The following is a 57671-nucleotide window of genomic DNA, read 5'->3' on the forward strand; positions in this document are numbered from 1 at the left end:
CTGCTCCTCCGAGTCGGCCGGGAACGACGCCAGGTCACATGCCGGCACCGCCTGGTCGGCCCGGTTCTCCGGGATCGTGGCGAAGTCGAACGCCGGGAGCAGGTGCAGGTGGGTCACACCCGACCCGGCCAGCGACTTCAGGTGCTTCATCCCGGCCGACTGCGAAGAGGTGAAGGCCGAGAAGGTCCCGCGAGAAGCCGCCGGCACCGAGGTGTCCGCGATCGAGAAGTCCCGGACCGACAGCTCCGAGATCTGGATCTTCGCGGGCGCCGTGGCGGCCGGTTTCCTCAGCTTGTCCCAGCCCGCCGGCTTGCTCGCCGCGTCGTCCAGCGAGACGAACTGACTGCGGGTCGAGTCGGTGGACAGCGCCACCGAGTACGGGTCGGTGACCGACGCCGTCACGATCTGGCGCGTGGCAGGCTGCCACGCGGTCACCCGATATTTGTAGAAATTACCGCTCTTGAGGCCCTTCGACGACCACACACCGGTGCGGTCGTCGCGGGTCATCGGCTTGAGCACAGCGGACGCGGACGTCGCCGTGTCATAGATCTCGAGCTCGACCGAGCTGGCCGTCGGCGCCCAGACCGAGACGCCGGAGCGTGACGGTCCGAGATCCGAATCAACCGCGGCCGCGTAGACGTCGTCCAGCACGCCGGACAACTGCACGCCGGTCGCCGAGAGCAGCTTGCCCTTGGCGTCCCGCTCGGTGACGATCACCTGACCCTTGAGGATCTCGGTGATGTCGGCGGCGGCGGAGAGCTTGAAGGCGCCGTACTGCCAGAGGTGCGGGAACTTCGCCCGCTGCGTCTCGGTCAGGCCGTCCCTGCGGGACGTCAGACGAACACTTTGGTACGCCCCGGTCAGCTCGCCGTTCTCCACACCGATCCCGCCCGACTTCGCGTGGACCAGGTCGTACACCTTGCCGTCGGTGCCCGCGCCGACCGGCTCCAGGGTGTCCCCGGTGCTGGTCTTCCACGCCACCGTGCTCCGGTCGATCCAGACCGCCCGCGACTTCGCGACGTCGATCTCGCCGGCCCCGGCCGTGGTCTTCACCAGCGGCAGCAGACGGGTCTCCTGACCGCCGAGCAGCCAGACCTCGCGCCCGGCCTTGCCGAAGTCGAGCGACTGGTCGGTGGGCAGGTCCTTGGCGTCGCCGTTGTGGATGATGTAGCTCAGCGACGCCGCCCCGGCCGCGAGGGGAACCTCGAAGACCGCGCCGAACGAGTCGATCCGGGTGGGCAGCAGCGGGCTGGCCCAATCGGTCGGGTTGGCCGCGCCCTCCCAGAGGTGCAGGCCCCAGCCGGCGTAGTTCCCGTCGGCCTTACGCCAGTGGATGATCGCCGTGTTCTGGTCCTGCGCCGGATCCGGTTCACCGGTGGCAGCCTGACGCGTCGGGTAGACCGCCGTGTCACCCTGCTTGATCCAGATTTCGGGGTTCTCCCCGACGTTGATCGTCCGATCCGCGTCGGTGTCCTTCACACCGTCGTCGCTGACCACGATGAACCCGACACTCTTGGCGCCCGGCTTCAGCTTCACATAGGCGAAGCGTCCGTACGCGTCCTCGCCGGCGAACGGCTGACCGTCCGGCCAGGTCGTCGACATCGACGGGTCGACGTCGCCCCACACATAGAGGTTCTGGTCGTCGTATCCACCGGCCGGGCGCTGGTAGTGGACGACCGCGTAGCCCGCGGTGGTCGACGTCGCCTCGGGCGTGCCCACCGTGATCCTGCTGGTGGACGACGCGAGACGGCCCTTGCTGTCACGCACCACTGCCTTGTACCGCACTTCGGTGCCACCGGCCAGCCCGGTCAGGTCGTGATACACCCGGTAGGGCGCCTTGTCCGCGGTGCCGACGAGCTTCCACGGGCCGCCCGCGACCTGCGCCGCGAAGGTGACCGTGGCGAGCGGGTCGCCGGTGGTCTCCGCGACGAGCTCGGTCCGGGTCGGGACGCTGTCGCCAGCGGCCGGTTTGGTGATGGTGACCGAGGGGGCCGCCGTCGACTGGCCCAGCGACTTGTCCGCTTTCAGGACCACCGAGGACAACGCCGGAACAGTGACGGTGATCTTTCCATCGGCTCCGGCCTGCGATGCTTCACGCGTACCATAAAGGCCGTTGAATTTGGCATTTGACGTTGAAGTCGGGAATGTCACGGTCTGCGGGGTGGTCGCGTTGTTGACCGCGACCACGTATTCCTGGCGCTTGGCCTTGTCGATCCGGGATGCGGCGAACACACCCTCACCCTCGGCCGCATAGCGCGTGACCTGAACGCCGTCGACCAGCGCCGGGTTGGCCTTGCGCAGCTTCGCGAGGTCGGCGATGGTCCGGTAAAGCGGGTGCTGGGTGTTGTAGTTGTCCACCGCGTGGGTGCGGTCGGTGCCGATCAGGTCGTCGTCCAGGTAATCCGCCGACTTGGTGGCGAACAGATCCTGGCGCGCGTCCTTGTCACCGCCCGGGCCGGTGAAGCCCTGCTCGTCGCCGGAGTACACCACCGGCTGACCACGGGTCAGGAACATCAGCTCGTGAGCGAGCTGGTCGCGCTTGAGCTGGGTGTCGGCGGTCGCGGCCGAGGCGATGAACGAGCCGATGCGGCCCATGTCGTGGTTGCCGAGGAACGTCGGCAGCCGGTCAGCCGAGGTGTCGCGCGCGGTGTAGAGGTCGTCCTTCGCGTACAGATCGGAAAGGGCCGTCGCGGCGCTGCCACCGGTCACGAAGCCCTTCGCGGCCTCCTGGAAGGAGAAGTCGAGGGTGGCCGGCAGGCCGCCCTCGCGCACGTAGGTCGACTGGATCTCCTGGTCGGCGCTGTAGACCTCGCCGAACATGAAGAAGTCGTCGCCGGCCACCTTCTCGATGCCCTGGGCGAACTGCGGCCAGAACTCCAGGTTGGTGTGCTTCACGGTGTCGAGGCGGTACCCGTCGATGCCGGTGTTCTTGACCCAGTCGCCGTAGATCTTGGTCATCCCGCGGACGACTTCGGGGCGCTCGGTCCACAGGTCGTCGAGGCCGTAGAAGTCGCCGTACTCGCTGTTCTCGCCGGCGAAGGTCGAGTTACCGCGGTTGTGGTACACGTTCGGGTCGTTGAGCCAGGACGGGGTCTTGGCTTTTACGTCCGATTTCTCGGGGAAAATCGGCGTGTAAGGGAAGGACGTTTCATCCGTCTTCGGGAAAGAACCACTCGATGCGTAGTTCGCGTCCTCGAACGGCTGACCCTCGGTGTCCGTGTACGGCGACGTCTCCTTGTCGACGTACGTGTACTCGTTCTCCGCGTACTGGATCACGTCCGCCGTGTGGTTGACGATGATGTCCAGGAAGATCTTCATGCCCCGCTGGTGCGCGAGGTTGACCAGCTTCTTCAGGTCGGCGTTCGTACCGAAGTGCGGGTCGACCTGGGTGAAGTCGGTGATCCAGTAACCGTGGTACCCGGCCGAGACGTCCGTGCCGGTGCCCTGAACGGGGTTGTTCTTGAAGACCGGCGCGAGCCAGATGGCGGTGGTACCGAGGCCCTGGATGTAGTCCAGGCGGTCCATCACACCCTTGAGGTCGCCGCCGTGATAGAAGCCCTTGTCCGTCGGGTCGTACCCGGTGGAGAGACGATCGCCGGACAGTTTGCCCTTGTCGTTGGACTTGTCGCCGTTGGCGAACCGGTCCGGCAGGACGAAGTAGTACTGCTCGCTGTCGGCGCGCTGGTCGGAACCCCAGCTGGCGATGACGGCGGCGCTCGGTTCAGCGTTCTTGACGGGCGCGGCGGACGCCGGCACGGCTATGAGTGGGAGCAAAAGGCTGAGCAGAGCGACGCTCAGCCGTCGTTTTCTCGGTGCCACTTAACAACCCTTCGGGTGTTGGCGGACGGACCACACCTGGAAGGTAGGACCATCACCGTCGATTTCGATAGATCCATCGACGCCGGCTTTGATGGGCTCGGCGCCGCCGTACAGGTTGTCGCCCCAGGCGTGCGGGGCGAGGCCGGTCACGCGTACCGGCGGACCCGCGGCCCGGCGGGCCGCGACCAGGACGATGTCGTCGGCGGTCTCCCGGAGGAAGACCAGCAGGTCACCGGCGGCGTGCACCCAGCGCAGGCCGCCGTCGCGCAGCGCCCGCGTGCCGCGCCGCAATCGCGCCAGAGCGCGATAACGAGCCAGGGTGCGCATGTCCCAGCCGTCGGTCTCATTCCAGGGCATCGGGGTACGGGAATGTTCGCCATTGACTCCGGACAATCCCAGTTCGTCACCGGCGAAGATCATCGGGGTGCCGGGAAGGGTGAAGAGCAGCCCCGCCGCGACCTCGTGACGGTCCGCGCCGCCGACCACCGACCGGATCCGCGGGGTGTCATGCGAGCTGAGGATCTGCCACGAGCTGGTGAACGCGCGCCACGACGTCTGTGCGGAGAACGCGGTCATGGTCGAGACCATCTCGCCCGCGTCCCGGAACGGGATCTCGCCCGGCACGCCCAGGAAATCGGGGAACGGCAGCTCGTCGGCGCGCAGCCAGCTCCACACCGGACGGGTGAAGCCGGCGTAGTTCATCGTGCCCTGCCAGCCGTCGGCGTCCAGGTCACGGGTGGCATCGTGGCCGTGTTCGGCGAGCAGCATCGCGTCCGGGCGTACCTGCCGGACGGCGCGGTGCAGCAGGGCGGCCACCTCGTGGGTCAGGTTGTCGGCGCCGCGGCGGCCGGTCATGTTGGCCACGTCGATGCGCCAGCCGTCCAGGCCATAGGGGTACGTCAGCCAGTGCTGAGCCAGCTTCACGAACCGGCGGCGCAGCTCGGGGCTACCCCAGTTCAACTTCGGCAGACTCGGTACGCCGAGCCAGGACTCGTACCCACCGTCGGAGTTGAAGTAGAAGAAGTCCTTCTCCGAGCGGAACCACTCGTGGGCGTCGCCGGTGTGGTTGGTGGTGAGATCGCCGAGCAGCCGCATGCCCCGCGCGTGCACCGCCTCGCTGAGCCGGACCAGGGCCTGGTCGCCGCCGAGCAGCGGGTCGACAGTGCCGAAATCGGAGCCGTCGTACCGGTGGTTCGACTTCGCGGGGAAGAACGGCGTCAGGTACACCGTGTCGGCGCCCAGGTCAGCGACGTGATCGAGGTGTTCGGCGACGCCGTCCAGGTCACCGCCGTACAGCTGGGTGGCGGCCAGGGGGCCGTGCCCTGCGACCGGAGTGCCCCAGTCGCAGCGCACGGCCCAGTCCGGGGTGGCGCGGTCGTCGGCGGCCGCCGAGCGCGCGAACCGGTCCGGGAAGATCTGATAGACGATCGCGTCCCGGGCCCAGTCCGGCCCCGGCGCGTGCGCGACCAGCCGGAAATCCGTCGCGTCCGGCAGATCGTAGGAGGTCAGACCCCATCCGGTGAGCCATCTGACCGCGCCGCTCACGGTCCGGATCAGGAAACGGTACGGAGTGATCGGGTTCCGTACCTCGATCTCGGCACGCCACCATTCGCCGGTCGCGTCCCGCCGGTCGAGCACGGCCTCGCCGAAGACAGGTTCGCCGTCACGCACCGAGCGCAGATGCATCCTTCTGATCAGGTTGCCGTGCGGCACCCGGACGAAGAGGCTGACCGTCTCGCCCAGTGCGGGCGACGGGTTCGAGACGTAAAGGCTGGAACCGTCGTGGTGGGGGGTCATCCCTTCACCGCGCCCGCGCTGAGTCCCTCCACGATGTAGCGCTGGAGGTACATGAAGACACCGACCGTGGGGATCGCGGTCAGCAGGGTGCCGGCGCAGAAGACCCCGAAGTTGGTGTCCCGCTCGCCGGCCACCAGGCCGTAGAGGCCGACGGCCAGGGTCTTCGACTCGCTGTCGGTGAGGAACACGTTGGCGATCAGGAACTCGTTGATCGTCCCGATGAAGGCGAGCAGCCCGGTGACAGCCAGGATCGGCGCGACCAGCGGCAGCAGGATCTTGAAGAAAATCTGCGGGTGCGAGGCCCCGTCGACCACCGCGGACTCGTCGAGCTCCTTCGGGATGGTGTCGTAGAAGCCCTTCATGAGCCAGGTGTTCACGCCGAGCGCGCCACCGAGGTAGAGCAGGATCATGCCCCACCAGGTGTTGAACCCGAACGCGGGCCACAGGTCGGTGATCGTCGAGAACATCAGGAAGATCGCCACGACGGCCAGGAACTGCGGGAACATCTGGATCAGCAGCAGCGACATCAGACCGATCCGCCGGCCCTTGAAACGGCGGCGGCTGAACGCGTACGCCGCCAGCGCGGAGAGGAAGACCGACGCCGCCGCGGCGACCCCGGCGATCATCACCGAGTTGAGGAACCAGTACGCGAAGTTGGTGTCCCGGAAGAGCTTCACGAAGTTCTCCGCCGAGGCGCCGGTCGGGATCAGCGTGCTGGAGGAGAGCGTGCCCTGCGGGTTGATCGCGGCGGAGAAGACGAACAGCAGCGGGCCCAGGGCGAACCCCAGCCCCAGCAGGCCGACCAGGTGCCGCCAGCCGACCTGCTTGATCCAGCGCGTCACGAGTAGACCTCCTCCAACTGCCGGGTCCGGCGGAAGCTGATCGTGGAGACGACCGCGACGATCAGGAAAATGAAGATCGAGATGGCGGCCGCGAATCCGTACTGCGCGCCGGAACCGCCGAAGGCGAGCCGGTACGTGTACGTGATCAGCAGGTCCGTCGCCCCGTTTGTGGTGTTGTCCGCCGGGAACGGAGCGCCCTCGGTGGTCAGCCAGATCGCGTTGAAGTTGTTGAAGTTGAACGCGAACGACGAGATCAACAGCGGCGTCAGCGGGATCATCAGCAGCGGCAGGGTGACGCTCTTGAAGCTCTGCCAGACACCGGCGCCGTCCACCTTCGTGGCGTCCAGCAGCTCACCCGGGATGGCCTGCAGCGCACCCGTGCTGACCAGGAACATGTACGGGTAACCGAGCCAGAGCTGCACCAGGATCACCGCGATCCGGGCCGAGGCGGTGCCGCCGAACCAGTCGACGTCCGTACCGAAGAGGTTGTTGATCAGTCCGAAGTCGGTGTTGAACATGTCCCGCCAGACCAGCAGCATCGCGAACGCCGGCATGGCGTACGGAAGAACCAGCAGGATCCGGTAGAAGTTGCGTCCGCGCACCTTGGCGGAGTGCAGGGCCAGGGCGATGAACAGGCCCAGGATGAACGTGAACCCGGTGGAGCCGATCGCGAACGCGAAGTTCCAGATCAGCGTCTTCAGGAACGGCCCGGAGATGCTGTCGTTGGTCAGCACCCGGGTGAAGTTGTCCAGCCCGACGCCGACCTTCCAGCCCTGGACGAGACGCTCACCGTCGGCCGCCACGAACGAGCCGAGACTCTCGTCGGCCTTCCACGTCTTACCACTCGTGGTGTCGGTGATGCTGTCGGTCGCCGCGTCGTACGCCCGCCCGGCCTTACCTTCGTACGCTCGGGAGAGACCGGCCGAGCGGATCGCGCCGCCCGCGGTCGGCACCGTGAAATCGGTGATCTCCTGGCTGCGGACGCTGGCCTGCCCGGCGTTGAGCACGGTGTAACCCTCGGCCGCGGTCACCTTGCCGCTCGACGTCACGGTGACGGCGCCGGCCGGCGTGAGGCCGCCCGCATCGCCGATCGAGACCGCTTTCGTCGCCGGGTCGGTGATCAGGAAGACGATCGGGCCGGTGGCCGGGTCGCCTTCGGTCGCGATCGAGAGGGCGTACTCGGTCGAGCCCGGGACCCGGGTGACCGACGACGTCTGGATCGCGACGATCGCGTCCTCTTTACTGCCCCGGTGCCCGTCGCCGAAGTTCGTGAACGCCGTGCTCGCGGTGTACAGCACCGGGAACAGCTGGAAGATCACCAGGAACAGGGTTCCGGGGAACAGGTACTTCGCCGGGATGTGCCGCGGAGACAGGTAGATGTAGAGGAGCGCCGCGGTCGCCGCGACCAGGACTGCCAGGCCGATCCAGTGCTCCTCGGCGATCAGCGGGAAGGCCGCCCAGATCGCGATCGCGACGGACAGGCCGAGCAGCAGAACCTTGGCGAACTGCCCTGCTAGTCCGGTGTTCTTTTGCTGAGGGCGCGGCTCGGAGGGCGCCGGTTCAGTGACGGGGAGGGCCCGCCGCGCGGGCCCTCCGAGCTTCGTCGTCATTACTTGATCGAGCCCGAGATCGTCGTGCCGGCGGCGGTGACGGTCTTCTCGGCGTCGGCGCCACCGATGACAGCGGCCTCGGCCTTGCCGAACGGGTCCCAGATGGCGGCCATCTCGGGGATCGCGGGCAGCGGCACGGCGTTCTTACCGGCGTCGACCCACTTCTGCAGATCGGCGTCGGCACCCTTGACCTGGTCCAGGGCGGCGGTCAGCGCCGGCGGCCGGGGCTCGGCGTTGTAGAGCGCGACGGCCAGCTCCGGCGTGGTCACGTAGTTGGTGACGAACTCCTGCGCGAGGGCCTTGTTCTTGCCCTTCGCCGCGACGTAGAAGGTCTGCACACCGAGGAACGGGGTGGCCTCCTTGCCGCCTTCGAAGCCGGGAACCGCGCTGATGTCGTACTTGAGGTTCGCCTTCTTCACATCGGTGACCGCCCACGGCCCGGAGACCAGGTACGCGCACTTCTTGCTGGTGAAGGTGGCGATGGAGTTCTCCGGGGTGATCGAACGCTTGAGCGCGCCGTCGCCCTTCTCGCCGAGAGCGCTGAGCTTCTTGAACGCCTCGACCGACTCCGGCTTGCCGACGCCCAGGTCCTTGGCGTCGTAGTCGCCGGCCGCGTTCGTGCCGAACAGGTAACCGCCGGCTGAGCTGTAGAACGGGTACGCGTGGTACGCGTCGCCGTTCTGTCCGACCTGGAGGCAGAGCAGCTCGGAGACCTTCTTGTCGGCCTTCAGCTTCTTGGCGCTGGCCACCAGGGCCTCCACGGTGGCCGGAGCCTCCGGGGCCAGCTCGGTGTTACGGATCAGGCCGAGGTTCTCGGTCGCGTACGGAACGCCGTAGGTCTGGCCGTTGAACGTGACCGCCTTGATGGCGTTGGCCGCGATGCCGCTCTTCTGCTCGTCGCTGAGCTGCACCGGGTCGATGGCGCCGTTCTGGACCAGGTTGCCGATCCAGTCGTGCGCGCCGACCACGACGTCCGGGCCGCTGCCCTGCTGGGACGCGGTCAGGAAGGTGGTCTGCTGGTCCTTCGAGATGGCCTGGACCTTCACGGTCACGCCGTTCTCGGTGCCGAACTTCTCGGCGAACGGCTTCAGGGCGGCGGAACGCTTGTCGTCCGCCCAGATCACCAGCTCGCCGGTGGCCGCGGCGGCCGAGGGCGCGTCGCTGGTTGTCTCGTCCTTGCTACTGCCACAAGCGGCGGTTCCGACCAGCGCCACGGCGCAAATCGCAATCACACCCGCGGTTCGGATGCGCATCGATGAACTCCTGTCATGAGGGAGGTTTTTTTCGCACGAAAGGGCAGGCACGGCAGACGCCAGAGGCCTTCACCCGGGAAAGATCGATAAGGTGTCGTCCTTGTTGCCGGGACGTTAGCAAGCCCTTGCAGTCAATGGAAGCCCTTGCAGAGCGCTGGCCGGTAACAGGTCGGCACTACAGTGACAACATGCGTGCACGGATGGCGGACATCGCCAGGCAAGCCCAGGTCAGCGAGGCGACGGTTTCGCGCGTCATCAACGACCGACCCGGCGTATCCCCCGAGACCCGGCAAGCGGTGCTCACCGCTCTCGACGTACTCGGTTACGAGCGTCCCGAGCGTCTGCGGAAACGCAGCGCCGGCCTGGTCGGACTGGTCGTGCCCGAGTTGGACAACCCGATCTTCCCGGCGTTTGCCCAGGTCATCGAGTCGACGCTGGCACAGTCCGGCTACACGCCGGTGCTCTGCACCCAGTCACCGGGCGGTGTCACCGAGGACGAATACGTGGAGATGCTGCTGGACCGCCAGGTCAGCGGCATCATCTTCGTCTCCGGCCTGCACGCCGACACCACCAGCGACCACGAGCGGTACCTGCGGCTGATCGCCCGCCCGCTGCCGATCGTGCTGGTCAACGGGCACACCGGCGGCATCGACGCGCCGTTCGTCTCCTGCGACGAGCAGCTCGCCGGCGACCTGGCGGTCAGCCACCTCTTCGCCCTCGGGCACCGCCGGATCGGCATGATCTCCGGCCCGCACCGGTTCACCGCTGTTCAGCGGAAACTCGCCGGTTACCGGACCGCCGTGCAGCGCCTGCTCGCCGTCTCGGGATCCGATGTGGACGACTCGGTCGAGCTGACGTTCTTCGGCGTGGAGGGCGGCGAGGTCGCCGCGGACCGGCTGCTCGCGAAGGGTGTGACCGGCATCGTCTGCGGCTCCGACCTGATGGCGCTCGGCGCGATCCGGGCAGCCCGGCGACGCGGTCTTGACGTGCCCCATGACGTCTCGGTGATCGGTTTTGACGATTCCCCGCTGATGGCTTTCACCGATCCGCCGCTCACCACGCTTCGCCAACCGGTCGCGGCGATGGCCGTGGCGGCCGTACGCTCACTGGTGGACGAAATCAACGGACACGGTTCGCCCAGGTCGGAATACCTTTTCCGGCCGGAGCTGGTGGTTCGCAACTCGGCCGCGGTGGCCCCGGTGCCGCAGAAACTGCCGGCCGAGACCTCCGCAGCCTGACGGTTCTTGCTGCAACTTCTTGCACACTTAAGCGGTTGACCTCGCGCGGGCGCGCAAGAGAGCGTGTTCTCCGCCTCTTCCGCGCTCGTCCGAGTGGGTGATGAGGGCGCTTTCAGCCGTTTGCCGCGCGCTTTCGGTGGCCGGAAGCGCCTTTCACCGGCAGGACCTGGCGCTTCGCCGCAAGAGCGTGCGCAAGAGCAGGTCAGAGCAACACCTCAGCTGGCACAGAATGTGACAGGTTGGTGGCGTTGAGTGCTTTCTGAGGTCAAAGCGGCCACTGAACTGCCAAGTGATACATATCACACTGCTCTCTGTGGTCGGTCCAAAGCCCCGCATTACGGACAGACAACCTTCCTGTTGTCGGCCCGCCAATTTCAGATGCCGCAAAGATCAGAGCACCCCGCCCCACGGGTCAGACCCGACAGCCACCACCGAGTCGAGCGATCGCCAAGCCGCGTCGAATCCGGTCGCGCAACCGGCTCGCGCTCGTGGTCGCGAAACCGCCCCTGCCAACGACCGCAAGCACGAGCCAACCGCAACCAGCTCGCGCTCGTGGTCACGAAACCGCCCGCCGAACGACCATTAGCGCGAGCCGGCCGATATCCGATGCCACTCCGCCGATCGCCCTCGCGTGACCATGAGCGCAAGCCGCCAGCGCCCCGGCCCGGCCGGCCCGGTGATCGGTTACGCCCACCCCACCGTGGCCGGCCAGTATCACTCGCCTCACGCCAACGTCACGGAGAGTGCGAGCCCAGCACGGGAGTACCGCCGCCGCCAGCCGGATCTTGGAGACCCGTGGGCGCTCTGACCCCCGCAGGATTCCACAAAGCCACCGTTCTCCATCATCGCGGTCACAGCGCGTCACCACCGCACTCACCAATCACCCGAAATCGACACGCCACAGCGGCGGCCATCCGAAACTCGTGAGTTTGCGGTCGATCGGACGGCCGAAACGCACAAGATCCGCCGCGGCCCGCGGCCGGCGGGCTGGCTGCCAGCGGCCGGCCAGCCAGCGGGCGGCCAGCCAGCGGGCGGCCAGCCAGCGGGCGGCCAGCCAGCCAGCCAGCCAGCGGCCAGCTGCCAGCCGCCGGGCAGTCGTCGGCGGAAACGAAACGGGAGCGGCCTAAGCCACTCCCGCCCCGAACAATCACCACGAAACCAATCAGCGCGGCACGACCTTCTCCACCGCCCACTGGCGCCAGTTGTCCAGCTTGTGCTCGACCGTCGCCAGCTGCTCGCGCACCGGCCCCGGCCCCGTCGACCCCGGTGTGGTCCGCGCCGCCAGCGCCGACGACACCGACAAGACCGAGCGCACCGACGGATCCAGATGCTCGCTGACCGTCTTCAGGTCGTCGTCGGTCAGATCTTCCAGCTCGCACTCCCGCGCCGAGCACAGCGCCACCAGTTTCCCGGTGACCTCGTGCGCGTCGCGGAACGGCACGCCCTTACGGACAAGCCAGTCAGCCACCTCGGTAGCCAGGGAGAAACCGACCGGTGCGGCGGCGGCCAGGCGGTCAACCCGTACCGTCATGGTGGAGATCATGCCCGCGAGAGCGGGCAGCAGAAGTTCCAGAGTGTCCACCGCGTCGAACGCGGGCTCCTTGTCCTCCTGCATGTCGCGGTCGTAGGTGAGCGGCAGTCCCTTGAGCATGGTGAGCACCGCGACCAGGCCACCGATGAGCCGGCCGCTCTTGCCGCGGGCCAGTTCGGCGATGTCCGCGTTCTTCTTCTGCGGCATGATCGACGAGCCGGTGGCGAAGGCGTCGTCCAGCTCGACCCAGCCGAACTCGGTGGAGGTCCAGAGCACGACCTCCTCGCCGAGGCGGGAGAGGTGCACGCCGAGCAGCGCGGTGATGAAGAGGAACTCGGCGACGAAGTCGCGGTCGGCGACGGCGTCCATCGAGTTCGGCGCGGGGGCGGAGAAGCCGAGCTCGCGGGCGACGGCGGCCGGGTCGAGCGGCAGCGACGAACCGGCGAGGGCACCGCTGCCGAGCGGGCTGATCGCGGTCCGCACGTCCCAGTCGCGCAGGCGCTCCAGGTCACGCAGCAGCGGCTGCACGTGCGCGAGCAGCCAGTGGCCGAAGCTGACCGGCTGCGCGTGCTGCACGTGGGTCATGCCCGGCGCCGCGGTGTCGATGTTGCGGGCGGCCTGCTCGGTGAGCGCGTCGGCCAGCTCGATCACCGCGACGGCCACGCCGCGGGCGTGATCGCGCAGGTAGAGCCGCAGGTCGGTGGCGACCTGGTCGTTACGGGACCGGCCGGCGCGCAGCTTGCCGCCGAGCGCGCCGAGGCGCTCCAGCAGGCCGCGCTCCAGGGCGGTGTGCACGTCCTCGTCCTCGATGGTGGGGCGGAAGTCCCCGGCGGCGCAGGCCGACTCGAGGTCGTCCAGCGCGGCCAGCATCTTGCCGAGCTCTTCGGCGTCGAGCAGTCCCGCGTTCGCCAGGACGCGGGCGTGCGCGCGGGAGGCGAGCAGGTCGTAAGGCGCCAGCCGCCAGTCGAACTGCACGCTGACGCTCAGCCGGGCCAGTGCTTCCGCCGGGCCGCCCGCGAACCGAGCTCCCCACAGCCGCGTCGGCTCCTCAGTTTCCGGCACACCTACTCCTCGATCGTGGAACTGCGCAATTAATTGACCCTATCGCTGCGGCCCGCACCCGAGGCGCCAGGCCGTCATGCATAAAAATACTAGCAGCATGATAATATTGCGACATGGCCAGCCTCGATCTCACCGGCGACATCGTCGATCTCACCCGCACCATCTGCGACATCCCGAGCGTCAGCGGCGACGAGAAAACTCTCGCCGACGCCGTCGAGACGGCACTGAGCGCATACCCGCACCTGGAGGTTCTCCGGGACGCCGACGCCGTGGTGGCCCGCACGAACTTCGGCCGTGACACCCGGGTCGTCCTCGCCGGCCACCTGGACACCGTCCCGATCGCGAACAATCTGCCGACCACCCTCAACGGCGATCTTTTGTACGGCCGCGGCACCACCGACATGAAGGCCGGCGTCGCCGTCTTCCTCCAGCTCGCCGCCCAGCTGACCGAAAACGATTCCCGCTACGACGTCACCTACGTCTTCTACGACCACGAAGAGGTCGCCGCCAAGCTCAACGGCCTCGGCCGCCTCGTGCGCAACCATCCGGAATGGTTGGCAGGCGACTTCGCTGTGCTCGGCGAGCCGTCCGACGGCACTGTCGAGGGCGGTTGCCAGGGCACCATGCGCGTGAAGATCACCGTGCCGGGTGTCGCCGCGCACGCCGCCCGCTCCTGGCGCGGCAGCAACGCGATCCACAGCGCCGGCGCGGTTCTCGACGTGCTGCGCGCCTATGAGCCACGTCGCCCGGTCGTTGACGGCCTTCAATACCGCGAGGGCCTCAACGCCGTGAAGATCGAGGGCGGCATCGCCGGCAATGTGATCCCTGACCTGTGCACTGTCTTCGTCAACTACCGCTTCGCCCCGGACCGCGACACCGACGAGGCCGAGGCCCACCTGCGCGAGGTCTTCACCGGTTTCGAGCTGGAGGTCACCGACCGCGCGCCCGGTGCGCGTCCGGGCCTGGATCAGCCCGCCGCTAAGGAGTTCGTCGAACTGGTCGGCCGCGAGCCCCAGGCCAAACTCGGCTGGACCGACGTCTCGCGCTTCGCAACCCTCGGCATCCCGGCGATCAATTTCGGTCCCGGCGACCCGCTGCTGGCTCACACCGACAACGAGCACGTCCCGGTCGAGGAGATCCGCGCGGCCCTGCGCGTCCTCACCGCCTGGCTGCGCTGAAACCCACGCCGATCGGTCAAGGCCGCGGTCTCCCGCGACCTTGACCGATTTTGTACGCCCTACGCGCCCCGAATCCCGAAGACCGCGGCCGGCCTCCCCCTATGCGTCGGGCAGCGCCGCCGCCCTGGCAATCGCGCCGGGCACGGCATACATGTGCGCGAAAGCACGCGCCTGCTCACCCGTCCACAGCGACGACCCGTGACCGTAGACCACACCCGACCGCGTCGCCGCGTCCAGCAGACTGTGCGGGCTCTTGCTGCCGAGCAGCACGATGTTGCCCTTGTGCAGCAGCACCCGCACCTGGCCGGTGACCCGGGCCTGGCTGGAGTCCAGGAACGCCCGGAAGTCATCCATGATCGGGTCGAAGTAGACGGCCTCGTGCAGCAGGTCGCCGTACGTGTTCCCCAGCGTGGCCTTGGTGGACTGCTGGCGGTTGGAGAGCACCAGCTTCTCCAGCTCGCGGTGCGCCGCGATCAGGATCAGCATGCCGGGCGCCTCGAAACCGACCCGGGCCAGGTTGCCGACCATGGTGGAGCCCATGTGGATGCCCCGGCCGACGCCGTGCTCGCCGCCGAGCACGTTGAGCGCCGAGAGGATCGCGAAGTTGGGGGCGTCCTTGTCGACGAGGGAGTCACCACCGGCGTACGCGGCCGCGACAACCTCGCCCTTCTCGAAGGTGAGCAGCAGCTCGACACCCTCGGCGGGCGCCGCGTCGATCGACTTCGTGTACGTCCAGGCCGACTCCGGCAGGTAGTCCCAGCTGCCGTACGTCTCCTCGCCACCGATCGAGGTGCCGATCAGGCCCTCGTTGATCGAGTACAGCTTGACCTTCTCGCTGACCGCGAAACCGCGGCTGCGCAGGAACTCGGCTTCTTCCTCACGGACCAGCCGCTCGTCGCGTACCGGGGTGACGATCTCCAGGTGCGGAGCCAGGGCCCGGATCACCGCGTCGTAGCGGACGTGGTCGGCGCCGGCGCCGGTCGAGCCGTGCGCCACCGCATCCGCGCCGACCTCCAGCGCGACCTGGACGACCTTCTCCGCCTGGATCAGCCGCTCGGCGCCGACACACGACGGGTACGCGCCGTTGCGCAGGTAGTTCGCCTTGATCGCGTAGGTGACGACGCGGGAGTAGAGCTCGGCGCGGGCGTCGACGACGTGGTGCTCGATCGCGCCCAGCTCCTCGGCGCGCGCGCTGACGACCTCCGCCTCACCGCTGTGCAGGCCACCGGTGTCGATGTTCGCGGTCACCACGTCCCAGCCCTTCTCGCGGAAGTCCACGAGCAGGTACGAGGTGTCCAGACCGCCGGAGAAGGCGAGAACGATCTTGCGCTTGGTCATCGGGGCAGTTCCTTCTCGAGAATCGGTACATACGTCTTACCGTCCCGGCGGACGTGGCCGGGAGGCAGGACATAGAACTCGGAGCGTCCCGCCTCGATCTGCTTCTGCATCGCCTGCTGGCGACCGTAGTCGAAGGGATCGAGCAGGAAGGTGGGCTCGGGCAAGTGTCCGCCGGGCGGGAGCGTGAGGTCGCTCTGGTACACGAACGAGCCCGGCGAGGTGTGGAACGGCACGGTGGCGACCAGGATCTTCAGCGCGCCGAACTCGGTGTGCACCTTCAGCGCGCTGTTGTCGTACTGGGTGACGCCGTCGAGTTTCTGGGCGCGGTACGCGGAGAGCGCGAGCGCCTTCGCGGCCTTGCCGAGTCCGACGGCCGGCATCAGCGACCACAGCGACCAGCCGACCCAGCGGCCGTGCTCGGCGCTCGGCGCGGCGCAGTACCCGCCGACCGGCACCGGCCCGCGGTACCCGCTGTCCCGCATCTCCTGCTGGACCGTGCGCAGCAGCTGCTTCACGTCGGTGTCGAAGCGGAAGGTGGAGCGTTCCACCATCGCCGCGAACTCCTCCTGCGGCAGGCCGGCGATGAGTGCGGCGGCCGGCATCAGGATCAGGTCGACCATCACCCACTGCGGCATCGGGATGCCCCGGTCACCGAACGCGATGCCGTTGATCACGTTGAAGTAGTTCAGGAAGTCCCGGATCGACCAGTCCTTCTCCGCCGTGTCGGTGAAGTCCAGGAAGCTGAGCTTGTGCCCGTACGGGTTCTCGTTGAGCTGCGGGCGCAGGGTCTCGTTGGAGGCGAGGAAGAACTCCACCCCGTGCCCGACCAGCGTGTCGGTGTGGTCGGCGAAATCCGGGAAGCGCGCTTCCACGGCGGGAGTGAACGTCATGGATGACTCTCCTCAGAAGAATCGGACGAATCCGACCTGCTCCAGTTGCCGAGTTTCTCGGCGAGGGCGGCGCCCGAGGTGGGCCCGCCGTCACGAGCAACGACCAGGATGGTGTCGTCGCCGGCGATGGTCCCGACCACGTCCGAGAGCCCGGACCGGTCCAGCGCGCTGGCCAGGAACTGCGCGGCACCCGGCGGGGTACGCAGAACGGCGATGTTGCCGCTCGCATCCACCCCGGTGAGCAGCTCCCGCAGCAGCCGGATCAGCCGGGCCGGGCCCTGTTGCGTCTCGCGCAGCGGCCGCTTGCCGTCCTCCGGAATCAGGTACGCGCCGCTGACCTTGACCGCGTTCAGCTCCTCCAGGTCACGCGAGAGCGTGGCCTGGGTGACCTGCACACCCTCGTGGGCGAGCAGGTCGGCCAATTCGGTCTGCGAGCGCACGGTCCGGCTGCGGATCAACTCGATGATCCGCGCGTGCCGCCCGGCCCGGGTGACGGGACTGCTCATTTCTCGTTGACCGCCAGCAGCCAGGTGAGCAGCGCCTTCTGCGCGTGCAGCCGGTTCTCCGCCTGGTCGAAGACGACGCTCTGCGGCCCGTCGAACACCTCGTCGGTGACCTCCTCGCCGCGGTGCGCCGGCAGGCAGTGCAGCACGATCGCGGACGGGTCGGCGGCGGCCAGCAGCTCCTTGTTCACCTGGTACGGCCAGAACGGGGTGAGCCGGTCCTTGCCGTCCTCCTCCTGGCCCATCGAGGTCCAGGTGTCGGTGGCGATCACGTGCGCGCCGTCGGCGGCCTCGCGCGGATCCCGCAGCACCTCGACCGAGCCGCCGGTCCATGCCGCGATCTCAGCGGCCCGGCTGACCACGGCCGGCGCCGGGTCGAAACCGGACGGGCCGGCCACCCGCACGTTCATCCCGGCCATCGCACCGGCGATCAGATAGGAGTGCGCCATGTTGTTCGCGGCGTCACCCACGTACGCCAGGGTCTTGCCGGCTGTGCTGCCGAAGCGCTCCCGGATGGTCTGCAGGTCGGCGAGCAGCTGGCACGGGTGGTAACCGTCGCTGAGCGCGTTGATCACCGGCACCTTCACGCCGGACGCCAGCTCGGCGAGTCGCTCGTCGCCGTGCGTACGGAAGACCATCGCCGCGACGTATCGGGAGACGACCTTGCCGGCGTCGGCGAGGGTCTCGCCGCGCCCGAAGTGGGTGTTCTGGGTGTCCACGATGATCGGCTGGCCGCCCAGCTCGGCGATGCCGGCCTCGAACGAGAGCCGGGTGCGCAGGCTGGCCTTGTCGAAGAAGACCGCGACCGAACGCGGGCCGGCGAGCGGCGTGTAACCGAACCGGTTCGCCTTCATCTCGGCGGCCAGGTTCAGAACGTCGTTCTGCTCCTGCGGGGTCAGGTCGTCGTCGCGGAGGAAGTGGCGGGTGGTCACCGGATACCGTCCAGGGCAGCGATCAGGGCGTCCGCCTGATCGGAGGAGATGATCAGGGGCGGGGCGAGCCGGATGACGTCCGGCTGCGGGGCGTTCACCAGGAATCCGGCGGCGTGCAGTTTCGCCGCGACCTCCTTGGAGACCGGCTGGGTGAGCACGATGCCGAGCAGCAGCCCGGCGCCGCGCACGTGGCTGACCAGCGGGTGGTTCAGGCCTTCGATGCCGCGCCGCAGCTGCTCGCCGATCCGCTTCACGTGGTCGAGCAGGCCCTCGTTGGCGATCGTCCGGATCACCGCGAGGCCGGCCGCGCAGGAGACCGGGTTGCCGCCGAACGTGGTGCCGTGCATCCCCGGCTGGAGCAGGTCGGCGGCCGCGCCGAACGCGATGCAGGCGCCGAGCGGCAGCCCGCCGCCGAGACCCTTGGCCAGGGTGATCAGGTCCGGCTCGACGCCTTCGCCCTGGTGGTGGAACCAGTGCCCGGTACGCCCGATGCCGGTCTGCACCTCGTCCAGGACCAGCAGTGCTCCCGAGGAGTCGCAGATCGCCCGTGCCGCGGCCAGGTAACCGGCCGGCGGGACGACCACGCCGTTCTCACCCTGGATCGGCTCCAGGATCACCATCGCGGTCTCGGCGGTGACTGCCGCTTTCAGCGCTTCCACGTCGCCGAAGGGCACGTGCGTGACGTCACCGGGCAGCGGCAGGAACGGCGTCTGCTTCGACGGCTGGCCGGTCAGCGCGAGCGCGCCCATGGTCCGGCCGTGGAACGCGCCGTCGGTGGCGACCACGTGCGTGCGCCCGGTCAGCCGGGAGATCTTGAAGGCGGCCTCGTTGGCCTCCGCGCCGGAGTTGCAGAACAGCACCCGGCCGGAGCGCCCGGCGAGCGCCAGCAGCAGCTCGGCCAGCGCGAGCGGCGGCTCGGCGACGTAGAGGTTGGACACGTGCCCGAGCTGCTGGATCTGGCTCGTGACGGCGGCGACCACGGCCGGGTGCGCGTGGCCGAGGGCGTTCACCGCGATGCCGCCGAGGAAGTCGACGTACTGCTTGCCGTCCTCAGCGGTGAGCACCGCGCCCTCGCCACGGACGACACCGAGGGTGGGTCCGCCGTAGTTGTTCATCATCGACGCTTGCCAGCGTTCGGGCAGCGTGCTCATGAGGGGACCACCATGGTTCCGAATCCTTCTTCCGTGAAGACTTCGAGCAACGTCGAGTGGGCGACTCTGCCGTCGACGACGTGCGCGGCGGGCACACCACCGCGGACCGCGCGCAGGCACGCTTCCATCTTGGGCGCCATCCCGGACTCCAGCGAGGGCAGCAGCTTCTCCAGCTCGTCCGCGTCGATCTCGCTGGTCAGCGAGGAGGTGTCCGGCCAGTTCGTGTAGAGGCCGGGCACATCGGTCAGCACGACCAGCTTGCGGGCACCGAGAGCGACCGCGAGCGCCGAGGCGGCGGTGTCGGCGTTCACGTTGTGCAGCAGACCGTCCCGATCCGGCGCGACGGTGGCGACCACCGGGATCCGGCCGGCCGCGATCAGGTCGTCGACGGCCGACGTGTTGACCTCGTCGACGTCACCGACCCGGCCGAGGTCGACCTCTTCGCCGTCGATCACGGCGCCCCGGCGTACCGCGGTGAACAGGCCCGCGTCCTCGCCGGAGAGGCCGACCGCGTACGGGCCGTGCTGGTTGATCAGGCCGACCAGCTCCCGGCCGACCTGGCCGACCAGCACCATCCGGACCACGTCCATGGCCTCCGGGGTGGTGACCCGCAGACCGCCACGGAACTCGCTCTCGATGCCGAGACGCTTGAGCATCCGGCTGATCTGCGGTCCGCCGCCGTGCACGACGACCGGCTTGATCCCGACAAGCCGCAAAAAGACGATGTCGGCGGCGAAAGCGGCCTGCAGTGCCGGGTCGATCATGGCGTTGCCGCCGTATTTGATCACGATCGTGCTGCCCTGGAACCGCTCCAGCCAGGGCAGCGCTTCGATCAGGATCTCTGCTTTTTTGATGGCTTTCATGAGCTGTAAGCCGAGTTCTCGTGCACGTAGGCGTGCGACAGGTCCGTCGTCCAGATCGTCGCGTTCATCTCGCCCTCCCGCAGGTTGACGGTGATCTGCACGTCGCGACCGGACAGGTCCACCTTGGAGCGGTCCTCGGCAGCGGCACCGCCCTTGCACACCCAGACCCCGTTGATCGCGACGTCGATGCGGTCCGGTTCGAAGGCCGCGCTCGTGGTGCCGACCGCCGCGAGGATCCGGCCCCAGTTCGGGTCGTTGCCGAACAGCGCCGTCTTGACCAGGTTGTTGTTCGCGACCGTACGCCCGACCTGCACCGCGTCGGCCTCGCTGGCCGCACCGGCCACCTCGATCGCGATGTGTTTCGTGGCGCCCTCGGCGTCGCCGATCAGCTGCTGGGCCAGGTCGTGGCAGACCTCGGTGACCGCGGCGGTCAGCTCCTCCAGGGTCGGCTGCCGGTTGGAGGCGCCGCTGGCCAGCAGGATGACCGTGTCGTTCGTCGACATGCAGCCGTCCGCGTCGATCCGGTCGAAGGTGAGCCGGGTGGCCTCGCGCAGCGCCGTGTCCAGGGTCTCGTTGTCCGCCGACGCGTCCGTGGTGATCACCACGAGCATGGTGGCGAGCGCCGGCGCCAGCATCCCGGCGCCCTTCGCGATCCCGCCGACCGACCAGCCCAGGCGCTGGGCCACCGCGTTCTTCGCGACGGTGTCGGTCGTCATGATCGCCTCGGCGGCTTTCGGCCCGCCGTCGGCGGCGAGCGCCTTGGCGGCCGCGTTCACGCCCGGCAGCAGCTTGTCCATCGGCAGCAACTCGCCGATCAGGCCGGTCGAGCAGACCGCCACGTCGCCGGCGCCGATCATCATCGGCTTCGACCCGGTGGTTCGCAGCACCGACGCGGTGTGCTCGGCCGTGGCGTGGGTGTCCCGGAAACCCTGGGTGCCGGTGCACGCGTTGGCACCGCCGGAGTTGAGGATCACGGCCCGGACGATGCCGCCCTTGAGCACCTGCTGGCTCCAGAGCACCGGGGCGGCCTTCACCCGGTTGCCGGTGAAGACGGCGGCCGCCGTGTAATCCGGCCCATCGTTGACGACCAGGGCGACATCCGCGTTTCCGCTGGTCTTGAGCCCGGCCGCGACGCCAGAAGCGCGGAAGCCTTTAGGGGCGGTGACGGTCACGGCGCTACTCCGAAGACGCTCAAGCCCGAAGTCTCGGGCAGACCGAACATGATGTTGGCGTTCTGCACGGCCTGACCGGCCGCGCCCTTGCCGAGGTTGTCGAGCGCGCTCACCACGATGATGCGCCCCGAGTCGATGTCGACAGTGGCCTGCAGGTGGCAGGAGTTGGAACCCGACGTGGCAGCCGTGTGCGGCCAGACGCCGTCGCCCAGCACGTGCACGAACGCCTCGTCCGCGTACGCCGCCTGGAGCGCCTCGCGCGGGTCGCCGCCGTTGAGGCGGCGGGCCGTCACGGTGGCGAGGATGCCGCGCGGCATCGGCGCCAGGATCGGCGTCATCGACAGCGTGCCCGCGCCGGTGGCCTGCTTGATCTCGGCGACGTGCTGGTGCGCGCCGACCTTGTAGGGCGACAGGTCACCCATGATCTCGCTGGCCAGCAGGTTGACCTTGGCGTTGCGGCCGGCGCCGGACGTCCCGGAGCTGGCGACCACCACGACGTCCTCGGGGTCGGCGACACCCGAGGCGATCAGCGGGGCGAGCGCCAGGGTGATCGTGGCGGCATAACAGCCGGTGTTCGCCACCCGGTTCGACGCCGCGATCGCCGCACGCGCGCCGGGCAGCTCGGGCAGGCCGTAGGTCCAGGTCCCGGCGTGCCCGCCGCCGTAGTACCGCGTCCACTGCTCGGCGCTCTCCAGCCGGAAATCGGCACCGAGGTCGACGATCTTCACCTCGGCCGGCAGCTGCGCTGCCACGGCCGCCGACTGCCCGTGCGGCAGAGCGAGAAAGACCAGATCAGCGTCGCTCAAGGTCGCCGCGTCGGTCGCCCCGAGCGTCAGGTCCAGCCCGGCGAGATGCGGGTGTACGGAACTGACGGCCGACCCCGCCTGACTGAACGCCGTCGCCGTGACGAGGTCGAACTCGGGGTGTCCCGCGAGCAGACGCAGCAGCTCGCCTCCCGCGTACCCACTTGCTCCAGCAACCGCGACCCGGATTCCCATACCAACCTCCGCATGACTATGCAGAGAACCGTATCAAGTCTCATCCGAGGTGGCAAAGACGTTCCACATGTCGGCGGCGGGCGTCACACCCTTGAGGGTTTCAGCTGATCGCGTCGTCCACGCCGGTCTCGCGCTTGCCCAGGAAGATCGGGTCCCGCCCGGACAACACGTCACCGGCCGCCTTGACTGCCGCGAACTCCTCGCGGATCTCCCCACGCAACCAGATCTGCCGGTACGCGCGAACCGACTCGTCACCCACCCCGGTCGAGTCGATGCCCAGCGTCCGGCAGAGCGCCACCGCCCGCTCGATGTGGAAGGTCTGTGTCACCACGATCGCCTGGCGCACCCCGAAGACCTCCCGCGCCCGGGCACACGAGTCGTACGTGTCGAAGCCGGCGTGGTCGAGCACCACCCGGGACGCGGGCACACCGTGTGCCACCAGCCAGACCATCATCGAGCCCGGTTCGTCGTAGTCCCAGTTCGCGTGGTCGCCGGAGACCAGGATCGCCTTGACCTTGCCGGCCGCCCAGAGCTGCCGGGCGACCTCGAGGCGCGCTTCGAGGAACGGCGACGGCTGCCCACCGGAGTTGACCTGCGCGCCGAGGACCAGGGCGACCGGTGCGGCCGGTACGGCGTCCACCGCATAGATGTGGCCGGCGGCCGACGACCGTACCCAATCGATGGAGGCCGCGGTGGTGGCGACCGTGAGGGTCGCGCCCAGCGCGCCCAGGGTGATCAGACGGCGGAGCCAGCGGTTCTTCAGCACGCGCCCGAGGATGGCAAATCCGGTCAATGGCAGCATTACCGCCGTGCTTGATCAAGATCTGTTCGTCGATTGGGCGGCCGCCGCGCCGGGCGCCCGGGTGTTCCGCAAGCCGGGCGCGACCGTCGTGGCCTGCGCGGATCTGGCGCACTGGGACCGGCTCGTGATGGCCGGCGACCCGGACGCGCTGGCCGCGCTGATCCGTGAGGTGGTGCCCGAGACGGGCCCGTCGTTCCGGCCGTTCGGACCGGAAGACCTGGTCACAGCGGTGGCCGACCGGATGCCGGACCTGGAGGTCAGCGCCCGGTTCGCCTGGATGGACCGGGATTCACCCGTTGGTGGGACCACCGCCGGGGCCGTCTGGCTCACCGAGGCGGAGTGGCCCGAGGTGACCGAGCTGCTCAAGGAATCGTTTTCGGACTCGTACGCGTGGCCCGGCGCCTCCGGCGTGGAGCGCTGGGCGGGCGTCCGCGATCAGGACGGGCGGCTGCTCGCGGTCGCGGCCGACGCCTGGTCGACGCCCGCGATCGGGTTCATGGCGGGTGTCGCCACCCGCCGCGAGGCACGCGGGCGAGGTCTCGCGGCGGCGCTCTGCGCGTTCGCCGCCGACGAGCTGCTGGCCGGGCGGGATCGGGTCGCGTTGCTCGCCGACTACGACAACACGGCTGCCGTGGCGACGTATCGCAAGCTGGGCTTCGTGACCCGCCCGGTCGCGGCGGCCCGTCAGACCTTCGTGGCCGTGTAGACCAGGAACTCCCACTCGCGGACGCCGCCGGCCAGCTCGGCGATCGCCGCGTCCAGCTCGGCCACCTTCGCCGGGTCGGCGGCGATGGTGCGGTACACCGCGATCGTCGGGCCGTAAACGCTCTTGAAGTAGTCGCGCAGCTCGGCGCCGGTGCCGAACCGGTCCACCCGCAGGGTCCGGCGCTCGGTCCGGACGTCCGTCACACCGTCGCCGAACAGCGCCGCGAGGTGCGCCGGGTCGCCCCAGCGGGGCGGCGGCTGCGCGCCGGCCGGCGGCGGGGCGGCGTACGGCTTCATGGTGGCGAACAGCTGCCCGATGAAGCCCTCCGGCGTCCAGTTGAGCAGCGCGATCGTCCCGCCAGGACGGGTGACCCGGAGCAGCTCACCGGCGGCCGCTTCGTGGAACGGCGCGAACATCACGCCGATGCAGGAGATCACGGTGTCGAACGAGGCCGTGTCGAACGGCAGCGCCTCGGCGTCCGCCTCGGTCCAGGTCAGCTTCGCGTCCCGGGAGGCGGCGATCCGCTCACCGGCGGCGAGCAGCTCCGGGGTCAGGTCGCTGGCGGTCACGGTCGCGCCGGTCAGCGCCGCCGGGATCGCCGCGTTGCCGGTGCCGGCGCCGACGTCCAGGACGGTCTGCCCCGGACCGATGCCGGCCGCTTCGACCAGGACCGGGCCGAGCGGTGCCACGATGTCCGCGGCCAGGGCTGGATAGTCGCCCGACGCCCACATGGCGCGGTGCTTCTCTTTGATAGTCATGTCACCGACGGTAGGAATCCGGCACCGGGCCGGCCTAGTACACGATCTGTACCTGGGGTGTCCGCTACCGGACGGCTTTTCCGGCCACAGCGGCCTAGCGTCGGGTCATGGGAGCTTCGTACGGATCGTTCTGCCCGGTGGCCAAGGCGATGGAACTGCTCGACGAGCGCTGGACCATGCTGGTGATCCGCGAGCTGTTCTCCGGCAGCCGCCGGTTCAACGAGCTGCGCCGCGGTCTGCCCCGGATGTCGCCGTCGCTGCTCTCCCGCCGGCTGCAGCAGCTCGCCGCCGCCGGGCTGGTGGCACGCCAGGAGTTCGGGTCCGAGGTGGAGTACGAACTGACCACGGCCGGGCGGGAGCTGGAGCCGATCGTGGTCGCGCTCGGCGTCTGGGGCACCCGGTGGATCCCCGAGCTCGGCGACCGTGACCTCGACCCGAAACTGCTGCTCTGGGACATGCACCGGATGGTCGACCACAGCGCGGTCCCGCCGCGCCGGACCGTGCTGTGGTTCCGGTTCCCGGCCGCCGCGCGCCAGGTCCGCCACTGGTGGCTGGTGATCACCCCGGACGAGGCCGACGTCTGCGACTTCGACCCCGGCCACGACATCGACGTGACGGTCACGGCCGACCTGCGCTGCCTCACCGACGTGTGGCGCGGCGAGCGGACCTGGGCGTCGGCGCTGCGCGCGGGCGAGGTCGCCTTCGAGGGCCCGGAGCAGTTGCGCCGAGCCCTCCCCGGCTGGTTCAAGCCCTTCACCTTCGCCGGCATCCCCAAGCCGGAGACCCCGATCCTCAGCTGATCCGGAACTTGGCGGAGAGCAGGGAGGACGGCCGGGAGTCCGGGCCGACGAGCAGCTCGAAGTCGCCGGGTTCGACAACGCGTACCCCATCGGTGTCGACCAGGGTGCAGTCGCTCGCCGGCAGCTCGATCTCCACGGTCACGCTCTCCCCCGGCGGCACTGTCACCTGCCGGTACGCCTTCAGCTCCCGCCCGGCCCAGGTCACGCTGGTGACCAGGTCGCTGATGTACGCCTGAACCGTCTCCAGCGCCGGCCGGGTCCCGGTGTTGGTGAGCCGCACCGCCGCCCGGACCACCCCGTCGGCCGCGACGTCCGGCTCGCCGATGGTCAGTCCGTCGTACGCGATCGTGGTGTAGCTGAGCCCCTCACCGAACGCGAACAGCGGGTCCTGGGTCAGGTCCGCGTACCGGGTGCCGTGCTGGCCGCGCACCTGGTTGTAGTAGATCGGCTGCTGGCCGACGTGCCGGGCCGCGGAGATCGGCATCCGGCCGCTCGGCTCGATATGGCCGAGGACCAGTTCGGCGAGGGCCTGCCCGCCGCGCATGCCCGGGTTGAACGCCTGGATCAGAGCTGCCGCGTTCAGCGCCGAGGGCGGCAGCACGTGCGGCTTCGAGTCGAGCAGTACGACGATCATCGGGGTGCCGGTGGCCGCGATCGCGTCGAGCAGCGCGATCTGCCCGCCCTGCAGTTCCAGGGTGGCTGTCGACTTGTGCTCGCCGGTCAGGTTGACGGTGTCGCCGACGACCACGATCGCCACGTCCGCGGCGGTCGCCACGGCGACGGCCGACGCGATGCGCTCCGGGTCGGCCGGGATCGGCTGGGAGATCGGCGGACGCGGCTGGCCGTCCGGAAACGTTTCACCTTCCGGGTCGGCGACCAGGCGCTCGATCTCGGCGCCCTGCTCGAAGACGACCTCCCAATCGGCCGGGACGGCGGCGCGCAGGCCGTCGAGCACGGTCGCGGTGAGCTCGCGCGGGTGGCCGTCCGGCATCCAGTCGACCTGGCCGGAGTCGCCGGCCCAGTCGCCGAGCTGGGCGGAGACGTCGTCGGCGTTCGGGCCGAGCACCGCGATCCGGCGCGGGCCGGCGGCGGAGTCCAGCGGCAGGACGCCGTCGTTGCGCAGCAGCACCAGCGAGCGGCGGGCGATCTCGAGGTTCAGCTCGGTGTGCTCCGGGCTGCCGATCACGGCACGCTGACGGTCGGCGTCGGGCGTGCGCGGGTTCTCGAACAGGCCCAGGGCGAATTTCAGGCGCAGGATCCGGCGTACGGCGGAATCCAGATCGTGATCGCCCAGCAGGCCGCGCGCGACCGCTTCTTGCGCGCCTTCGAAGAAGGCGGGCGTGGTCATGACCAGGTCGTTACCGGCCTTGACCGCGCGGGCGGAGGCTTCCGCGTAATCGGCGCAGACCTTCTGCTCCCAGACCATCCGGCCGACGTTGTCCCAGTCGGTCACCAGCGTGCCGGTGAAGCCCCACTCGTCCTTGAGGACGTCGTTGAGCAGCCATTTGTTCGCCGTGATCGGCACGCCGTCCATCGACTGGTATCCCAGCATGAAGACGGCACAGCCCTCTTTCACGGCCCGCTCGAACGGCGGCAGGAACCAGGAGCGCAGCTTGCGGCGGCTGATGTCGGCCTCGCTGGCGTCCCGGCCACCCTGTGTCTCCGAGTAACCGGCGAAGTGTTTCGCGGTCGCCAGGATCGCGGTCGGGTCGGTGAGGCCGTCGCCCTGGTAACCGCGGATCATCGCGGCGCCGAGCTCACTGATCAGGTAGGGATCCTCGCCGAAAGTTTCGTTGACCCGGCCCCATCGCAGGTCCCGGGTGATGCACAGCACCGGCGAGAACGTCCAGTGGATGCCGGTCGCGGAGACCTCGATCGCGGTCACCCGCGCCACCCGCTCGACCAGGCCGGCGTCCCAGCTCGCCGCCATCGCCAGCTGCGACGGGAAGATCGTCGCGCCGGGCCAGAACGAGTGGCCGTGGATGCAGTCCTCGGCGGTCAGCAGCGGGATCCGCAGCCGGGTACGCGCGACCAGCTCAGCGGCCTCGACCAGTTTCGCCGGGGAGGTGTGCAGGATGGACCCGGCCAGCTTCTCCAGGACGATTTCCGAGATGTCCTGTCGTGCATCGAGCTGCAACATCTGCCCGGCTTTTTCAGCGAGCGTCATGCGGCCCAGCAGATCTTCCACACGCTCCTCGATGGAGAGCGATGGATCCTGATATGGGAAGTCTGCGGGCATACGTGCCTCCGGTCTGACGAACACGAACGGTTCGGAGTCTTCCAGTACGGAACCGGTTCCGGCACCCCGCCCCGGTTCCGGAACTTGGCGGGTTCATTCCACCCGTCGAGAGGATCGACACATGGCCGGGGAGGAGCGATGCACAGCAGAAGTGGGTATGGTCCCTAGAAGACCGCACTCATCGAAGTTGAGCAATGACTCTGAGTGAGGAAGGAGGCGCTCATGAACTCCGATGACCGGATCCTGCGATCCAGCGAGGAAGCGCTGGAGCACATCTCCGGGATCTGTTTCAAGACCGGCCCGCCACAACGGGTCGGTGTCGAGCTCGAATGGACCACCCACCACGCCGGCGACCCCGCAGCGTATCTGCGGGCAGAGGACCTGGCCGCCGCACTCGGCGGGCACACGCCCGCCACCCTCGGTAATCCCCACCCTCAGCCACTGCCCGGCGGCGGCGCTGTCACTGTCGAACCGGGTGGCCAGATCGAGATCTCCTCCGCCGTGGCGGACGATCTGGCCGGACTGCACGCCACCGTCAGCGCTGAACAGGCCGCGCTCACCGAACTGCTCGCCCGCTCAGGCATCGTCCTGGGTGACCGGGGCATCGACCCCCACCGGCCGCCGCGCCGCATTCTCGACACCCCTCGTTACGCGGCGATGGAACGCGCCTTCGACCGGGCCGGGCGGACCATGATGGGCAGCACCGCCGGCCTGCAGGTCTGTTTCGACGCAGGCGCAGGACGCTGGGAGGTGCTGAACGAGGCCGGACCGGCGCTGCTCGCGCTCTTCGCGAATTCGCGGCGGCACGCCGGACGGGACACCCGCTGGGCGTCCGCCCGGATGGCGACCTGGCTCGCCATGGAGCAACGCCGCTCCGGGCCGGTGCCGATCGGCGACGACCCGGCCCTCGACTGGGCGCGGTACGCGCTCGACGCCCCACTGTTGTGCGTACGCCGCGACAACGGCAGCTGGGACGCGCCGCAAGGCCTCACCCTGGCCGGCTGGATCGCGAGCGACGACCCGCCCACCGTGGACGACGTCGAGTACCACCTGGGGACCCTTTTCCCACCGGTACGCCCTCGCGGCTACCTGGAGGTCCGATACCTGGACACCCAGCCCGGCGGCGAGTGGATCGCCCCGGCGGCCGCGCTGGTGACGCTGCTGGCCGACGACTCACTCGTCGACCAGGCCCGGGAGGCCGCCGCGCCGTCGGCCGGGCGGTGGCTCGCCGCGGCCCGCGCCGGTCTCGCCGACCCCGCGGTACGCGCATCCGCCGCGGCGCTTGCCGAACTGGCCTGCCGGAACCTCGAACGGACCGGGCTGCCCACGCCGGTCCGGGAAACCGTCTCCGAAATCCTCGCCCGCCGCCTGCACGACGTCGCACGCGTAGCGGCCTGATAGCGCCCTGATCGCGGCCTTTTCAAAGGATTGGGAACGTGACGACACAAGACCTGCGGCTCACCATCGCCGCCGAGCTGGAGAAGACCCGCGCCCGCACCACCGCACTCACCGAAGCCGTCGACGAGGCGGATCTGATCCGCCAGCACTCCCCGCTGATGTCCCCGCTCATCTGGGACCTCGCGCACGTCGCCAACCAGGAAGAACTCTGGCTGGTCCGGGACGTGGGCGGCCGTGACCCGGTCCGCCAGGACATCGACGAGCTCTACGACGCGTTCAAATACGCCCGCAAGGACCGGCCGGCCCTGCCGCTGCTCGACCCGGCGCAGGCCCGCGCCTATGTGGCGCAGGTCCGGGACAAGGCCCTCGACGTGCTGGATCACGCGACCTTCGATCCGCAGAGGCGCCTGCTCGACAACGGCTTCGCCTTCGGCATGATCGTGCAACACGAGCAGCAGCACGACGAGACCATGCTCGCCACCCATCAGCTGCGCATCGGCGACCCGGTGCTGAACGCTCCCCCGCCACCGCCGTCGCAACAGAGGGTGACCGGCGAGGTGTTCATCCCGGGCGGGCGCTTCACGATGGGCACCGACACCGACGTCTGGGCGCTGGACAACGAGCGGCCGGCGCACACCGTCGACGTTCCGGCGTTCCACATCGACGCGGCGCCGGTGACCAACGGGCAGTATCAGGAGTTCATCGCGGCCGGCGGTTACGACTCCCCGCAGTGGTGGAGTTCGCGTGGCTGGGCCTATCGCCAGAAAGCGGGACTTGTCGCCCCGCTGTACTGGCAGCGTGACGACTCCGGCTGGCACGTCCGGCAGTTCGGCCGGATAAATCCGATAAATCTCGACGAGCCGGTCGTGCACGTCTGCTACTTCGAGGCCGAGGCCTTCGCCAACTGGGCCGGCAAACGCCTGCCCACCGAGGCCGAATGGGAGAAGGCCGCCCGCTTCGACCCGGCGACCGGGCGCTCCCGCCGCTTCCCCTGGGGCGACGAGACACCCGAGCCCCGGCACGCCAACCTCGGTCAGCGGCACCTGTCGCCGGCTCCGGTCGGTGCCTATCCCGAGGGTGCGTCGCCGGCCGGCGTACACCAGATGATCGGTGACGTCTGGGAGTGGCTGGCGTCCGATTTTGATCCCTACCCTGGGTTCACCGCGTTCCCCTACCGCGAGTACTCCGAGGTCTTCTTCGGCGGCGACTACAAGATGCTGCGCGGCGGCTCGTTCGGCACCGACGCGTCCGCCGCCCGGAGCACCTTCCGCAACTGGGACCACCCGATCCGGCGGCAGATCTTCAGCGGCTTCCGCCTCGCACGGGACGCGTGATGTGCCGGCATCTCGGTTACCTGGGTCCGCCCGTACCCCTGAGGGGTTTTTTGTTTGATCTTCCCCATGCGCTGGCCACGCAGGCATGGGCGCCGCGCGACATGCGCGGCGGAGGCACCATCAACGCGGACGGCTTCGGCGTCGGGTGGTATCCGCCCGGCGCCGACGCGCCCGTGCGTTATCGCAGCTCAATGCCCATCTGGTCGGATGCAGCACTGCCCGCGCTCGCCGCGGCGACCTCGTCGGGCGCGATCCTCGCGGCGGTCCGCTCGGCGACCGCCGGCATGCCGGTGACCGAAACCGCCGCCGCTCCGTTCACCGACGGCAAGTGGCTCTTCAGCCACAACGGTGTCGTGCGTGGCTGGCCCGGTGCGATCGCCGGCCTTGCCGGCGATCTTCCGGTGGAAGATCTCCTCACGCTGGACGCGCCCACCGACTCCGCGGCCTTATGGGCTTTGGTACGCGCGAAGCTCCGCGCCGGCGAGCCCCCGGCGAAAGCCGTGCCGGCTGTCGTCGACGAGGTCCTCGCCGTCGCACCCGGATCACGGCTCAACCTGCTCCTCACCGACGGCACCCAGATGTTCGCGACGACGGCCGGGCACGCGCTGTCCGTTTGTGCCCGCGATGACGCCGTGCTGATCGCCTCCGAGCCGCTCGACGCCCTGCCGAGCTGGAAATCCGTCCCCGACGGCCGCCTGGTCGTCGCCACCGCTTCCTACTGGGAGATCACGTGATCGAACTGCTGGACGACGACGATGTCGCCCGGACGCTCCGCGCCGACGTGCGGGCCGGGCTGACCGATTCTCCGAAGTGGCTGCCGCCGAAATGGTTCTACGACGCCCGGGGCAGCGAACTCTTCGAGGAGATCACCCGGCTTCCGGAGTACTACCCGACCCGCACCGAACGGGCCATCCTGGTCGAGGCGGCCCCGGCGATCGCCCGGATCACCGAGGCGAAATCCCTGGTCGAGCTCGGCTCCGGCTCCTCGGAGAAGACCCGCCTGCTGCTCGACGCGATGCTCGGCCGGGGCACGCTCGGCTCGTTCGTCCCGCTCGACGTCTCCGCCTCCTTCCTGGCGTCGTCGGTCGATACGCTCACCGCCGACTATCCCGGGCTGACCGTCACCGGCGTGGTCGGCGACTTCGCCCGGCACCTCGGCCACCTGCCGGACGGCGACAACCGCGTCGTCGCGTTCCTCGGCGGGACGATCGGCAACCTGATCCCGGCCGAACGCGCCGCGTTCCTCACCTCGCTGCGCCAGGCCCTGCACCCCGGCGAATGGCTGCTGCTCGGCGCTGACCTGGTCAAGGACCCGTCGGTGCTGGTCCCGGCGTACGACGACGCGGCCGGAGTGACCACCGCGTTCAACCGCAACGTCCTGCACGTGGTGAACCGGGAGCTCGGCGCCGACTTCGACGTGGACGCTTTCGAACACGTGGCGCTCTGGAACCCGGAGCAGGAGTGGATCGAGATGCGGCTGCGGGCCGGAACCGCCCAGCAGGTCCGGATCGCCGAGCTGGATCTGACCGTCTCGTTCGCGGCCGGCGAGGACCTGCGGACCGAGACGTCCGCGAAGTTCCGCCGGAAAGGGCTGGCCGCGGAGCTGGGTACGGCCGGGTTCGCGCTGAGTCACTGGTGGACGGATCCGAAAGAATGGTTCGGGGTTCTCCTGGCCCAGGCTCTCTGAGGTGCTGCTCTTTCCTCGCGGTGCCACACTGGCCTGGAGCGAGGAGGTTCGCCATGGAGTTCGATCCACTCAGCAGTGCGGAGGACCTGATCCGCTCCAGCCGCGACGAGCTCCGCAGGGCCCTGCGGTTGCGGCCGCTCCCGGTCGCGGTCCTGGTCGGGGCGACCACCCTCCCGCCCCCGCGGCTCGGTGGCTGGGAGACGTTCAACGGCGCGGCCACGTGCGTACGCGTCGACTTCGGCACGATCGAGCCGGCCGGGCCGTGGGTGAGTGTCGAGACCGCGCGCTGGGCCGGCACCCAGGCGTCCGGTGGCCCGCTGCGGGAGCTGCTCGAACACCACATGCGGCTGAACGGTGACCGGTTCTCGTCGGTCGAGTGGACCGGCGAGGACCGTACCGTCACGGTTGACGGCCGGTCGGTGGCCGGCCGCCGGCTGCGCGCCGGCGACCACTGGTGGGCGCTGCGCTGCTCGCTGCGCGACGTGGAGCTCAGCGTGGTGGCCCGCGACTGGGACGCGGCGATCGAGATCCGCACCCTCAACCAGGCCGAGATCGACGAGATGATCTCGGTGGTGCCCACCCCGCCGACGTTCGTCCCGCCCGATCCGTCAGCCGTCACCGCCCCGCCGCCGGGCGAGCCCCACCGGTTGCTGGTGGACGAAGCGCTGCGTTCCGCACGCGACCAGGCCGACTGGCTCGCCGACGGCGGTCCGCCGCCGCGGCTCTCGTCGAACTGGGCGGCGCTCTGGCGGGCGACCGTCCGCCGGCAGGCCGATCTGGCCGGCCAGCCGGAGGTCGAGGCGGAGAAAGCCGTGCAGAGCATGGTCAACCAGATGACGAACCTGAACCACGAGGCCTCGTGGTTCCGAGACGACGAGGCGCTGCGCGGGCGCGCGGTCTCCGAGACACTGCTCTTCGGTACGGGACTGGGGCCGAACGTGCCCAGCCGCCCGGCACAGCTGGCGTGGTTACGCCGGCAGGGCCTGCGGCCGACCGATTACGCCCGGCTGGAAGCGATATCAGCGGCCCAGACCACCTGGCTGGACGAGTGGAGCATCTGGGCTAGCTCGGTCTGAGCTTCCGCATTCTGCGGCGGCGGTTCAGCAGGACTCCCCGGGCCGGGCGTTCGACGGCCGCGTGCAGGAGCCAGGCCGCGCCGAGGGACAGCAGGAACGTCGCCACGGTCAGCGCCGCGCCCTTGCCCGGCGGGAACTTCGGGTGATAGCCGATCGTCGCCTCGAACAGCCGCACCACGAGCAGGTGCACCAGGTAGAACGCGAACGACCACTCGCCCAGCCGGACCATCGTGCGGTTGCGCCACGGGGTCCAGCGCTTCGACAGGTCGGCCACCGCCGCCGTGAACAGGAGCAGGGCAAAACCGGGCATGGTGCAGGCCGCGTACCCCCAGGGCTCCGGCACGTGGATGGAGAGGAAGTAACCACCGACGGTGAGCGCCCCGGCCGCACACCAGAGCGGAAGCAGCCGCTGCGGCCGCCACGAACGGACCAGCAGCGCGAGCGTGATGCCGAGAACGAACTCGGGCAGCCGGCCCACCGGCGTCCAGTGGAAGAACCAGTCGACCTGCTCGCGCCCGGCGAACAACAGGCCGGCCGCGGGTCCGAGCGTGGTCGCCGCCAGCGCTCCGGCGCCGGTCGCGACGACACCCCGCCGGTTCAGCCGGGTCACCCCGAGCGCCAGCAGCGGGAACGTCAGATAGAAGAACGCCTCGACCGAGAGCGTCCAGCTGACCGTGTTGAGACTCTGCAGGTAGTCAAGTTCCGGTGACCACGCCTGGACCAGGAAAACATTGGCCACGGCCACCCAGGGTGACGGCAATTCCCACGGTTTGTAAGTAAGCAGAAGAATCGCCACGAGTATTGCCGTCGCGATGTGCAACGGGTAGACGCGCGCGAATCGCCGCCACCAGAACTTCCGGAAACCGGTGCTCGGGCAGGCCCACATCAGCACGAATCCGGAAAGAATGAAGAAGAACGACACCCCGACCGAACCAGGCCGGAAGACCGCCGTGATCATCCGCGCTTCGGGGCCGGGCTTGAAGTATTCGACAAGGCAAAGGTGAAAGCCGAATACCAGAAATGCGGCGACCCATCTCAGGCCGGTGAGCGAGGGCAGCGTTCCACCGTTTTCGCTTTTCCGTGAAACGGTTGTGGAACTCGGCTGGGGGGCAGTCGAGGACATCCGGGCAAGGTACCAGAGCCCGCCCAGAAATCATCAACCGTCTATTAATTAGAGCAGTTCAGCTGCCATTCCGACACGAATCCACGCATCCACCCAGGCTCGCACGGCCGCCTCGCCCGGGTCCGGCCCGAGCACCGCGGCGACACCCTCCAGCGCCCCCGCGACCCGGTGCAGCCCGACCAGCGCGAGCGCCTGCCGCGCCTCCCGCAGCCGGTCCGGGTACGCGCCGGGCAGGTGCGCGAGCCCGGTGTGTGCCGCCTCCGCGAGCACTGCGCGGGCCTGCCCGATCGCTGCGGCGAGCGGATCGGTTTGGTGGTGCTGCTCGCCTTGTTCCGGAATCGCCTGTGAATCGGGGGCGGCGAGGTCCGGCACGATCGGTGGTCCATCAGCCACGATCGCGTACGGGTCGACGACCAACCCGCCTCCACTTCTATGAACACTTCCGGACACGTATCTCGGTGTGCCGTGCTTCCCGGAGAGCGCCGCGAGCACCGCGTCGATCCGGCCCGGCGTGACACCGGTGTGGGTGGCCGCGACGGTCGCGGTGTTGCCAGCCTGATCCCGGATCTCCACGGTGAGCCGCTGCTCCCCCGGCGCGTAGTGGACCTCGCCCACCTCGGCGATCGCGAGAACCCGTACCAACTCGGCCCGCACCCTAGCCCGCACCGGCCGAGGTGGCAGCCGCCCGATCTCGGCGGCGAGCAGTGCATAGTCGAGCGTAAGCAGCCCGGGAGGCAGCTGATCCCAAGCCTCGGTGCCAACAGTGACGGTGGACCGCGCGACCCGGCTGGACGCGAGCCGCACCGCCCGACTGGCACTGCGCAACGCCGACTCGGTGACCACGACCCCGGCCGCGAGCGCACCCACCGTCGACCCGCTGACCCGCCGCCGGGCCAGCGCCGGCCCGTCCTCGTCAGCGGTCCACTCCCGCTGCGACACGAGCACCACCCCGGTGGCCGCCTGAGCGTGAAAGATCTCCACCACCCGCCGGTCGTCAACGGCGGTGACCCGCGCGCCGAGCCCATCAAGCCTGACCCGCCGCAACGGCGTCTCCGCCGCTTCCTCCGAGCCAAGAACCCGAGCCCGCAACCCAACGCCACCAACCCACCGCACCCCACCACCCTGCCCCGCGCCGCGCTGATCGGCGCGGCCTTGATCTGCGCGGGTCTGATTGGGGTGGCTTTTCCCTGTGCTTTGGTCCTGGCTGGGTTCCGCGGCGGCGTTGCGGGCGGTCTCGACCGCTCGGTCGCGGGCTGTTTCGACGGCTCGGTGGCGGGCTGTCTCGACGGCTCGGTGGCGGGCGAAGAGTTCGGCTATCAGGTCGGCCAGCTGCTCCGGGACGTAGCGGGCACTGCGCTCCCGATAACCGGCAAGCTGGTCGGCGAGTTCCGCCGTGGCGTCCAGCGGCCACCGGAAACCGGCCCGTTCCAACCGGCCGAGGTGCCCGGCGACCGAGGCGGCCAGGCCTTCGCCGGCGTGCACAGCGCCGTGCCGCAGAACCTCGGCGGCGAACTCCAGCACCGATTCGAGCCCGGTACCCGACGCGGCCTGCCCCTGATCAGCACCGCCCACGTCGACGATGCACTCCGGTTCGCCCGGGTGCAGCGCGTCGGCGACCCGGAACGCCCAGACGGCCAGCGCGATCACGTCGTCCCGTACCCCGGCACGGGCATCGGTGTGCACATAACCGAGGTCACGGGGCACCAGAAACCGCACGGTCGCCGACGCCAGCTCCACCACCGGAACCGTCCCCCGCCGCACCCGCGCCGAATAACCGGCCCGCTCAGCCCGCCGAGCAGCGGCAACCAGCCGCGCCCCGATCCGCGAGACAACCTCGTCGTCCCCGAACCCCCCCGGCGACCACTCCCGCCCAGCCCCCGCCCCGCCAGCCCCCGCCCCGCCAGCCCTCGCTCCGCCAGCTCTCGCTCCGCCGACACCCGCCGACCCGCCGCTCACTCCCGCCGCACCGCCACCGCCACCGCCACCGTCGGCGTCGGCGTCGGCGTCGGCGTCGGCGTCGGCGTCGGCGTCGGCGTCGGCGTCGGCGGATCCTGGCTTGCTCTCGTGGTCGCCAGAAACCGCTCTCCCACGACCACAAGAACAAGCCACCACATCCGGCTCGCGCTTGTGGTCGTCGGAGACCGCTCCCGCACGACCCTCAGCGCTGGCCGGGCTTGGGGTAGCAATGGCTGTGGCTTGATAGGCGAGCACCAGCGCAATCACGTGGCGGCAGACCGTCGTCGCGCCGCATGAGCAGCGTCCCTGCTCCAGCCCGCCCGTCGGCAACTCCGTCCGCACGCCGTCGGCGAACTCGGCGACCACCGCTGAGTCCTCGCCCGCCGACAGCTTCGGTGCTTCCCGCTCCACCTCGCGCGCGGCCCGCTTCACCAGGCCCCGGTTGGCAAGTGCCGCAAGCGCATCCAAATCCAGCGCCCGCAGATCCGCCCGATCCGCCAAGTCCGCCCGCTCCTGCAAGTCCACCCGCTCCGGCAAGTCCACCCGCTCCGGCAAGTCCACCCGCTCCGGTGGAGAGCCCTGCGAGTGCCATTCCCCCGCGCTCACCGGCCCACCTTCTCAGCCACGAACTCGGCCAGCTGGCCCGGTGTCATCGCGCCCATCCACGCCCCCGCGTCCGCCAGCCTCTGGGCGCACGCGCGGTCATAGGCCGGGTCGGCCTGTTCGTCCAGGGCGGCCAGCCCCAGGACGGTGCTGCCCTGGTCGACCAGTTCGCGCACCGCGCGTACCAAAGCGGCCTCGGACCCGCCCTCGAAGAAGTCGCTGACGATCGCGACGATCGTGCGGCGGGGTTGTTCGACGAGCTGCGAGGCGTACCGGACAGCGCGGGCGATGTCGGTGCCGCCGCCGAGCTGGGTTTTCATCAGCAGCTCGACCGGGTCGCTGACGTCCGAGGTCAAATCCACCACCTCGGTGTCGAAAGCGATCAGGTGGGTCTTCACCCCGGGCAGTCCCCACAGGCAGGCCGCGGTGACCGCCGAGTGGATGACCGACGGCAGCATCGACCCGGACTGGTCGACCAGCAGGATCACCTGCCAGGGTGCGAGGTGCCGCCGGTTGCGGGCCAGGAAGTACGGCGTCTCGACGGACAGCCGCCGTTTCTCCGGGTCGTAGTGGCCGAGGTTCGCCCGGATGGTGCGCCGCGCGTCGAAGTCCCGCGCCTGCTTGAACCGGGTCGACTGCCGGGCCCGCGCCCCGGAGAAACTGCGCCGGACCTCGGTCGCGAGCTTCTCGGTCAGGTCACGCACCACTGCTTCGACGATCCGCCGGGCCAGGCGCAGGACCTCCGGATTCATCAGGTGTTTGGTACGCAGAACGGCCCGCAGCAGCCCCGGGTTCGGCTCGATGCGTTCCAGCACGGCGGGGTCGGTGACGATGTCGTGGACCTCGTACCGTTCGACGGCGTCGCGCTGGAGCCGCTCGACGGTCTCCTTCGGGAAGAGCCGGACGATGTCGTCCAGCCAGTCCACCGTGGTCAGCCGGGATCCACCGGTGCCGCCCTGCCGTCGGCGGATGTCCCGCCGGTCCAGCTCCTCGTCGCGACCGTAGAGCCAGTCCAGCGCCGCGTCCCGCCCGGCCGCGTCACCGGCGAGCGCGCCGAGGCTGCCGTCGGCCGGGTCACCGAGAATCAGCCGCCACCGCTCCAGCCCGGGGTCGCTCACCGGCCACCTCCACGTCCGAAAGAGATCATCGAGCACCTCCAGCAGGAAGCAGCCCCGCCTGCGCCAGCCGCTCCTCCACCGCCTCGTCCAGCGCCAGCCCCGCGGCCACGATCTCCGGCGGCATGCTCGTCCGCAGCAGGTCCCGCCCGGAACCACCAAGCCCGCGCATCTCCAGCAGCTGATCCGCGATCGTGACGCGTTCCCGGGGCGGGAAGAACTCGAACGCCTGCCGCAGCGCCGGCAACGCCAGCAGGAACTCCTCGGCGCCGATCCCGCGAACCAGCTCGTCGAGCAGCCCCAGGATGCCGCCGGGCGCGAGCACCGATTCCCGGGCGACGCCGAACAGTCCCGCCAGCCAGTCGCCGGCCGAGCCACCGGTGAACGCTCCGCGCACCGCCGGCCCCGGGTCGGACGTGTCCTGCGACAGGATCCGGGCCAGGCCGTAAAAAGCGCCACGCAGGTCAGGGGGCGCGGCCCGATCGGCCGCGACGCGCTCCGCGATTCCCCGAGCGAGGGTACGGTCGACGCCGGCCCTCTCGGCATGCCGGACAGCATCGCGAACAGCCACGACGGCCCGGATCCGTGGCAGATCGGCGGGCAGGCCCGCACCGTGCCAGCCCTCGGCGAGCCAGAGGATCCGGCGGGTGGCGCCGGCCACCACCGCGCCGAGCAGGTCGCTGCCGGCCGTCCCGAGCATCCGGTCGTGCCGCCACAGGGCGAGGACCACGGTGAGCACCCGGCCCAGTTCGCCGAGGTCGGTGCCGGCGGCGACACCGCGTTCCAGCCGGTCCGGCAGGTCACCGGCGAGGCCGGTGACACCGCAGAACGCCGCGTCGAACAGGGCGTCGGCCAGCTGGCCCAGATCGTTGCCCGCGTCGTCGACGCGCTGGCCGATCCGGGCCGTCGCGGCGGCTTCCAGAGTCGGGCCGTAACCACCGGCCTCGATCAGGGCGACCAGCCTGTTCTCGTCGAGGCGGATCCGCCACTGCTCGGTGAGGACCGGGTCGATGCCGGTGGCCGGGCCGGCCGTCCGGGCGTACCCGGGAATGCCGAGGACCCGCAGCCGGTGCAGCAGGCGGCTGCGTTCGCGGTCTTCGGGTTCGAGCAGGTCGAGGCGGGGTTCGCCGGGCTGGTCGAAGCCGTGCCGCTCCAGCTCGGCGGTGGCCGCGTGCACGAGCGGCGGCAGCGGGGTGTCCGGGTGCAGGCGGCCGATCCGGTCGCCGCTGAGCACCGTGGTCATCTCGACGACCGCGGGGTGCTGGCCGGCCGTGATGGTCCCGCGCACCGACCACGGCAGCGGCACGTCGAGCGCCTCGTTGATCAGGGCCGCGGCCAGGCCGTCGAGCACGTCGACCCGGGCCGGGTGGCGGTGACCGCGCAGCCGGGCGAGAGCCTCGGCGCTGGTCCGGGCGGCGATCAGATCGGCCGTGGAGACCGGCTGGCCACGCTCCCGCAGCCGCCCGGCGACAGCGGTGACCAGGTAACGGGCGGCCTCGGCCGGCCCGTCCTCCCAGAGCCGCTGGTAGTACTCCGGCGACGGCATCCCGGACTGGTAACCCCCGAACGCGTCCAGCCGCCGGAACGAATACGGCACCAGGTAACTCCCACCGACCGCCCCCTCAGGCGGCGTCGGTACCTCCGGCCACCCGGAGCCTGAATCAGGTGAATCGGCGAGGCGGAGCAGGGCTGGGCGGTGGAAGCCGCCGACAACCGCGACCACCGGCCGGTCACCTGCGGCGCGGACCGCCGCGCGGATCCACTCCGCCATGTACGCCTCGCGCGCCGTGTCCGACGACCCGGCCGCCGCCTCGCCGCGGATCAGGTCGAAGTACGCCGCGAGTCGCTCGGCCAGGCCCTCGCCCGGTTCCATCTCGACCAGGTGGTCCCAGAGCGCGTCGGTGTTGTCCACCCCGAACGCGGTGCACAGCCGCTCGACGGCCTCGGCGTACCGCTGCTCCGCGTCGGCGTACCGATTGGAGCGGTCGGCGAACGCCTCGTGCCACGCCGGTAGGTCGATGAAGAGCGGCTCGGCGCCGGTCTCCCGGGCGGCGGCCAGCGCCACCCACTCCGGCGAGTAACCGCAGAACGGCGCCCACGACCCGTGCCGCCGGTGCTCGTCGGCGTAACTGGTGAAGACCGCCACCGGCAGCTCGTGGCCGAGCAGCAGCTCCCCGATCCGGTCGTTCATGTCGGCCGGGCCCTCGATCAGGACGTACGCCGGACGCAGCGCCGCGATGGTCTCGCCGACCAGGCGGGCGCACGCCGGACTGTGGTGCCGGACCCCGACGACGGTGAGGCTCATCCGCCCGGCAGTTCCCGGCGCGCGTCCCGCAGCTCCCGCCACTGCCCGCCGCTGCGCCACGAGGTGTGCTGTTCCAGGTACCGCCGCAGTTTGGCGAGGTCCTCCGCGTTGTCCTTGGCCGCCGTGCCGGCCAGGCAGGAGACCAGGTCGGCGGCGTCGCCGGAGGTGCCGCGCAGGAACCAGCCGCGCAGCCCGACCGCGTGCGCCACCGACACGGCCTCGGCGGTGCTCATCACCGAGGACAGCCGTTCCATCTCGTCGCCGCGCGCGGTCCGCCCGGTACGCAGCTCCCGGAACGTCGTGACCAGCACTTCGAGCACGTCCCGTCGCGGCGGGGCGGTGACACCGGAGCGGCGCAGCAGCTCGGTCGCCTCGGACTCGACGAGGGTCAGCTCGGTGTCGAAGTCGGCGATCGGGAAGACCGTCTCGAAGTTGAAGCGCCGTTTCAGCGCCGAGCTCATGTCGTTGACACCCCGGTCCCGGGTGTTGGCCGTGGCGATGATGTTGAAACCGTCCCGGGCGAAGACCATGCCGGCGTCACCGGGCAGCTCGGGAACCGCCATCACCCGGTCGGAGAGCGGCGAGAGCAGGCAGTCCTGCACTTCGAGTGGGCACCGGGTGATCTCCTCGAACCGCACGGTGCTGCCCTGCGCCATGCCGCGCAGCAGCGGCGCCGGGACCAGCGACCGCTCGGTCGGGCCCTCGGAGACGAGCAGCGCGTAGTTCCACGAGTACTTGATCTGGTCCTCGGTGGTGGCCGCGCCGCCCTGGATGGTCAGCGTCGAGTCGCCGCTCACCGCCGCCGCGAGCAGCTCGGAGAGCAGCGATTTCGCGGTGCCAGGCTCACCGACGAGCAACAGGCCCCGGCTGGTGGCGAGGCTGACCAGGGCCCGGTCGATGAGCGACGGGTCACCGACGAACTTGCGGGCGACGCCGAGTTTCGGATCGCCGACGATGAACGCCCGCGCGGCCCGCAGGCTCAGCGCCCAACCGGGCGGTTTCGGCGCGTCGTCGGCAGCCCGCAGCCGGGCCAGCTCATCGGCGTACCGCACCTCGGCCGGTGGCCGCTGCGCACGCCCCGGTGAGACCTCGACGGCAGAACTCACGACAGCACCTCTTTCAGGTCACGCAGTGCCTCGGCCGCGACGATCGGGTCGAGCTCGCGCAGCCCGCTCGCGGTGTCCCGCCGGTGCCAGCGGTTGCCGGACCGGGCCTCGGCGTAGACCTCCTGGATCGTCTGGTCGGGCAGAACGTCCAGCGCGCCGACCGCGATGCCCGGGTCGATGTCGATGACCAGGCTGAGGTCGCCGGGGATGTCGCGCTCGAACCAGCCCTGCACGCCCGCGTCCTGCGGTGCGCCGCGCTGCCAGCCGCGGCGTTCCAGACCGAGCAGTTTCGTGGTGGGCACGGTCGTCCCCAGGAAGGACCGGCCCAGGCGTTCCTCGATCTGATCCGGGGTGAGCGTCTCGACATCGCGGCCGAGCTGCGGGAACGGCTGGAGGATCTCGTAGTCGGCGAAAACCTCCGACCAGGCCGCCAGCTCGCCGCCGAGCGTGAGCGGATGCGCCACCGCGATCCGCTCGTCGTCGCGCAGGACCACGGCCTCGTCGGTCACGCCGGCGAACGTGCCGTCCTCGGCCAGGCGCACGCCGGTGGACTCGTCGATGCGCAGCCAGACGAGGCGTCGCACCAGGTGCCGCAGCAGCGGATGCCCCGCGAAGTACTGCTGGAAGTCGTCACCGGTCCACGAACGCTGATCGACCATGGCGCGCTCGAGCCGGCGCACCTGGTCGGCCGCGATCGCCCGGACATCCTTTTTCAGAGCCGAGAACCTTTGGTACGCCTCCGGCGCGAGCCGCTGATCGTCGGTCGCACCCGGTTTCGGCAGGGCCTTGAGCCGTTTGCCCGCAGCGTCCGCCACGAACGGCTTGAGTTGCTCGTCGAAGCCGACGGTGAACTGCCGCCGCCCGTAGTCGAGGACGAGGCTGCCGTCCGCGTCCAGCCCCAGGTCGGGCACGAGCCGGTCGGCCAGCTCGTCGGCGCTGAGCCCGAGCGCCGCCGCCAGCTCGGCGATCTTTTCCTGGGCGCGCTCCTTGAGGCCGCGGAATTTCACCTTCTGTGAGATGCCGTGCAGGTACATCAGGGCGACGTCGGTGCCGATCTCGGCGAGCACGTCGAGGCCGGACACCGCGCGGGCATGCCCGCCCTCACCGGGCCAGGCGCGGATCACCGGGGCGAGGCGGCGAACCGTCTCGTCGTCGCCGAGCAGGCCGAGGGCGTCCAGAGCCCAGTTCTGTTTCGCCGGGTGGCCGGCCTCGCGCCACTCGGTGAACAGCCCCCAGGCGAACTCGGCCAGGTCACCCACCTCGCACTCGGCGGTCACCACGGCCAGCCCCGGGTACGCGTCACCGAGCCGGGAGATCGCCAGCATCGTGATCACGTGACCGACCGCCGTGGCGGGCAGCGCGCCCCGGCCACCGGTGAGCCGGATCGGCGGGAGCAACGCCGGGTTGGCCCACTCCGGCGACACCGGAATGGTCTTGGGCAGGATCGTCAGCGGGTCGACGGCCAGGATCTCGTCGACCGCGGCGACGGTGTCCGGCCCGAAGCTCGCCGCCGCGGCGCGCACCTGATCGGCCTGGCCCGCGGCCGCGAGCGCACGCAGACCGTCCTCGGCGTCGGCACGCCCCGCGCCGGCCTTGCCCGCACTGGCCGCGCCCGCGCCGGCCTTGCCCGCAGCGCTCTTCCCGGTGAGCGGTCCCACCGCGACCGGCACCAGCGCCCGGGCAGCCGCTGCGGCATGCCGAGTCAGCCAGGCTGCCGCGATCTTGCGGACCGACCGGAGACGCTGATGCCAGCCGGCCATCAACAGGGCGATCTCCGGCGACGCGACCGGTGCCAGGACCGGTGCGGCGGAGACCGGTGCCCGGAGCGCGCAGTCGACAAGCGCAGGGACGGCGGCCACGCCGTACCGAGCGAGCACGGCCCGCCCCCAGTCGCCGATGTCACCAGCGTCGGCCGGACGCCAGCGCTCGATCAGCGGAAGTGTGAACTCGTCGGGCGCCATCAGGAAGAAATAGATCTCGTCCCATCGGTTCGACTCCGAGGTGCCGACTCGGCGGGCCACGGCCGCGAAGTCATGGTCGCCGCCGTGCCGGCGTGCCCAGTTGCTCGTCGACCAGGACTCCCGCTCGCCCTCCGCCCAGTCAACACTCACCGGATCGCCGGCCACGAGACCGGTGACGACCACGGGTTTGCGGGTGATCGGAGTGACCCACGGCGGGTCGGCCAGGATCGGCGGCAGGTCGGCCGGGTCGGCGCTGTCCGCGAAGGCCGCGCCCAGCGTCTCGAGGACCGCGCCGAGCCGCTCGGCGGCCGGGCCGTCGAGCGCCGGATGGACCTCCGCCGCGAGATCCATCTGGTTGACCACCTGGGTGCGCAGCAACCGGGTCGCCGCGGGACGGTCGGAGGCCGCGAGCATCCGCAGCGCGCGCTCCGGATGCCGGGCGGACACGTCGGCGACGGCGCCGGGCACGTGCGGCCGGTCGAGACGCTCGGCCAGCGCGGCGAAAGCCTCGTCGGTGCCGATCGCAGCCAGCGCGGCGAGCAGCCTTTTCTGCCCGTCGGCGGTGCCGTGCTCGTCGAGCCAGTGGACCAGGGCCGGGACCGACGCGTCGCCCACGCCGGCCACGAACGTATAGAGCAGCTGCGAGTCGTGGGTCACCTGCCAGGTGCTCGTCTCCTCGGCGAGCCGCAGCCCCACGTCGCCGTCGGTGACGACGGTGAGCATCAGCAGCTTGAGCGCCGGCCGGTCGGTCCGGCGCAGAACCCGCGCGATGATCTCCTCACCCCAGGCCGCCTCGTCGGGCGCCAGCACCGAGATCACCGCGCGTTGCGGCAGCGACTCGCCGCGCACGGCCGCGAGACCTGTCACGACCTGCTCATACTCCTCCGGGGGCGCGGCGACCACGGCAGCGCGCAAACGGTACGCGACCCGGATGGCAAGGGACGTCGAGTAACCCGTCGCATCCCGGTCGGGCACGCCCCGGATGATCGGGCGGCTGACCCCGAAGTCACCGGGGTAGAGACCGGCGAGCTCGGCCGTCGCGGCGGCCGCGAAGGCGAGCCCGTGCCGGTCGCGCCAGTAGTCACCGAAGCCCTCGGCCTCGTCCAGCCTGCTCCACCCGAGGATCCCGGAGATCGCCTGAGCCACCGCGCCGGCGCCCAGCGGTGGCGCCGCCGGGTCGCCGGACAGGTAGGCCCGGCCCGCCGCGGAGACGTCGGCGGGAGTGTTGGGGTGCACGAGCGAGGAGAGCACGTCACCCTGGAACGCGCTCAGCAGCTCGGCGGCATGGCCCACCCGAACAGCCTGAACCGCCGGCATCGGCAGGGCATCGGCCCGGCGCGGCAGCACGAACCGGCGCCAGGCGGACGGGATCGCGAACGAAAGCATGGCCGGAACCCTAGCGAGCCGGTCCGACAAAAAACTGACGGCCATGGACAACCGCCGATGGGTCGGCGAGAGTTGAGGCAACTCCGGTGCGGGCCGCGCAGGCGGCCGGCCCGCGCCGGTGTCTGAAGCCGCTGCTGAAAAAGGCCTTGCGCCGGCAGATTCGGCCGTGACAGCCTCATCGGACGAGCACGGACGACCGCGCTCCATCATTGACAAATCGAGTGTTCGAAAGAGTGAAGCCTGTGATCGCCGCCCGGCCGAGCGGCCGCCGCTGACGGTTCCACCCGTCCGCGCTGGTCCTACGCACCCGCAGACGTCGTCACTTCTTTCGAAAAGGTCACTCTCATCATGGATCTGCGCATCCAGCGCTCCGTCGTGTCCAACCTCCGCACCCGCCCGAAGCCGGTCGAGGTCGGCCCCTTCGTCGCAGGCCTGGACCCGGACACGGCAAGTCCCTTCGTCAACTACGCGACGCCGCAGCCCGGTGCGACGATCACGGCTGCCGACGTGGCCGCCCTGGTCGAGGCGTTCGAGCAGGCCGATCGCAAACCCCGGCTTGAGTACGTCATCAGCGCCGCCCCGCAGCTGGAAAGCCTGCTCCTGGCGGCCGGCTTCACCGTCGAGGCACGTCACGAATACCTGATCTGCACGCCCGAAACGCTCGTGCTTTCCCGCGTACCCTCGGATTTTGTCCTGGAAGAACCGGGCACGGACGGTGAGCGGGCCGGGATGATCTCCGCGCAGATGGAGGCGTTCGGTGAGGCGCCGGAGGCGACCGAGCCGGCGGTGGCCGGAGTGCGGCGCGCTCAGGAGCGCGGCGGAATCGCTCTGGCGGCACGCACCACCGAGGGTGTCTGGGCAGGTGGCGGGCAGGCTTCGGCACCGCAGGACGGGCTGAGTGAGGTGGGCGGCATCGCGGTTCGCGAGGCGTTCCGGCGGCTCGGACTCGGTGGCACGATCACCGCCGGCGTCGCCCGGCTGCTCTTCGAACGCGGCGCGGAGATCGCCTGGCTGGAGGCCGGCGGCGAGGACTCCTGGCGCGTCTACGAGCGGGTCGGTTTCCGTCCGGCGGGCAAGCGTCTCTATATCTCGCTCTAGTGGTTGATGGCGGGGGCGCTGTACCTTTCCGGTCGTGCCGATCTTGGGAAGCGCCCTCGTCACCGGAGCGTCGCGCGGCCTCGGCGCGCACATCGCGCGCCGGCTCGCCGCCGACGGATGGCCGGTAGCGATCAACTATCGCTCGGACGCGGCGGGCGCCGAGCGCATCGCCTCGGAGATCCTCGCGGCAGGCGGTCAGGCCGCGGCTCTGCGAGCCGACATCACCGACGAGGCAGGGGTACGCGACCTCGTGGCCGAAGCCTCCGATCGGCTGGGCCCGGTCCAGGCGGTCGTGGCCAACGCGACCGGACCACAGCCGTCCGCACCGGCTGAGCTGGTCTCCTGGCGTGATCATCTGGATCAGCTCGAGTTCTTCGTGAAGAGCCCGACGCTGCTGCTGGCCGCCGCGCTGCCGGGGATGCGTTCGCTGGGGACCGGGCGGTTCGTCCACATCGGTTCGGATTCGTTCGAGCGGGCGATTCCGGGGGCGTCGGCTTACAACGCGGCCAAGGGCGCGCAGATCGGGCTGGCCCGGACGTGGGCGCGTGAGCTGGGCGTTCACGGCGTGACGGTCAACGTGGTGGCGCCGGGCTGGATCCCGGTCGAGAGGCACGGGCCGCTGTCGCCGGATGACACTCGCGAATATGTCGCCGACGTCCCTCTCGGGCGGATCGGCACCCCGCAGGACGTGGCGGACGTGGTCGCGTTCGTCTGCTCGGACGCCGCCCGCTTCGTGACCGGCGAGCGGATCACGGTCAACGGCGGGCACACCATCGACTGAGAGCTACCGTTGCGCTCATGCGGCAGGTCTACGCCCATCAGGCGGTCTTGAGCCCGGCACCGGCGTCGATCGGCGCCCTGCTGGACGGTTTCGACGTCGTCACCAGGCTCGACGGTGACCGGCTCCGGATCCTGTTCACCTCTCCGCCGGACCAGGTCGAGCTGATCCGGTCCCGGCTCGATGCCGCGCTGTCCGGCGGCGACTGGGAGCTGGTCTCCTCGGGCTGCGCACGGGTGGACACCGAGGACCGCCCGGACGCCCGTCGGCTACTCCGGGCAAAAGGGGCTAAATCGGAGTAACCTTCGGGTCATGCTCCTTACCGTCGTCGCCGACTACGGCTCCGGAGATCTCGCCTTCGCCGAGGTCCGCCAGCGACTCGCCACCCTGCTGCCCACGGCCGAGGTCATCACCGTGCCGGTGCCGGCGTTCGACACGGTCTCGGCCGGCTTCTGCGTGGCACAGCTCGCCTTCGGCGAGGGCCCGGCCGACCGGATCATCTACGCCAACGTCGCTCCCCGCCAGGACCACGACGAACCCCGGGCGAACAACGCCGGTGAGCGACTCGCCGCCGCCCGGCTCGACTCCGGTGTGCTGGTCGTCGGGGTGAACTCCGGCGCCAGCCTCTCCTTCCTCGCCGCCGAGGGCGTCCCGATCCGGGCCGTGGACGTGGCCGACCACGGATCCCAGTTCCGCTCCCGCGACGTGTTCCCGGCCGCGCTCGCCGACCTGGCCAACGGTTCGCTCAACCCCCTCGGCGACGTGCTGCCGGTCGGCCCGCCGCCGAAACAGGCGGTGGCGTACACCGACGGGTACGGCAACATCAAAACCACCTGGGACTCGGCGCCGGCTCCTGCCGGGTCGCTTATTCGGGTACGCGTCGGCGACCGGGAATCCTCGGCAACAGTGAGCGACGGGGTCTTCGCGGTGCCGGCCGGCGCCATGTCGTTCGCACCGGGCAGCTCGGGGTGGAACGGCCGGGTCTTCTACGAACTGCTCTCCCGAGGCGGGAGCGCGGCCCGCATCTTCGGTCACCCACCGGCGGGAACCCCGGTCGAGATCATGTGATCTCGGTTATTCTCGCTTCGTATGGAAACATCGTTTCCATAGTTTCAGCGCATGAATCGTCGGCTGATCGCCCCGCTGGTCCTCGGCGCCGCCCTCAACCCGGTGAACTCGTCGATGATCGCGGTGGCCCTGGTGCCGATCGGGATCGCCTTCGACGCCCTGCCGGCCGAGACGTCCTGGCTGGTCTCCGCGCTGTACCTGGCGACCGCGACCGGCCAGCCCGTGGTCGGCCGGCTGGTCGACCGGTACGGCCCGCGCACCCTTTACCTGATCGGCTCCGCGATGGTCGGCGTCGCCGGGCTGATCGGCACCCTCGCGCCGTCGCTGGCCGTGCTGGTCGTCGCCCGGGTCATCCTCGGCATCGGCACCTGCGCCGGATACCCGGCCGCGATGTACCTGCTGAAACGCGCCCGCACCGAACGTCCCGGCTCGGTGCTCACCCTGCTCACGGTGGCCGCGCAGACCATCGTGGTGATCGGCCCGACAATCGGCGGCCTGCTGATCACGGCGGGCGGCTGGCGTACCGTCTTCGCCGTCAACATCCCGCTCGCCGCCGCGTGCCTGATCCTCGGCGCTCTCCGCCTGCCTCGCACGGCCCGGGTTCCCGGACCCCGCTTCGACTATCTCGGCACGCTGCTGTTCGCCGCCACGCTGACGTCGCTCATGCTGGCGCTGATGGGCCGGTACTGGTTCCTCGCGCTCACCCTGATCGCCGGCGCGGCTTTCGTGACGCATCAGCTGCGCATCGCCGAACCCTTCATCGACCTGCGGGTCTTCGGCGGCAACGGTCCGCTGATCCGGACGTACCTACGCACGTTGATGGCGCAGACGATCACCTACGCGTTTTTATACGGATTCACCCAGTGGCTGCAGGCCGGCCGGGGCTTGAGCCCGTCGGTCGCCGGCCTGGTCCTGCTCCCGATGTCGCTGGTCGCGATCGGCGGGTCGGCACTGACCGGCCGTTCAACGCGTTTCCGCCTGGTGCTGCTGGTCGGCGCGCTGACCCAGATCGCGGCGTGCGCCCTGCTTCTGCCGATCGGCTCGTCGACGGCGGTCTGGGTTCTGGTGCTGATCGCCGCCGCTTGTGGACTCCCCCAGGGCATCAACAACCTGGTCAACCAGAACGCCGTCTACCACCAGGCCGACCCGGCCCGGATCGGCGCGGCGGCGGGGCTGCTGCGGACCTTCACCTATCTGGGCGCGCTGGTGGCGGCGGCGGCTTTCGCCCACCAAGGGGCGGGATTGCGCGCGTTCGCGGTCTTCCTGCTGGCGGTGAGCACTCTGATGCTGCTCCTGGTCTGCGTCGAGACCTTTTTGGTACGCCGAACCGCCCACCAGCCAACCTCCCCAGAACCAGTCCCGTCGGCAACCTAACCCACCCACCCACGCACCAGACCGAGCCGGGGCCGAGCCGAAGCCGGGCCGGGGCCGAGCCGAAGCCGAGCCGGGGCCGAGCCGAAGCCGAGCCGGGGCCGAGCCGAAGCCGAGCCGAGCCGGGGCCGAGCCGAGGCCGAGCCGGGGCCGAGCCGAAGCCGAGCCGAGCCGGGGCCGAGCCGAGGCCGAGCGGCGCGCGCGGCAAAAGCTGGCGCTCACAAGACCAGACGCTCGGCAGACCGGGTGTTCGACAGGCACACGCCGGACGCCAGCTTGTGCTCGCGGTCGTCAAAACGGCCTGACAGCGACCACAAGCGCAAGCCGATCCGGGACCACACCGGCTTGCGCTGCGATCAATGCCGCCACTCGGACCCGCCACGACGCGCCGGACCTTTCGATGCCGGTCGGGTCACTGCGCGAGTCGTGTCGCGGCACGTTCGCCGAAGGCCTCCCACCGAGCCGTAGCTCAGAGGGGTTATGAGACCGCGATTACGTGTCCGGACTACGGCTCGCGGCCCTCAGCCGTAGCTCCGGCACCTTATGAGAGCCCGATTGCATGTCTGAGCTACGGCTCACCCGGCGGCCGCCCTCGGCAGGCGGGTGACCTCGGCAGGCCGCCGGCCTCGGCGGCGCGTGGGGTGAACAACCGCCGCTAGCAGGGCATGACTGGCCTGGACTGGAGCACACAGTGAGCCCAGAGCACACCGTGAGCCCGGAGCACACAGTGAGCCCGGAGCACACGGTGAGCCCGGAGCATTCAACGAGCTCGGGGCGCGTGGACGGGAGCACACGGTGGGTCCTGGATTCACCCCGTGCAGAGTCCGGCCGGCCGTCAGTGCTGTCTCGCGAAGGTCGTGACCAGCACTGGAAGCCAGCCGGATGGCACGAGCTGGCTCCAGTGCTGTTTCGAACGCCGCGTACGAGCACTGAGCGCCACCCGGCCGGCCGAACGGCACAAGAATCTGCGCCCGTCACGCCTGACGAACGCGCACCCCACCTGAGGCCGCCACCCGCCACGCCTGACGAACGCTCAACCTCAGTTCGCGTACGGCGCCGCCAGGCTCTGCCGGACCAGCTTGCCGTTCGAGTAGTCCAAGATCTGGATCATGCCGCTGACGTGCAGCCCTTCGAGGTAGTTCTTGTTGCAGTACCCCCACGTCCCATTGCCCAGGTTGTTGGTGCACTTGCCATAGCGGGTCAGGTTCGCCTTCGCGTCGTACACATTCCAGACGATCTCGGCCGAGGCGCTGTCGGCGGCCATGTCCTTGACGTACCAGATGTCGCCGTCGGCCTTGAAGCAGACCCGAGCCCCGATGATCTCGTTGCACTTCAGCGAGCCGGTCGGCGCACTGCTCGCCGTCACGTAGTTGTGCTCGAAGTCGATCGCCATGGCCGGCGCCGGGGCCGCGAAGACCGCGCCGGCGATCGACAGCACGGACGCCACGGCCATACCTACGGAACGCTTGCTGAACATGGTGGAGCTCCCTACCGAATATCCATAGAAGACATGCGGAGTTCTAGCAAAGATCATCAATCCGGCGCCACCCCGTCACATAGACTGACACCTATGAATGGAGCGCGCCCGACCCGTCGTACCGTTCTCACGCTGTCAGCGGCGGCCGCGGCCGCCGGCTCTCTCACCGCGCCGAACACGGCGCACGCCGCCGGTCCCCGGCCGGGACCCGACCTCCGGTCGATCCTTCGCGAGATCGATCCGAAGCGGATCGAGACCTCGGTGCGCCGGCTCGCTGCCTTCGGCACGCGGCACACCCTTTCCTCACAGACCGATTCGGTACGCGGAATCGGCGCCGCCCGGGACTGGATATTCGAGCGGCTCCAGGACTACGCCGCCACGTCCGAGGGGCGGATGACGGTGGAGCTGCAGTCCTTCGTACAGCCCGTCTCCCCGCGTATCCCGGCGCCCACCACGATCACCAACGTGATCGCCACCCTGCGGGGCAGTGTCACGCCGGAGCGGATCTACGTGGTGACCGGCCATTACGACTCCCGCGCCTCCGACGTGCTGGACGCGGTGAGCGACGCCCCGGGCGCCGACGACGACGCGTCCGGTGTCGCCGTGATCATGGAGCTGGCCCGAGTCCTCGCCACCCGCAAACCGGAGGCGACACTGGTCTTCGCGGCGGTCGCCGGTGAGGAGCAGGGCCTGTACGGCTCCGACCACATGGCACAGCGATACAAAGACGCCGGCGCCGACATCCAGGCCATGTTCAGCAACGACATCGTCGGCACCGGCGACGCCCACGACGGCACCCGCCCGGACAAGAGGACCGTGCGGCTCTTCGTCGAGGGGGTGCCCACCTCGGAGACGGCGGCGCAGGCCAATACCCGGCGCAGTGTGGGCGGCGAGAACGACGGGCCGTCGCGGCAACTCGGTCGATTCGTCAAGGAGGTCGAGCCCGACGACATGAACGTCCGCGTCGTCTGGCGGCGTGACCGCTACCTGCGCGGCAGCGACCACATCTCGTTCCTGCTCCGCGGTTACCCGGCGGCCCGCTTCACCGAGCCGCGGGAGAACTTCGCGCACGAGCATCAGGACGTCCGGGTCGAGGACGGCGTTCAGTACGGCGACCTGGTCGAGTTCTGCGACTTCGGATACATCGCCCGGGTGGCCCGGGTCAACGCCGCGACGCTGTGGTCGCTCGCGCAGGCGCCGGGCACCCCGCGCGGCGTGGTCATCGACACCACCCAGCTGACCAACGAGACCACGCTGCGCTGGCAGCTCGGCACCGAGCCGGACCTGGCCGGTTACGAGGTGCTGTGGCGGGAGACGACGGCACCGGACTGGCAGCACGTGGTCGGAGTCGGCAAGGTCGCCGCCGTCACGATCGATCTGTCGAAGGACAACGTCTTCTTCGGCGTCCGCGCGGTGGACACGGCGGGAAACCGCAGCCCGGCGGCCGCGCCGCAACCCGGAAGCTGACATGAGAACGCCGGGGCCCGCGGGCCCCGGCGTTCATGAAACCGACTACGCGCCGCGCAGCACCGCTCCGAAACGGGACGCGGTCACCGCCACGGCGGCGTCGCGGGCGGCGATCGTCTCCTCCGACGTCAGCGTCCGGTCCGGGGCGCGGAACGTCAGCTTGTACGCCAGCGAACGCTTCCCGGAGCCGAGCTGCTCCGACTCGTACACGTCGAAGAGCGCGACCGATTCGAGCAGCTCGCCCGCGCCCTCGGCGAGAGCGGACCGCACGTCGCCGGCCGGAACCGCACGGTCCAGCACCAGCGCCACGTCGATCAGCGCCGCCGGGAACGTGGAGATCCGCGGCGCGTCGATCACCGGGGCGGCCGGCAGCGCGTCCAGGTTGATCTCGGCGGCTGACGTCCGCTTCGGCAGCTCGAACGCCGCCACGACGGAGGGGTGCAGTTCGCCCGCGTACCCGATCACGATGCCGTCGACCAGGATCGCCGCGCATCGGCCGGGGTGCCACGGCGCCTGCTCTGCCGCGCGTACCGAAATCCGCGAAGCGAGAAGGCCCGCGGCCGCGACCGCGACGCGCGCCGCCTCGATGGCGTCCGCCCACCCGGCCGCGCGTCCTTCGCCCCACCAACCGGCCGGGTCGAGGTCGCCGGTCAGCACCACGGCGAGGTGCCACGGCTGCGCGGGGACGATGGTGTTGGCGGCGGCCCACTCCTCGGCGGTGGGACGGCGGTCGACACCGAGCGCCGGAGGCGCGGATGCGGCGAGGTGCGGCAGGAAGACCGTGCCGGTCTCGAAGAGCGCCACGTCACGACGGCCACGGCCCAGGTTCCGCTTGAGGATGCCGAGCAGGGGCGCGAGCAGCGACGTACGCAGCAGCGGCTCCTCCTCGGACAACGGGTTGGTGAGCCGCACCGCGCTACGACGGGGATCGTCGACGGCCAGACCGAGAGCGTCGGCCGTCGACGGCGCGACGAACGGGTAGGACAGCACCTCGACGTACCCGTTCTCGGCCAGGGCGCGGCCGATCGAGCGACGCTGGCGCTGCGCCGGGGTGAGACCGTTGCTGCTGCCGGCCGGCGGCAGCACGCTCGGGATGTCGTTGTAACCGCCGAGCCGGGCCACCTCCTCGACCAGGTCGATCGGGGCGAGCAGGTCGGGACGCCAGGTCGGCGGAACGACGTGGAGAGGATCCGTGCCGCTCACGGCGCAGCCAACGCGAGTCAGCAAGTCCGTGATCTTGGCGGCGGAGAAGTCCAGCCCAACGATCTGGGAGGGCAACCCGACCGGCAGCGGGACCGGCGCCGGCGGCACCACGTGGTCGATGTCGAGGATCCGCTCGTCCACGGTTCCCCCGGCGTGCTCCGTCAGGATCTCGACGGCCCGCTGCAGCGCCACCAGCGGCAACTGCGGGTCGACACCCCGCTCCCAGCGTTTCGCGGCCTCGCTGAACAGCTTGTGCCGCCGCGCGGTCCGGCCGACCATGATCGGGTCCCAGTGTGCGGCTTCCAGGAGCACGTCGACAGTGCCCTGCTGCCACTCGCTGGTCTCGCCACCCATCACGGCGGCGAGCGAGATCGGACCGGTCTCGTCGCAGATCACCATGTCCTCGGCGTCGAGAACGCGGGCCACACCGTCGAGGGTGGTCAGTTTCTCGCCCGGGTGGGCACGGCGCACGACGAGGCCGCCCTTGAGCCGGTTCAGGTCGAAGACGTGCATCGGCTGACCGAGTTCGATCATCAGGTAGTTGGTGATGTCGACGGGCAGCGAGATGGTGCGGATGCCGGCCGCGACGAGGCGGCGCTGCATCCACTCCGGTGACGGCGCGTCCGGATCGATGCCACGCACGACGCGGGCGGCGAAGCGGTCACAGCCGACGGTGTCGTCGATGGCGACAGGATGCGGCGCCTCCGAAGAAGCCCCAGAAGCAGAAACAGCAGCCGGATCAGTGAAAGCCACCCCGAAATGCGTGGCGAGCTCGCGCGCGATCCCTCGCACGCTCATCTCGTACCCACGGTCCGGCGTGATCTCGACCTCGATCAGCACCTCGTCGAGGCCGACCACCGGTCGCGCGTCGGCGCCCGGCTTCTCCGCGAGAGAGGCGGGCAGCACGATGATGCCCGAGTGGTCCCCGGACAACCCGAGCTCCGCGGACGAGCAGATCATGCCGTTCGAGTTGCGCCCGTACGTCTTCCGCGCGCCGATCTTGAATCCGCCCGGCAGCTCGCCACCGGGCAGGATGACCACCACGAGGTCGCCCTCGGCGAAGTTGCGGGCGCCGCAGACGATCTCCTGCGGCGCGTCCCGGCCGACGTCGACAGTGGTGAAGCGGATCGGCTTCTTGAAACCGGTCAGCTCCTCGATGGTGAGCACCCGGCCGACGACCAGGTCACCGGTGACCGTGGCGGCCTGGTCGACGATGCCCTCGACCTCCATGCCCAGGTTGGTCAGCGCGGTGTCCAGCTCCGAAGCCGTGATCCCGGCGGGCAGCTCGACGTACTCGCGCAGCCACGACAGTGACGTCTTCATCGCTTCAGGACTCCATTCCGAAGTTCGTGGTGAACCGCACGTCGCCCTCGACCATGTCGCGCATGTCGCTGACACCGTTGCGGAACATCAGGGTCCGCTCGACACCCATGCCGAACGCGAACCCGCTGTAGCGGGCCGGGTCGATGCCGCAGGCGGTGAGCACCCGCGGGTTGACCATGCCGCAGCCACCCCACTCGACCCAGCGCGGGCCGTCGCGGTGCTGCGCGAACCAGACGTCGAACTCGGCGGACGGCTCGGTGAACGGGAAGTAGTGCGGCCGCCAGCGGGTCTTCGCGTCCGGGCCGAACATCGCCTTGGCGAAGTGGTCGAGCGTGCCGCGCAGGTGGGCCATCGTGATGCCCTCGTCGATCACCAGGCCTTCGATCTGGTGGAAGACCGGGCTGTGCGTCGCGTCGAGCTCGTCGGTCCGGTACGCCCGGCCGGGGCTGACCACATAGATCGGAGGCTGCCGGTCGAGCATGGTCCGCACCTGGCCGGGTGAGGTGTGCGTCCGCATCACCAGGCCGGGAAGGTCCACGAAGAACGTGTCGGCGGAACCGCGTACCGGGTTGTCCGGTCCGATGTTGAGCGCGTCGAAGTTGGCCCACTCCAGCTCCAGCTGGGGACCGTCGACGATGTCGTAACCCATGCCGATGAACACGTCACCCATGTGTTCCATGAGGGTGGTCAGCGGGTGCCGGGCGCCGCGCGGGCGGCGGGTCCACGGCAGAGTGACGTCGACGCGCTCCTCGACGAGGACCCGGGCGGCCTGGTCGGCCTCAAGCTCGGCGGCGCGGGCGTCGAAAGCCGCCTGCACGGCCTGACGGGCCACGTTGACCCGCTTGCCGGCGTCGGATTTCGCGGCCGGCGGCAGCGAGCCGATCTCCCGGCGCGCGAGGGACACCGGCGAGCGGTCGCCGAGGTGAGCGGGCTTCAGAGCGCCGAGCGCGTCGAGGTCGGCGGCCGAGGCGAACGCCTTCTCAGCGTCCACGACCGCGCCCTCAAGAGACTCGGGCGACAGCAGGACGGCCTGCTTCGGGTCGTACGGATCGTTGCGGTAGGACATGGTCTCCCTCACACGAATTTGCCGAAGGCAGTCTACGGAGGCGCGGCATGGCCGCAGCCCGCCGGTCAGAGGGAGCGCAGAAAAGTCAGATCTGGCGCCCGCGACCAGCGGGCTGCATAAACAGAAGTCGACCTGACATGCGTCCCAGCTTACCGTCAGCGCTGCGCGCGAGCCGAGGCATATAAACAGACGGCGGCGGCCGCGGCGAGGTTCAGGCTCTCCGCCTCGCCGTAGATCGGCACCCGGACCCGCCGGTCGGCGCCCTTGAGCAGCTCGGCGGAGAGGCCGTGCGCCTCCGAGCCGAACAGCCACGCCGTCGGGGCGGCCAGCTGACCGCCGTCGAGCAGCGAGTCCACGTCGTCCTCACCGGTGCCGCTGGTGGCGAGCACCTGGAGCCCGCTGTCCTGCAGCAGCTCGACCACGGACAACGGGGAACGGACGACGTCCACGTGGAACAGCGAGCCGGCCGACGCGCGTACGCACTTGCCGTTGTAGGGATCGACGGCGTCGCCGGCGAAGATCACCGCGCTCGCACCCGCCGCGTCGGCCGTGCGCAGCACGGTCCCGGCGTTGCCCGGATCACGGATCTCCGCGACCACCGCGACCAGCCGGGGCTGTTTGGCGAGCGCCTCGGCGATCGGCACGTCGTTCTGCTCACAGACCGCGACGAGACCCTGCGGGCTGACCGTCTCGGTCAGCGCGGCGAGCGCGTCGTCGGTCACCGGCGAGACCTCGGGCGCCTGCGCGGCCAGGTCGCCGTACCGGCTCAGCGCGTGGCCGGTGGCGAACAGCTCCAGCACGGCGCCGGCGGCGAGTGCCTCGCGAACGGCCTGCGGCCCTTCGGCGAGGAATCGGCCGGTCTGATCGCGATCCTTGCGCCGCTGCAGACGCCGGGCCGTCATGATCCGAGGGGTACGAGGTGTGAACATCCCTGGTCTCCGTAGAAACGACGAGCGCCTCCCGACGAATCGGGAGGCGCCTCGAAAAAGTGCTACGCGATATCAGGCAGCCTGAGCGGCAGCGCCGCCGGTGCCCTCGGCAGCGACAGCCGCGCGAGCGATCTCGACGATGCCGGCGAACGCGACAGCGTCGTTGACCGCGAGCTCCGCCAGGATCTTGCGGTCCACCTCGACCTCGGCCAGCTTCAGACCCTGGATCAGGCGGTTGTAGGTCATGCCGTTGGCCCGAGCGGCCGCGTTGATGCGCGTGATCCACAGCTGGCGGAAGTCGCCCTTGCGGTCACGGCGGTCGCGGTACGCGTACTGCATCGAGTGCAGCACCTGCTCTTTGGCCTTGCGGTACAGGCGCGAGCGCTGGCCGCGGTAGCCACTCGCGGTCTCGAGCAGGGTACGGCGCTTCTTCTGGGCGTTTACCGCCCGCTTGACGCGTGCCATTTCTAGTTACTCCTTAGGGGAACTGGTCAGGCTCGCGTCAGCGGCCCAGAAGCTTGTTCACTCGCTTGGTGTCGGCCTTGGCCACGGTGACCGTGCCGGTCATCCGGCGGGTGACCCGGGAGGACTTGTGCTCCAGCAGGTGACGCTTACCGGCCTGCTCGGTGACGAGCTTGCCCTTACCGGTGACCTTCACCCGCTTGCCCATGCCGGTGTGGCTCTTCATCTTCGGCACTGAACGCCTCTTTCTGATCTTTCCCGGCAACCGAGGGGAGGCCGAGAAAAGCTGATTACTCTGCGGTGCTTTCGGCCGGGGCCGCGACGGCCTCGGCTTCTTCGCCTTCGCGCGGCTCCCGCGGCGGACGCGCGTTGGCGGCGACCGTGGCGGCCGCTGCGGCCTTCGTGGCCCGGTGCGGGGCCAACACCATAATCATGTTCCGGCCGTCCTGCTTGGGACTGGCCTCGACGAAGCCGAGCTCAGAGATCTCCTCGCTGAGCCGGCGAAGCAGCCGGAATCCCAGCTCGGGGCGGCTCTGCTCACGGCCGCGGAACATGATCGTCACCTTGACCTTGTCGCCCGCCTTGAGGAACCGGACGACGTGACCCTTTTTGGTCTCGTAGTCGTGCGGGTCGATCTTCGGCCGAAGCTTCATTTCCTTGATGACGGTTTGCTGCTGGTTGCGCCGCGCTTCGCGAGCCTTGAGTGCGCTCTCGTACTTGAACTTGCCGAAGTCCATGAGCTTGCACACCGGCGGCCGCGCCATCGGAGCAACCTCGACCAGGTCCAGGTCGACATCCGCAGCCAGCTGGAGAGCGCGCTCGAGCGGCACAATGCCGACCTGCTCACCCTCCGGACCGACCAGGCGGACCTCACGAGCCCGGATCTGTTCGTTCACG

46 protein-coding genes (1 of these 46 cut by a window edge) are annotated in these 57671 nt (G+C 69.9%); 16 read left to right on the forward strand and 30 right to left on the reverse strand.

Translation table 11 applies throughout. The features are described from left to right. The 5 genes in view from pulA to B0I29_RS40205 are tightly spaced (at most 21 nt apart) and all read right to left on the reverse strand, a layout consistent with a single transcriptional unit that may run on beyond the window. On the reverse strand, positions 1-3798 hold the 5' portion of the coding sequence (pulA, locus tag B0I29_RS40185) for a pullulanase-type alpha-1,6-glucosidase (protein WP_221402232.1). It extends 1605 nt beyond the left edge of the window; only the first 3798 of its 5403 coding nucleotides appear in the window; its start codon is at positions 3796-3798; its stop codon lies off the left edge, out of view. A gap of 21 nt (positions 3799-3819) precedes the next feature. Beyond that, positions 3820-5616, reverse strand: coding sequence for a glycoside hydrolase family 13 protein (locus B0I29_RS40190; RefSeq protein WP_111654427.1), 1797 nt, complete (start codon positions 5614-5616; stop codon positions 3820-3822). Then, positions 5613-6458: a sugar ABC transporter permease gene (locus B0I29_RS40195; protein ID WP_111654428.1), complete on the reverse strand. Its 846-nt coding sequence runs from the start codon at positions 6456-6458 to the stop codon at positions 5613-5615. The genes B0I29_RS40190 and B0I29_RS40195 overlap by 4 nt, the downstream gene beginning before the upstream one ends. Then, positions 6455-8068, reverse strand: a complete 1614-nt coding sequence (locus B0I29_RS40200) for an ABC transporter permease subunit (RefSeq protein WP_111654429.1) — start codon at positions 8066-8068, stop codon at positions 6455-6457. The genes B0I29_RS40195 and B0I29_RS40200 overlap by 4 nt, the downstream gene beginning before the upstream one ends. Beyond that, complete coding sequence (locus B0I29_RS40205; protein WP_111654430.1) at positions 8068-9321, reverse strand: sugar ABC transporter substrate-binding protein; 1254 nt, start codon at positions 9319-9321, stop codon at positions 8068-8070. The genes B0I29_RS40200 and B0I29_RS40205 overlap by 1 nt, the downstream gene beginning before the upstream one ends. A 188-nt stretch (positions 9322-9509) precedes the next feature. Here B0I29_RS40205 and B0I29_RS40210 point away from each other — a divergent pair, with 188 nt between their 5' ends. Both B0I29_RS40210 and B0I29_RS46155 read left to right on the forward strand, forming a co-directional pair. Beyond that, positions 9510-10559, forward strand: coding sequence for a LacI family DNA-binding transcriptional regulator (locus B0I29_RS40210; protein ID WP_111654431.1), 1050 nt, complete (start codon positions 9510-9512; stop codon positions 10557-10559). A 631-nt stretch (positions 10560-11190) separates the two neighbouring features. Next, positions 11191-11367 (forward strand): hypothetical protein, encoded by a 177-nt coding sequence (locus B0I29_RS46155; protein WP_181558225.1) that lies wholly within the window; start codon positions 11191-11193, stop codon positions 11365-11367. Positions 11368-11721: 354 nt separating this feature from the next. On the opposite strand, the gene argH is transcribed toward B0I29_RS46155, so the two are convergent. Next, on the reverse strand, positions 11722-13152 hold the full coding sequence (argH, locus tag B0I29_RS40215) for an argininosuccinate lyase (protein WP_245973143.1): 1431 nt from the start codon (positions 13150-13152) through the stop codon (positions 11722-11724). A 113-nt stretch (positions 13153-13265) separates the two neighbouring features. Between argH and dapE the strand changes: the two genes are divergently transcribed. After that, positions 13266-14330, forward strand: coding sequence for a succinyl-diaminopimelate desuccinylase (gene dapE, locus B0I29_RS40220; RefSeq protein ID WP_111654433.1), 1065 nt, complete (start codon positions 13266-13268; stop codon positions 14328-14330). Positions 14331-14429: 99 nt separating this feature from the next. Here dapE and argG read toward each other — a convergent pair whose 3' ends face one another. The 9 genes from argG to B0I29_RS40265 form a co-directional block, all read right to left on the reverse strand. Further along, a complete protein-coding gene (gene argG, locus B0I29_RS40225; protein ID WP_111654434.1) occupies positions 14430-15668 on the reverse strand; it encodes an argininosuccinate synthase in 1239 nt (412 codons plus the stop codon). Next, positions 15665-16558, reverse strand: a complete 894-nt coding sequence (locus B0I29_RS40230; RefSeq protein WP_111654435.1) for a hypothetical protein — start codon at positions 16556-16558, stop codon at positions 15665-15667. The genes argG and B0I29_RS40230 overlap by 4 nt, the downstream gene beginning before the upstream one ends. Further along, on the reverse strand, positions 16555-17064 hold the full coding sequence (locus tag B0I29_RS40235) for an arginine repressor (protein ID WP_111654436.1): 510 nt from the start codon (positions 17062-17064) through the stop codon (positions 16555-16557). The genes B0I29_RS40230 and B0I29_RS40235 overlap by 4 nt, the downstream gene beginning before the upstream one ends. Next, complete coding sequence (argF, locus tag B0I29_RS40240; protein WP_111654437.1) at positions 17061-17993, reverse strand: ornithine carbamoyltransferase; 933 nt, start codon at positions 17991-17993, stop codon at positions 17061-17063. The genes B0I29_RS40235 and argF overlap by 4 nt, the downstream gene beginning before the upstream one ends. Beyond that, the gene (locus tag B0I29_RS40245; protein WP_111654438.1) at positions 17990-19144 is read right to left on the reverse strand and encodes an acetylornithine transaminase; all 1155 of its coding nucleotides are present in this window, start codon (positions 19142-19144) and stop codon (positions 17990-17992) included. The genes argF and B0I29_RS40245 overlap by 4 nt, the downstream gene beginning before the upstream one ends. Beyond that, the gene (argB, locus tag B0I29_RS40250) at positions 19141-20007 is read right to left on the reverse strand and encodes an acetylglutamate kinase (protein WP_111654439.1); all 867 of its coding nucleotides are present in this window, start codon (positions 20005-20007) and stop codon (positions 19141-19143) included. The genes B0I29_RS40245 and argB overlap by 4 nt, the downstream gene beginning before the upstream one ends. Next, on the reverse strand, positions 20004-21179 hold the full coding sequence (argJ, locus tag B0I29_RS40255; RefSeq protein WP_111654440.1) for a bifunctional glutamate N-acetyltransferase/amino-acid acetyltransferase ArgJ: 1176 nt from the start codon (positions 21177-21179) through the stop codon (positions 20004-20006). Before argJ ends, argB begins: the two co-directional genes overlap by 4 nt. Next, entirely contained in the window at positions 21176-22177 is a 1002-nt protein-coding gene (gene argC / locus B0I29_RS40260) for an N-acetyl-gamma-glutamyl-phosphate reductase (protein WP_111654441.1), read from the reverse strand. The genes argJ and argC overlap by 4 nt, the downstream gene beginning before the upstream one ends. 100 nt (positions 22178-22277) lie before the next feature. Further along, on the reverse strand, positions 22278-22943 hold the full coding sequence (locus tag B0I29_RS40265) for a SanA/YdcF family protein (RefSeq protein ID WP_245973144.1): 666 nt from the start codon (positions 22941-22943) through the stop codon (positions 22278-22280). A 43-nt stretch (positions 22944-22986) separates the two neighbouring features. Here B0I29_RS40265 and B0I29_RS40270 point away from each other — a divergent pair, with 43 nt between their 5' ends. Beyond that, a complete protein-coding gene (locus tag B0I29_RS40270; RefSeq protein WP_245973145.1) occupies positions 22987-23685 on the forward strand; it encodes a GNAT family N-acetyltransferase in 699 nt (232 codons plus the stop codon). Here B0I29_RS40270 and B0I29_RS40275 read toward each other — a convergent pair. After that, entirely contained in the window at positions 23664-24443 is a 780-nt protein-coding gene (locus tag B0I29_RS40275) for a class I SAM-dependent methyltransferase (RefSeq protein ID WP_111654442.1), read from the reverse strand. The two genes, B0I29_RS40270 and B0I29_RS40275, sit on opposite strands and share 22 nt — an antisense overlap. 107 nt (positions 24444-24550) lie before the next feature. Between B0I29_RS40275 and B0I29_RS40280 the strand changes: the two genes are divergently transcribed. After that, entirely contained in the window at positions 24551-25243 is a 693-nt protein-coding gene (locus tag B0I29_RS40280) for a winged helix-turn-helix transcriptional regulator (protein WP_111654443.1), read from the forward strand. Here the strand turns inward: B0I29_RS40280 and B0I29_RS40285 are convergent. Further along, positions 25236-27482, reverse strand: a complete 2247-nt coding sequence (locus B0I29_RS40285) for an exo-beta-d-1,3/1,6-glucosidase (protein ID WP_111654444.1) — start codon at positions 27480-27482, stop codon at positions 25236-25238. The two genes, B0I29_RS40280 and B0I29_RS40285, sit on opposite strands and share 8 nt — an antisense overlap. 222 nt (positions 27483-27704) lie before the next feature. Between B0I29_RS40285 and B0I29_RS40290 the strand changes: the two genes are divergently transcribed. Genes B0I29_RS40290 through B0I29_RS40310 form a run of 5 tightly spaced genes read left to right on the forward strand, consistent with a single transcriptional unit; the run spans position 27705 to position 32977 of the window. Then, entirely contained in the window at positions 27705-28880 is a 1176-nt protein-coding gene (locus B0I29_RS40290) for a glutamate-cysteine ligase family protein (RefSeq protein WP_111654445.1), read from the forward strand. 38 nt (positions 28881-28918) lie between these two features. Next, positions 28919-30214, forward strand: a complete 1296-nt coding sequence (gene egtB, locus B0I29_RS40295; protein ID WP_245973147.1) for an ergothioneine biosynthesis protein EgtB — start codon at positions 28919-28921, stop codon at positions 30212-30214. After that, positions 30214-30948: an ergothioneine biosynthesis protein EgtC gene (gene egtC, locus B0I29_RS40300; RefSeq protein WP_111654447.1), complete on the forward strand. Its 735-nt coding sequence runs from the start codon at positions 30214-30216 to the stop codon at positions 30946-30948. The genes egtB and egtC overlap by 1 nt, the downstream gene beginning before the upstream one ends. Continuing rightward, entirely contained in the window at positions 30945-31901 is a 957-nt protein-coding gene (egtD, locus tag B0I29_RS40305; protein ID WP_111654448.1) for an L-histidine N(alpha)-methyltransferase, read from the forward strand. Before egtC ends, egtD begins: the two co-directional genes overlap by 4 nt. 53 nt (positions 31902-31954) lie before the next feature. Then, positions 31955-32977, forward strand: a complete 1023-nt coding sequence (locus B0I29_RS40310) for a hypothetical protein (RefSeq protein ID WP_111654449.1) — start codon at positions 31955-31957, stop codon at positions 32975-32977. On the opposite strand, the gene B0I29_RS40315 is transcribed toward B0I29_RS40310, so the two are convergent. Genes B0I29_RS40315 through B0I29_RS40340 form a run of 6 tightly spaced genes read right to left on the reverse strand, consistent with a single transcriptional unit; the run spans position 32964 to position 44532 of the window. Next, positions 32964-34100, reverse strand: a complete 1137-nt coding sequence (locus tag B0I29_RS40315; RefSeq protein ID WP_111654450.1) for an acyltransferase family protein — start codon at positions 34098-34100, stop codon at positions 32964-32966. The genes B0I29_RS40310 and B0I29_RS40315 overlap by 14 nt on opposite strands. A gap of 48 nt (positions 34101-34148) precedes the next feature. Continuing rightward, on the reverse strand, positions 34149-36662 hold the full coding sequence (locus tag B0I29_RS46160; RefSeq protein WP_181558226.1) for a hypothetical protein: 2514 nt from the start codon (positions 36660-36662) through the stop codon (positions 34149-34151). After that, complete coding sequence (locus tag B0I29_RS40325; protein ID WP_111654451.1) at positions 36659-37777, reverse strand: VWA domain-containing protein; 1119 nt, start codon at positions 37775-37777, stop codon at positions 36659-36661. Before B0I29_RS40325 ends, B0I29_RS46160 begins: the two co-directional genes overlap by 4 nt. Before the next feature lie 25 nt (positions 37778-37802). Beyond that, positions 37803-40079, reverse strand: coding sequence for a DUF5682 family protein (locus tag B0I29_RS40330; RefSeq protein WP_111654452.1), 2277 nt, complete (start codon positions 40077-40079; stop codon positions 37803-37805). Continuing rightward, the gene (locus B0I29_RS40335) at positions 40076-41185 is read right to left on the reverse strand and encodes an ATP-binding protein (protein ID WP_111654453.1); all 1110 of its coding nucleotides are present in this window, start codon (positions 41183-41185) and stop codon (positions 40076-40078) included. The genes B0I29_RS40330 and B0I29_RS40335 overlap by 4 nt, the downstream gene beginning before the upstream one ends. Then, positions 41182-44532 carry a DUF4132 domain-containing protein gene (locus tag B0I29_RS40340; RefSeq protein ID WP_111654454.1) on the reverse strand — a complete coding sequence of 1117 codons (3351 nt, stop codon included), beginning with the start codon at positions 44530-44532 and terminating at the stop codon, positions 41182-41184. Before B0I29_RS40340 ends, B0I29_RS40335 begins: the two co-directional genes overlap by 4 nt. Before the next feature lie 348 nt (positions 44533-44880). Here B0I29_RS40340 and B0I29_RS40345 point away from each other — a divergent pair, with 348 nt between their 5' ends. Genes B0I29_RS40345 through B0I29_RS40365 form a run of 5 tightly spaced genes read left to right on the forward strand, consistent with a single transcriptional unit; the run spans position 44881 to position 48850 of the window. Continuing rightward, a complete protein-coding gene (locus B0I29_RS40345; protein ID WP_111654455.1) occupies positions 44881-45630 on the forward strand; it encodes a GNAT family N-acetyltransferase in 750 nt (249 codons plus the stop codon). A gap of 34 nt (positions 45631-45664) precedes the next feature. Then, positions 45665-46411 carry an SDR family oxidoreductase gene (locus tag B0I29_RS40350; RefSeq protein WP_245973148.1) on the forward strand — a complete coding sequence of 249 codons (747 nt, stop codon included), beginning with the start codon at positions 45665-45667 and terminating at the stop codon, positions 46409-46411. Between the two features lie 17 nt (positions 46412-46428). Continuing rightward, complete coding sequence (locus B0I29_RS40355) at positions 46429-46710, forward strand: hypothetical protein (RefSeq protein WP_111654456.1); 282 nt, start codon at positions 46429-46431, stop codon at positions 46708-46710. A gap of 10 nt (positions 46711-46720) precedes the next feature. Further along, entirely contained in the window at positions 46721-47476 is a 756-nt protein-coding gene (locus B0I29_RS40360; RefSeq protein ID WP_111654457.1) for an SAM hydrolase/SAM-dependent halogenase family protein, read from the forward strand. A gap of 51 nt (positions 47477-47527) precedes the next feature. Continuing rightward, positions 47528-48850, forward strand: a complete 1323-nt coding sequence (locus B0I29_RS40365) for an MFS transporter (RefSeq protein ID WP_111654458.1) — start codon at positions 47528-47530, stop codon at positions 48848-48850. 1036 nt (positions 48851-49886) lie between these two features. On the opposite strand, the gene B0I29_RS40370 is transcribed toward B0I29_RS40365, so the two are convergent. Continuing rightward, positions 49887-50324, reverse strand: a complete 438-nt coding sequence (locus tag B0I29_RS40370) for a hypothetical protein (protein ID WP_146617047.1) — start codon at positions 50322-50324, stop codon at positions 49887-49889. 93 nt (positions 50325-50417) lie between these two features. On the opposite strand from B0I29_RS40370, the gene B0I29_RS40375 reads away from it, so the two are divergent. Beyond that, on the forward strand, positions 50418-51791 hold the full coding sequence (locus B0I29_RS40375) for a M20/M25/M40 family metallo-hydrolase (protein WP_111654460.1): 1374 nt from the start codon (positions 50418-50420) through the stop codon (positions 51789-51791). 45 nt (positions 51792-51836) lie between these two features. Here the strand turns inward: B0I29_RS40375 and pheT are convergent, their stop codons facing one another. The 6 genes from pheT to infC form a co-directional block, all read right to left on the reverse strand. Continuing rightward, positions 51837-54317 (reverse strand): phenylalanine--tRNA ligase subunit beta, encoded by a 2481-nt coding sequence (gene pheT / locus B0I29_RS40380; protein WP_111654461.1) that lies wholly within the window; start codon positions 54315-54317, stop codon positions 51837-51839. Positions 54318-54321: 4 nt separating this feature from the next. Then, on the reverse strand, positions 54322-55383 hold the full coding sequence (gene pheS, locus B0I29_RS40385; RefSeq protein ID WP_111654462.1) for a phenylalanine--tRNA ligase subunit alpha: 1062 nt from the start codon (positions 55381-55383) through the stop codon (positions 54322-54324). Between the two features lie 155 nt (positions 55384-55538). Further along, the gene (locus tag B0I29_RS40390) at positions 55539-56312 is read right to left on the reverse strand and encodes a TrmH family RNA methyltransferase (protein WP_111654463.1); all 774 of its coding nucleotides are present in this window, start codon (positions 56310-56312) and stop codon (positions 55539-55541) included. A 72-nt stretch (positions 56313-56384) separates the two neighbouring features. Beyond that, on the reverse strand, positions 56385-56777 hold the full coding sequence (rplT, locus tag B0I29_RS40395) for a 50S ribosomal protein L20 (protein WP_111654464.1): 393 nt from the start codon (positions 56775-56777) through the stop codon (positions 56385-56387). Positions 56778-56814: 37 nt separating this feature from the next. Further along, positions 56815-57009, reverse strand: coding sequence for a 50S ribosomal protein L35 (gene rpmI / locus B0I29_RS40400; protein WP_014446292.1), 195 nt, complete (start codon positions 57007-57009; stop codon positions 56815-56817). Between the two features lie 55 nt (positions 57010-57064). After that, a complete protein-coding gene (gene infC / locus B0I29_RS40405; RefSeq protein ID WP_111654465.1) occupies positions 57065-57670 on the reverse strand; it encodes a translation initiation factor IF-3 in 606 nt (201 codons plus the stop codon). Position 57671: the final 1 nt, after the last annotated feature.

The sequence above is a fragment of the Actinoplanes lutulentus genome, assembly GCF_003259845.1.
In the GTDB taxonomy this organism is placed as follows: domain Bacteria; phylum Actinomycetota; class Actinomycetes; order Mycobacteriales; family Micromonosporaceae; genus Actinoplanes; species Actinoplanes lutulentus.

Bases quoted from the DNA above. Each gene is read 5' to 3' on its own strand.
- argC (WP_111654441.1), bottom strand. From the start codon at position 22,177: ATGGGAATCCGGGTCGCGGTTGCTGGAGCAAGTGGGTACGCGGGAGGC.
- B0I29_RS40360 (WP_111654457.1), top strand. From the start codon at position 46,721: ATGCTCCTTACCGTCGTCGCCGACTACGGCTCCGGAGATCTCGCCTTC.
- pheT (WP_111654461.1), bottom strand. From the start codon at position 54,317: ATGAAGACGTCACTGTCGTGGCTGCGCGAGTACGTCGAGCTGCCCGCC.
- B0I29_RS40355 (WP_111654456.1), top strand. From the start codon at position 46,429: ATGCGGCAGGTCTACGCCCATCAGGCGGTCTTGAGCCCGGCACCGGCG.
- argG (WP_111654434.1), bottom strand. From the start codon at position 15,668: ATGACCAAGCGCAAGATCGTTCTCGCCTTCTCCGGCGGTCTGGACACC.
- B0I29_RS40375 (WP_111654460.1), top strand. From the start codon at position 50,418: ATGAATGGAGCGCGCCCGACCCGTCGTACCGTTCTCACGCTGTCAGCG.
- egtC (WP_111654447.1), top strand. From the start codon at position 30,214: ATGTGCCGGCATCTCGGTTACCTGGGTCCGCCCGTACCCCTGAGGGGT.
- pheS (WP_111654462.1), bottom strand. From the start codon at position 55,383: ATGTCCTACCGCAACGATCCGTACGACCCGAAGCAGGCCGTCCTGCTG.
- B0I29_RS40390 (WP_111654463.1), bottom strand. From the start codon at position 56,312: ATGTTCACACCTCGTACCCCTCGGATCATGACGGCCCGGCGTCTGCAG.
- B0I29_RS40285 (WP_111654444.1), bottom strand. From the start codon at position 27,482: ATGCCCGCAGACTTCCCATATCAGGATCCATCGCTCTCCATCGAGGAG.
- rplT (WP_111654464.1), bottom strand. From the start codon at position 56,777: ATGGCACGCGTCAAGCGGGCGGTAAACGCCCAGAAGAAGCGCCGTACC.
- B0I29_RS40315 (WP_111654450.1), bottom strand. From the start codon at position 34,100: ATGTCCTCGACTGCCCCCCAGCCGAGTTCCACAACCGTTTCACGGAAA.
- B0I29_RS40365 (WP_111654458.1), top strand. From the start codon at position 47,528: ATGAATCGTCGGCTGATCGCCCCGCTGGTCCTCGGCGCCGCCCTCAAC.
- B0I29_RS40210 (WP_111654431.1), top strand. From the start codon at position 9,510: ATGCGTGCACGGATGGCGGACATCGCCAGGCAAGCCCAGGTCAGCGAG.
- B0I29_RS40230 (WP_111654435.1), bottom strand. From the start codon at position 16,558: ATGACGTTCACTCCCGCCGTGGAAGCGCGCTTCCCGGATTTCGCCGAC.
- B0I29_RS40190 (WP_111654427.1), bottom strand. From the start codon at position 5,616: ATGACCCCCCACCACGACGGTTCCAGCCTTTACGTCTCGAACCCGTCG.
- B0I29_RS40200 (WP_111654429.1), bottom strand. From the start codon at position 8,068: ATGACGACGAAGCTCGGAGGGCCCGCGCGGCGGGCCCTCCCCGTCACT.
- B0I29_RS40345 (WP_111654455.1), top strand. From the start codon at position 44,881: ATGGATCTGCGCATCCAGCGCTCCGTCGTGTCCAACCTCCGCACCCGC.
- B0I29_RS40205 (WP_111654430.1), bottom strand. From the start codon at position 9,321: ATGCGCATCCGAACCGCGGGTGTGATTGCGATTTGCGCCGTGGCGCTG.
- B0I29_RS40310 (WP_111654449.1), top strand. From the start codon at position 31,955: ATGGAGTTCGATCCACTCAGCAGTGCGGAGGACCTGATCCGCTCCAGC.
- B0I29_RS40330 (WP_111654452.1), bottom strand. From the start codon at position 40,079: ATGAGCCTCACCGTCGTCGGGGTCCGGCACCACAGTCCGGCGTGCGCC.
- B0I29_RS40370 (WP_146617047.1), bottom strand. From the start codon at position 50,324: ATGTTCAGCAAGCGTTCCGTAGGTATGGCCGTGGCGTCCGTGCTGTCG.
- argB (WP_111654439.1), bottom strand. From the start codon at position 20,007: ATGAAAGCCATCAAAAAAGCAGAGATCCTGATCGAAGCGCTGCCCTGG.
- B0I29_RS40245 (WP_111654438.1), bottom strand. From the start codon at position 19,144: ATGAGCACGCTGCCCGAACGCTGGCAAGCGTCGATGATGAACAACTAC.
- B0I29_RS40280 (WP_111654443.1), top strand. From the start codon at position 24,551: ATGGGAGCTTCGTACGGATCGTTCTGCCCGGTGGCCAAGGCGATGGAA.
- B0I29_RS40290 (WP_111654445.1), top strand. From the start codon at position 27,705: ATGAACTCCGATGACCGGATCCTGCGATCCAGCGAGGAAGCGCTGGAG.
- B0I29_RS40275 (WP_111654442.1), bottom strand. From the start codon at position 24,443: ATGACTATCAAAGAGAAGCACCGCGCCATGTGGGCGTCGGGCGACTAT.
- dapE (WP_111654433.1), top strand. From the start codon at position 13,266: ATGGCCAGCCTCGATCTCACCGGCGACATCGTCGATCTCACCCGCACC.
- B0I29_RS40235 (WP_111654436.1), bottom strand. From the start codon at position 17,064: ATGAGCAGTCCCGTCACCCGGGCCGGGCGGCACGCGCGGATCATCGAG.
- B0I29_RS40340 (WP_111654454.1), bottom strand. From the start codon at position 44,532: ATGCTTTCGTTCGCGATCCCGTCCGCCTGGCGCCGGTTCGTGCTGCCG.